40 protein-coding genes are annotated in these 57671 nt (G+C 43.5%); 35 read left to right on the top strand and 5 right to left on the bottom strand.

From position 1 onward, the window contains the following. Positions 1-129: 129 nt before the first annotated feature. A complete protein-coding gene (locus BIZ39_RS04520) occupies positions 130-4104 on the bottom strand; it encodes a S8 family serine peptidase (RefSeq protein WP_187446461.1) in 3975 nt (1324 codons plus the stop codon). 499 nt (positions 4105-4603) lie between these two features. Between BIZ39_RS04520 and BIZ39_RS04525 the strand changes: the two genes are divergently transcribed. The 28 genes from BIZ39_RS04525 (at position 4604) to rmf (ending at position 44992) form a co-directional block, all read left to right on the top strand. Next, positions 4604-5791, top strand: coding sequence for a thiamine pyrophosphate-dependent dehydrogenase E1 component subunit alpha (locus BIZ39_RS04525; protein ID WP_061095030.1), 1188 nt, complete (start codon positions 4604-4606; stop codon positions 5789-5791). Then, positions 5791-6768 (top strand): alpha-ketoacid dehydrogenase subunit beta, encoded by a 978-nt coding sequence (locus BIZ39_RS04530; RefSeq protein ID WP_061095031.1) that lies wholly within the window; start codon positions 5791-5793, stop codon positions 6766-6768. Before BIZ39_RS04525 ends, BIZ39_RS04530 begins: the two co-directional genes overlap by 1 nt. A gap of 16 nt (positions 6769-6784) precedes the next feature. Continuing rightward, on the top strand, positions 6785-8485 hold the full coding sequence (locus BIZ39_RS04535) for a dihydrolipoyllysine-residue acetyltransferase (protein WP_061095032.1): 1701 nt from the start codon (positions 6785-6787) through the stop codon (positions 8483-8485). Positions 8486-8632: 147 nt separating this feature from the next. Beyond that, positions 8633-9511, top strand: coding sequence for a 23S rRNA (adenine(2030)-N(6))-methyltransferase RlmJ (locus BIZ39_RS04540; RefSeq protein WP_187446462.1), 879 nt, complete (start codon positions 8633-8635; stop codon positions 9509-9511). A gap of 83 nt (positions 9512-9594) precedes the next feature. Beyond that, positions 9595-11475: a protein kinase domain-containing protein gene (locus BIZ39_RS04545; protein ID WP_187446463.1), complete on the top strand. Its 1881-nt coding sequence runs from the start codon at positions 9595-9597 to the stop codon at positions 11473-11475. Continuing rightward, entirely contained in the window at positions 11468-12328 is an 861-nt protein-coding gene (tesB, locus tag BIZ39_RS04550) for an acyl-CoA thioesterase II (RefSeq protein ID WP_061095035.1), read from the top strand. Before BIZ39_RS04545 ends, tesB begins: the two co-directional genes overlap by 8 nt. A gap of 10 nt (positions 12329-12338) precedes the next feature. Next, positions 12339-12863 carry a gamma carbonic anhydrase family protein gene (locus BIZ39_RS04555; RefSeq protein ID WP_061095036.1) on the top strand — a complete coding sequence of 175 codons (525 nt, stop codon included), beginning with the start codon at positions 12339-12341 and terminating at the stop codon, positions 12861-12863. Between the two features lie 520 nt (positions 12864-13383). Beyond that, positions 13384-14505: a pyridoxal-phosphate-dependent aminotransferase family protein gene (locus BIZ39_RS04560; RefSeq protein WP_262385708.1), complete on the top strand. Its 1122-nt coding sequence runs from the start codon at positions 13384-13386 to the stop codon at positions 14503-14505. 391 nt (positions 14506-14896) lie between these two features. Further along, positions 14897-15628 (top strand): SIMPL domain-containing protein, encoded by a 732-nt coding sequence (locus BIZ39_RS04565; protein WP_187446464.1) that lies wholly within the window; start codon positions 14897-14899, stop codon positions 15626-15628. Positions 15629-15640: 12 nt separating this feature from the next. Continuing rightward, complete coding sequence (locus tag BIZ39_RS04570) at positions 15641-16096, top strand: GAF domain-containing protein (RefSeq protein ID WP_014949540.1); 456 nt, start codon at positions 15641-15643, stop codon at positions 16094-16096. Positions 16097-16098: 2 nt separating this feature from the next. Continuing rightward, on the top strand, positions 16099-16389 hold the full coding sequence (locus BIZ39_RS04575) for a hypothetical protein (RefSeq protein ID WP_014949541.1): 291 nt from the start codon (positions 16099-16101) through the stop codon (positions 16387-16389). Positions 16390-16405: 16 nt separating this feature from the next. Then, a complete protein-coding gene (proQ, locus tag BIZ39_RS04580) occupies positions 16406-17074 on the top strand; it encodes an RNA chaperone ProQ (protein WP_014949542.1) in 669 nt (222 codons plus the stop codon). A gap of 3 nt (positions 17075-17077) precedes the next feature. After that, positions 17078-19120: a carboxy terminal-processing peptidase gene (gene prc, locus BIZ39_RS04585; protein ID WP_187446465.1), complete on the top strand. Its 2043-nt coding sequence runs from the start codon at positions 17078-17080 to the stop codon at positions 19118-19120. An 82-nt stretch (positions 19121-19202) separates the two neighbouring features. Continuing rightward, positions 19203-20537 (top strand): sodium-dependent transporter, encoded by a 1335-nt coding sequence (locus tag BIZ39_RS04590; RefSeq protein ID WP_014949544.1) that lies wholly within the window; start codon positions 19203-19205, stop codon positions 20535-20537. 72 nt (positions 20538-20609) lie between these two features. Further along, positions 20610-22085 (top strand): Na+/H+ antiporter NhaC, encoded by a 1476-nt coding sequence (gene nhaC / locus BIZ39_RS04595; RefSeq protein WP_014979337.1) that lies wholly within the window; start codon positions 20610-20612, stop codon positions 22083-22085. 47 nt (positions 22086-22132) lie between these two features. Beyond that, complete coding sequence (gene pepN, locus BIZ39_RS04600) at positions 22133-24742, top strand: aminopeptidase N (RefSeq protein ID WP_187446466.1); 2610 nt, start codon at positions 22133-22135, stop codon at positions 24740-24742. Next, the gene (locus tag BIZ39_RS04605) at positions 24729-24971 is read left to right on the top strand and encodes a DUF2835 family protein (protein WP_014949547.1); all 243 of its coding nucleotides are present in this window, start codon (positions 24729-24731) and stop codon (positions 24969-24971) included. Before pepN ends, BIZ39_RS04605 begins: the two co-directional genes overlap by 14 nt. Before the next feature lie 332 nt (positions 24972-25303). Then, on the top strand, positions 25304-27364 hold the full coding sequence (locus tag BIZ39_RS04610) for a DUF1302 domain-containing protein (RefSeq protein WP_187446467.1): 2061 nt from the start codon (positions 25304-25306) through the stop codon (positions 27362-27364). 11 nt (positions 27365-27375) lie between these two features. Further along, a complete protein-coding gene (locus BIZ39_RS04615) occupies positions 27376-28743 on the top strand; it encodes a DUF1329 domain-containing protein (RefSeq protein WP_061095043.1) in 1368 nt (455 codons plus the stop codon). A gap of 79 nt (positions 28744-28822) precedes the next feature. After that, positions 28823-29869, top strand: coding sequence for a WD40/YVTN/BNR-like repeat-containing protein (locus BIZ39_RS04620; RefSeq protein WP_061095044.1), 1047 nt, complete (start codon positions 28823-28825; stop codon positions 29867-29869). A gap of 15 nt (positions 29870-29884) precedes the next feature. After that, the gene (locus BIZ39_RS04625) at positions 29885-32203 is read left to right on the top strand and encodes an efflux RND transporter permease subunit (protein WP_187446468.1); all 2319 of its coding nucleotides are present in this window, start codon (positions 29885-29887) and stop codon (positions 32201-32203) included. Between the two features lie 196 nt (positions 32204-32399). Then, complete coding sequence (locus BIZ39_RS04630; RefSeq protein WP_039227703.1) at positions 32400-37238, top strand: NAD-glutamate dehydrogenase; 4839 nt, start codon at positions 32400-32402, stop codon at positions 37236-37238. A gap of 166 nt (positions 37239-37404) precedes the next feature. After that, entirely contained in the window at positions 37405-38412 is a 1008-nt protein-coding gene (pyrD, locus tag BIZ39_RS04635) for a quinone-dependent dihydroorotate dehydrogenase (protein WP_187446469.1), read from the top strand. 67 nt (positions 38413-38479) lie between these two features. Beyond that, positions 38480-40576 (top strand): bifunctional 23S rRNA (guanine(2069)-N(7))-methyltransferase RlmK/23S rRNA (guanine(2445)-N(2))-methyltransferase RlmL, encoded by a 2097-nt coding sequence (gene rlmKL / locus BIZ39_RS04640; protein ID WP_187446470.1) that lies wholly within the window; start codon positions 38480-38482, stop codon positions 40574-40576. Next, a complete protein-coding gene (locus BIZ39_RS04645) occupies positions 40573-40806 on the top strand; it encodes a glutaredoxin family protein (protein WP_014949555.1) in 234 nt (77 codons plus the stop codon). The genes rlmKL and BIZ39_RS04645 overlap by 4 nt, the downstream gene beginning before the upstream one ends. Beyond that, entirely contained in the window at positions 40803-42743 is a 1941-nt protein-coding gene (locus BIZ39_RS04650; RefSeq protein ID WP_187446471.1) for an ABC transporter ATP-binding protein, read from the top strand. The genes BIZ39_RS04645 and BIZ39_RS04650 overlap by 4 nt, the downstream gene beginning before the upstream one ends. 12 nt (positions 42744-42755) lie before the next feature. Continuing rightward, positions 42756-44513 carry a DUF3466 family protein gene (locus tag BIZ39_RS04655; protein WP_061095051.1) on the top strand — a complete coding sequence of 586 codons (1758 nt, stop codon included), beginning with the start codon at positions 42756-42758 and terminating at the stop codon, positions 44511-44513. Positions 44514-44815: 302 nt separating this feature from the next. Beyond that, positions 44816-44992 carry a ribosome modulation factor gene (gene rmf, locus BIZ39_RS04660; protein WP_014949558.1) on the top strand — a complete coding sequence of 59 codons (177 nt, stop codon included), beginning with the start codon at positions 44816-44818 and terminating at the stop codon, positions 44990-44992. A gap of 101 nt (positions 44993-45093) precedes the next feature. Here rmf and fabA read toward each other — a convergent pair whose 3' ends face one another. Beyond that, positions 45094-45612: a bifunctional 3-hydroxydecanoyl-ACP dehydratase/trans-2-decenoyl-ACP isomerase gene (gene fabA, locus BIZ39_RS04665; protein WP_014949559.1), complete on the bottom strand. Its 519-nt coding sequence runs from the start codon at positions 45610-45612 to the stop codon at positions 45094-45096. Between the two features lie 208 nt (positions 45613-45820). On the opposite strand from fabA, the gene BIZ39_RS04670 reads away from it, so the two are divergent. Beyond that, entirely contained in the window at positions 45821-46108 is a 288-nt protein-coding gene (locus tag BIZ39_RS04670; protein ID WP_014976601.1) for a hypothetical protein, read from the top strand. A 5-nt stretch (positions 46109-46113) separates the two neighbouring features. Here BIZ39_RS04670 and BIZ39_RS04675 read toward each other — a convergent pair whose 3' ends face one another. Further along, on the bottom strand, positions 46114-47745 hold the full coding sequence (locus BIZ39_RS04675) for a cryptochrome/deoxyribodipyrimidine photo-lyase family protein (protein ID WP_187446472.1): 1632 nt from the start codon (positions 47743-47745) through the stop codon (positions 46114-46116). Positions 47746-47757: 12 nt separating this feature from the next. Next, positions 47758-49065 (bottom strand): DASH family cryptochrome, encoded by a 1308-nt coding sequence (locus BIZ39_RS04680; RefSeq protein ID WP_168463618.1) that lies wholly within the window; start codon positions 49063-49065, stop codon positions 47758-47760. A 111-nt stretch (positions 49066-49176) separates the two neighbouring features. On the opposite strand from BIZ39_RS04680, the gene BIZ39_RS04685 reads away from it, so the two are divergent. The 6 genes from BIZ39_RS04685 to BIZ39_RS04710 all read left to right on the top strand — a co-directional run bounded on the left by BIZ39_RS04685 (position 49177) and on the right by BIZ39_RS04710 (position 57174). Continuing rightward, entirely contained in the window at positions 49177-50601 is a 1425-nt protein-coding gene (locus tag BIZ39_RS04685; protein WP_168463617.1) for a cryptochrome/photolyase family protein, read from the top strand. Positions 50602-50604: 3 nt separating this feature from the next. Continuing rightward, positions 50605-52143, top strand: a complete 1539-nt coding sequence (locus tag BIZ39_RS04690; RefSeq protein ID WP_168463616.1) for a cryptochrome/photolyase family protein — start codon at positions 50605-50607, stop codon at positions 52141-52143. Next, positions 52130-52279, top strand: a complete 150-nt coding sequence (locus tag BIZ39_RS04695) for a DUF2256 domain-containing protein (RefSeq protein WP_081099375.1) — start codon at positions 52130-52132, stop codon at positions 52277-52279. The genes BIZ39_RS04690 and BIZ39_RS04695 overlap by 14 nt, the downstream gene beginning before the upstream one ends. A gap of 109 nt (positions 52280-52388) precedes the next feature. Continuing rightward, on the top strand, positions 52389-53693 hold the full coding sequence (locus BIZ39_RS04700; protein ID WP_168463615.1) for a DUF2254 domain-containing protein: 1305 nt from the start codon (positions 52389-52391) through the stop codon (positions 53691-53693). 1729 nt (positions 53694-55422) lie between these two features. Then, positions 55423-56619 (top strand): tyrosine-type recombinase/integrase, encoded by a 1197-nt coding sequence (locus tag BIZ39_RS04705; RefSeq protein WP_187446473.1) that lies wholly within the window; start codon positions 55423-55425, stop codon positions 56617-56619. A 204-nt stretch (positions 56620-56823) separates the two neighbouring features. Next, positions 56824-57174 (top strand): hypothetical protein, encoded by a 351-nt coding sequence (locus BIZ39_RS04710; RefSeq protein WP_014949580.1) that lies wholly within the window; start codon positions 56824-56826, stop codon positions 57172-57174. Positions 57175-57212: 38 nt separating this feature from the next. Here BIZ39_RS04710 and BIZ39_RS04715 read toward each other — a convergent pair whose 3' ends face one another. Then, positions 57213-57569 (bottom strand): diacylglycerol kinase, encoded by a 357-nt coding sequence (locus tag BIZ39_RS04715; RefSeq protein ID WP_014976618.1) that lies wholly within the window; start codon positions 57567-57569, stop codon positions 57213-57215. Positions 57570-57671 lie beyond the last annotated feature (102 nt).

A 57671-nucleotide genomic window follows, 5' to 3' on the forward strand; every position in this document is an offset into this window, starting at 1 on the left:
TAAAAAATCCGATACCAGAGACTGATATCGGATTTTGAAGCCTTAAAAAGATCGGTCAACCGATCATGAAAATTTTCTTAACTGATCGGCATTACGCAATTGCGGCCTTTTTTCTCTTATCAAAAAACGTTATGAACGTTTCATGCGTCTACGTAGGTAAACTGCTGGAGCAAGAAGCAATGCAATCCAGCCCATTGAACCACCACCCGATGTATCGTTTACACGAATTATTACGGTTTCTGTCGTAGTATCGATGCCGTCAGTTGCAGTTACTTCAACTGTTACCTGACGAGCCTGTTCATGACTTGGCGCGGTGTCAGTGATTGATGATGTAGCCATACCATTTACGGTAATAGTAACGTCGTCACCGTCCGGGTCAGTTGCAGAAGCCGTCACGGTGTATGACTCACCCTCATCTACACTTGTTGGTGCAGAGATTGAGATAACAGGTGCGTCTTGCACACCCGCAACCGCTACAGTTACTGTGCCTTCACCAACAATATCACCTTCTACCGGCTCTTCATTTTCATCAATGGTACCTTCAACACGCACCGTATACGTGAATGAATCTTCACCGAAGAAGTTAGTATTTGGAGCGTAGGTCACCGTACCATCTTCATTTACTGTAACTGTACCGTTTGCAGGCTCAGTAGTTACTTCAACAGTCGATGGATCAAGCGGCGCTTTATCAATAGTGATTGGCGTAAACGTACGAAAATCACCTGAAAGCGATTCCATGGTAAATGTGTTGATGATTGTGCTGTCCATTTCATTAGCAAGGATGTTAGCCGTTACCGACGCATCTTCGTTAACTGACAGCATGTCATCCATGTATTCGCTTGAAGGAACAACGGTACCGTTATAGCTGAACTCAATTTCATCACCAGGAGATGATGCTAAAATGAATTCATCACCTGAAACAGGTAACGTTCCTTGTGCCCCCGCAGATGTTAACGCACCAAGAGTAAAGCCAGCTGTACCCGTTGGATTCTCGAACCCAGCAACAGTAGCGTATTGAGGGCTATCCATATTTCCGTATACGAAGTGGATGGTATCAAAAGCAAAGTCATACCAAATTTGGAAGTTAAAGCTTGTATCAGGAATGCCCCACAGCTGTGCATTTTCCCATTCAATTACAAGCAATGAGCCATTAGGACCATTCAAGCTAGCAGCATATAAGTTACCTGTACCTTCATCTCCTGCGTCAGTACCTAATAAATCAAGGTCTGTCCAGAAAGGTGCTAGTACATTGTTAGGTTCATTACTGTTTGGCATAACAGCAGGCGTAGGCGTTGTTACGTTTCCTGAAGATGTCCCCAAAGATATATAACCGTTTGAAGAAATCTGCATTGAGGTGTATGTCTTACCTAGATACGTCATCTCAGGAAGGTCTGAGATAGTGATTGAGGTATCATCACACGAACCTGAACAGGTTAGAGGTTGTACTCCCAGCGCGGCCATTGGAAGGTAACCACCCGTTAGTGCAGCGATAGTAGTATCTGCGTCTAATGAGTAAGACGAGGTGTTCAACGCACCTTCCCAGTAGATTTGACCTTTGTCAGCATCGTAGGATACAGGCTCTTGGTTTCCGTTCTTAACCGCAGCAATAGTAGATGGATCAATCTGGAACTTGTGGTCTACTGTTCCTGTAACACCAATCATGCCAGTAACATTTTGGTTTGTCGCTGATGCAGAAACTCTAACCAGTTGACCTTCTTCAGCCACTTGCGTGCTAACGTCACTGCTAAATAATTCAGGTCTATCTGTGCTGATTGGATAAACTGCAACGGGAATAAAGTAATCCGTTGTTGTATCGTCTGTGTCTGCCCAGTTAATGCCCCCGAAAGACCATGACCCAGTTGAAGCCGTTGTAACGTCTACTGCAACCATGATTTCAGCAGATGCACCTGCAGGTAGCGTTGCCATTTGCGGCGTCACTGATGCTGAAATGGCTGGATCATTGAACATAGCTGTTGCATCAACAGTTATGTCTTCATCGCTGGTGTTAGTTACCGTGATAGACATTTCACAGTTCAAGTAGCAATTACCATCTACAAGACTTAGGTCGCTATAAGTTAGCTCAACTGTCGTTGCGCGCGGTAAGTCTAAACGGCCAGCACCCATGTCGAAGTTGTCTGCTTGTGTAGTCGCATCTTCTTTTAATACGTCACGAATTGAAGAGGTTACTAGCGCGCTCTTAATTTGTTGTGCAGTCCAATCAGGATGCATTTGTTTAAGAAGTGCAGCTGCTCCAGCAACGTGAGGCGATGCCATCGAGGTACCGTTTTTGAACGAGAAGTTCTGGTCTTCGTGTCCTGGTGCATCTGGAGATTCACCAGAGAAAATACGCGTACCAGGAGCGGCAATGTTGGGCTTAAGGAATGACGGATCGCCATTCGGTCCACGAGAGCTGCTTTCATTCATGATGTCAGCAAGGCTGTCTGAAACAACGCGAACAATGTCACTTCCAATGGTTACGTTTAGTGCTTCGTCTGTTGCTATCGCTAAAGACGCAAGTTCTTGCCCTGATGTCGCAGGAAGCATAAGTGAAGGAATGGTTTGAGCTTCACTCAGGCCGCCCATTAATATTGGCGCTTCACCGCGTCCATCGACATTGTGAACAAGAACAGCAGTTGCACCAGCAGCCTCTGCGTTCTCAATTTTTGTTACAAAGCCACATGTACCACGGCTGATAAGCGCAATTGCACCGTCAAACGCGCCTGCAGCAAATGCATCACAACCTTCAACGTTTGCCGCATCTACTTCACCTGCATAAACAACCGGTGCGGTAATTGGGCTATCAAATACAATGGCTGGATTGCCTACAGAATAAAGTGCTGGAATTGAACCGATAGTGGTGTCACCTTCAATTGTCACTTCATTTGCAAATAGACGACCCGTTGTTGTGTTTGCAACGGTGATTACATCTTCTGAGCAGCCAGGGCAGCCAATCGTACCTTCATTTGGACCGTCATTACCCGCTGCGAAGACGGTAACCACGCCAGCATCGTGCATTGCTTCAAGTACGTCTTCATAAATAGAGCCGTTGGGGTTGCCGCCAGCGCCGCCGCCCCACGAGTTATTTACAATGTCGGCGCCGTCTGTAAGCGCGGCTTCAAGCATTGATAAGAGCATTGAAGAGGCACCACTAGAAGACGCTGGGTTAGCAGGTGTTGCATACAAACCCTTGTAAACCATTAGGTAAGCGGCTGGAGCAACACCTGAGATTTCAGCTTCTGCACCATCGCGCTCAGCCATTACACCGTAGTTACCAACAGCAGTACCGGCAACGTGAGTACCGTGACCGTTAAAACCGAGTGGGCTTTCATATTCTTCTTCAACAACTGAGAAGCCTTCTACGATATCGGCTGCGCGAGCTACGATAAGTTTGTTGTTACAGAAATCAGGAACTTCTGAGCAGTAGTCATCAGTAGGAAGCGTTTCAGCATCTGGAGCTGTGAAGTTTTCACCACTGAATAGCGGGTTTTCTGGGCGAATACCGCTATCAATAATCGCAACTTTTACACCTGCGCCTGCATTTTCTTTACCACCCAGCTGTTCCCAAGTTTCTACGGCACCAATGAGGTCCAAACTTGCGTCCATTTGTGCGTGATGAATGACGTCAGGATATACTGCTTTCACCGTTGAAAGGCTTGAAAGCTGATCAAGAGCACTTTTTGAAACGATACCCGCAAAGCCATTGAACGCAGCCGTATATGACATATCAGCTTTAAATGACTTGTCGAAAGACTTGATAGATTGAATAACGGATTGCTGTTGCGATTCAAGGAATGACTTATATTCCTTTGCTGCGCTTGACTCAAAGTTAACCTTTTTGCCTTTGTGCGCAGCCATACTGCTTACACTTGGGTTTACAGCGCTGAATTGCGCCATCGGTACATCAGTTAGCTGGACGATAACACGTACACTATCGCTATTTGCTTGAATGGCATTTGCAAGAATATTCTTCTTGTCGAACGACGCCTCAATGGCATTTTGTTGCTCTACGCCGTAACCAGATAGTTGATTTGATATAGCTAAAGCACCAAAAGCCGAGCCCGCTAATGCGGTAGCAATAACTGTACTTAGGATTGTTTTTTTCATAATTATTCTCGTGTGAATAGTTCCCTGGAGCCCAACGATTTTCTTGTTTGCTTCAAAGGTCATTCGCCTCGTTTAAAACGCAACTTATCGTTGTGACTGTCTATTACTAGCACACTTTTTTTCTTTTTGTAACGTGTGTTTCTGCAATACACAACTTACACATTTTGTTACATTTAACGGTGAATAGACGTTGCATAGATAACTCCTTTTTTACTTGAAGTTATACACCGACGTGGTTTGGCATCCTAAGTTGTAAAAATCTAAATACTTTGTCCACTTAGACGAATAAGAAACATCTGTCCTACGTGATTTTCATATTATTTACATAAGGTTTACGTTTTTAGGACGAATATCCTTTTCATTTAGACTAATTGAGTATGTCTATTTCACCCATTTGAAAAAATGCCAATGAATAAGTAGGACGCTCCTGCATTTTCTCAACTAGCATATTGGTATCACTATAAGTCGCTATTAACCCTCATATTTAAGGGGAACAAACGTGAAAGACAGAAATCATTTGGCCGAAGTAAAAACAACAAATAAGGTCGAAATTATTACTAAAGGGGTTGTTGATATCCCAATGCTGCAAATCCTTGCTGCTGAAGGTGAACTCATTGAAAAAGCAGTTGAACCTGACCTCAGCAAAGAAGAAGCATTAAAAATATTTAATACCATGCATTACATTCGAGTATTGGATGAACGTATGGTGGGTGCACAGCGCCAAGGTCGTATTAGTTTCTACTTGGCAAGCACAGGTGAAGAAGCGGCGTCAGTTGCAAGTGCTGCAGCACTCTCAGACGACGACATGATTATGTCTCAGTACCGTGAGCAGGGCGCATTGGCGTACCGCGGGTACACCACAGAACAGTTCATGAACCAAATGTTTAGCAATAAAGACGACCCGAATAAAGGACGTCAAATGCCTATCCATTATGGTGACAAGCCACTTAACTTCATGACTATATCTTCACCACTAGGCACACAGATCCCTCAAGCATCTGGTTACGCCTATGGCCAGAAAATGTCGGGTAAAGATGTGGTTACTATCTGTTACTTCGGTGAAGGTGCAGCGTCTGAAGGAGACTTTCACGCAGGGTTAAATATGGCAGCCGTACTAAACTGCCCAGTTATCTTCTTTTGCCGTAACAATGGCTACGCCATTTCAACACCAGCAGAAGAACAGTTCGCGGGCGACGGCATTGCTTCTCGTGGTTTGGGTTACGGAATTAAAACCATCCGTGTTGATGGTAACGATGTGTTAGCCATCTACGCAGCTACAAAAGAAGCCCGTCGTATTGCCATTGAAGAAAAGTGTCCTGTACTTATTGAAGCCATGACTTATCGCTTAGCGGCGCACTCCACGTCAGACGACCCAACAGGCTATCGCTCTCGTGAAGAAGAAGATAAGTGGCGTGCAAAAGACCCTATCGCTCGTATGGCGAAATGGTTAGAAAGCAAAGGCTGGTTTGACGAGGCTGAGAACCAAAAACGCGTCGATAAAGCAAGACAAGACGTTCTAGCAGCAATGAAGAGTTGTGAAAAGACTGACGTATGTGCCATTGAAGACATTGTCGAAGATGTATACGACACAGCACCTTGGCACTTAAAAGAACAACTCAGTGAATTGAAAGCGCATATTAAGAAGTACCCGAAGATGTACCCTAAAACAGCAGGGAGAGTAAAATAATGGCTAAGATGAATCTACTTCAAGCAATTAATAATGCACTCATCACAGCCATGACCGAAGATGAAAAAGTAATGGTCTTTGGCGAAGACGTGGGCCATTTTGGTGGCGTATTCCGTGCGACCAGCCATCTTCAGGAAAAATTTGGCAAAGCACGTTGCTTTAACACGCCGCTTACTGAACAAGGCATTATAGGCTTCGCAAACGGATTGGCATCACAGGGCTCTGTACCTGTTGCTGAAATTCAATTCGGTGATTACATTTTCCCTGCGTTTGACCAAATCGTGAATGAGACGGCTAAATGGCGCTATCGTTCAGGCGGTCAGTTCGACGTTGGTACGCTAACAATTCGTACACCTTATGGCGGCGGTATTGCCGGCGGCCACTATCACAGTCAATCACCAGAGGCATTCTTCGCTCACTGCCCAGGGTTAAAGATTGTTATCCCTCGTGACCCATATCAGGCGAAAGGTTTGTTGCTTGCGTCAATTCGCGATAAAAACCCCGTATTGTTTATGGAGCCTAAACGTCTTTACCGTGCTTCTGTATCGGAAGTGCCTGAAGAAGATTACGAACTGCCATTAGGTAAGGCAGATATTGTTCAAGAAGGTAGCGATATTACTTTACTTGGATGGGGCGCGCAGATAGAAATACTGCAAAAAGCTGCAGAAATGGCTCTTGAAGATGGTGTGTCGTGTGAAATTATCGATTTACGCAGCATATTACCGTGGGACGTTGAAACGGTTATGCAATCTGTAATGAAAACAGGTCGCTTATTGATAAACCACGAAGCACCGCTAACGGGTGGCTTTGCGAGTGAAATCGCAGCGAGCATTCAGGAACGTTGTTTCTTATATCTTGAAGCGCCTATTGCGAGAGTGTGTGGTTTAGACACGCCGTATCCTTTGGCGCACGAAAAAGAATATATGCCAGATGAAACGAAGACGTACGAAGCCATAAAACGTACGCTTCACTACTAAGCCGGGGGACGATGAAATGACAATTGAATTTATCTTACCGGACATTGGTGAAGGTATAGTTGAATGTGAACTTCTGGAATGGTTAGTTTCTGAAGGTGAGCATATAGAAGAAGATCAACCTGTCGCGGAAGTAATGACCGACAAGGCTACCGTGCAAATTCCTGCAATGCATGCGGGTGTGGTTAATAAACTGCATTACGCGGTAGGCGATATTGCTAAAGTGCACGCACCATTATTCTCTATGACGCCAGATGATGCCGACGCTAACTCAGATACACATGAAGACGCGCAAGCGGAAGTAAAAGACAATGCGTCTGAAACAGCGACAGCGAATGATAGTGCTTCTTCAGGCGCTTCAAACGGCAAGCACATCGAAGACTTTATTTTGCCAGATATTGGTGAAGGTATTGTCGAGTGCGAAATTGTGAAATGGAACGTGGCTGAAGGCGATGAAATTGAAGAAGATCAAGCCGTTGTAGAAGTGATGACCGACAAGGCAGTGGTAGAGATCCCCGCTAAAAACGCAGGTACCGTGCATCGTCTTTATTACGCGCAAGGCGATATAGCGAAAGTGCATAGTGCATTGTTTGCGCTAGAAGTTGCCGGTGAAGTCACAACTAGTAGCGGTACTAATGACGAATCACCATCGGCAAACAACAGTGCTTCAAGCGTTGCATCTCAAAGTTCGGTGAACAAGCAAACAAACGGTTCAAGTCAACAATCAGCGCAATTTGCTCCTTCAAAATTCAGCGACGGCGAATACGAGCCACCTATCGCTATAGAAGGTAAAGTGTTGGCTAGCCCCGCGGTAAGACGTGTTGCAAGAGAAAAGAATATCGACCTTTCTACTGTGGAAGGCTCGGGTAAAAAGGGGCGGATCCTTAAGTCTGACGTGTTGAATCTACAACATTCGAATGTTGACACGTCGTCTCAAAATACGTCATCTTCTGCGCCAAGCTCATCTACCGCAGAAAAAGGTGATTTGAATAGCACAAGCACTGTGCTTAAAGGCAGCGTTAGAACAGAAAAAGTACGCGGTATTCAGGCAGCTATGGCGAAGCAAATGTCGGCTTCGGTCTATACTATCCCGCACTTCACAGTCAGTGACGAGTTGGTAATGGACAACCTGATGTCGCTACGCAAGCTGCTTAAACCTGAATTTGAAGCGAAGAACGTAAAACTCAGCTTTATGCCGTTTTTCGTTAAAGCAATGTCGTTGGCACTCAATGAGTTCCCTGTAGTTAACAGTCAGCTTAACGAAGACGCCACTGAGATAAGCTACTTCGCAGATCACAATATTGGTTTTGCAGTAGACTCTAAAATTGGTTTGCTTGTACCCAATATTAAGCGTGTTCAAGACCTATCTCTGTTAGAGATTGCTGTTCAAATGCAGGATATTATCGAACAAGCCAGAGCGGGCCGCGTGGCTGGCGAGCACCTTAAAGGCGGTACGATTAGTATCTCTAATATCGGTGCAATAGGCGGTATTACCGCAACGCCAGTAATTAATAAACCAGAAGCTGCTATTGTTGCTCTTGGCAAAACGCAGAAACTTCCACGCTTTGACGATGAAGGAAATGTTAGCGCGCAAAATATCATGGCGGTTAATTGGTCTGGCGACCACCGTATTATTGATGGTGCGACTATGGTGCGATTCAATAATCTATGGATGAGTTACCTAACTCAGCCAGAAAAAATGTTGATGCACCTTAAGTGATATCATTCAAAGCAATTTGATTTGCAGTAGCAATATTTTAAAAGGGCCGGTAGCAAAACTATTGGCCCTTTTTTGTTTTGTATACCTCAAAGCGCGTTGACGTTATTATAGAGCACTATAAACAAACGAAAATTTTACTGAGGTTTTGTGCTTAGTTATCAACATGCCTTTCATGCGGGCAACCACGCTGATGTCATCAAACATCTTTGTTGGATTGGCGTTATCAACGCATTAAAGAAAAAAGATAAACCTTTTACGCTTTTCGACACCCACGCAGGCGCGGGCGCGTACGATCTAACCGATGCCATGTCATCAAAAAATAAAGAGTACGAGACAGGTATATCTCGTTTGCTTATAGATGATAAAGGCGCGCAGGACTTGCCAAATTTGTTGGCCGACTATTTATCGTTGTGTGAACCGTTTTTAGCACAACAACAATATCCGGGCTCACCGGCAATAAGCGCAAAAGTAAAAAGGGACGGTGATAATTTACACCTAATGGAACTTCATCCTGCGGAATTCGATAAACTAGACATAAACGTATCCCGTTTACGCACCCTTAATAGCCACGTCCATAAACGTGACGGGTACGAAGGGCTTCGCGCTCTCACGCCACCTAAACCCAATCGCGGTGCTATTTTAATCGACCCTCCTTATGAGCGCGTGAATGAATATAGCGACCTTGTTAAGGGTGTGGAACAGGTATTCAAACGCTGGCAGCAGGCACAAATCGTAGTGTGGTATCCACTATTGTCAGAGAGGGCTGGCGCCAAAAGTGGTGCAAGTGAAGCTATGTGTGAAAAGCTTGCAGCAATGGGTAAACCCTGTTTTAAAGCAGAAATATGCTTGGAAGAAAATACCGCTGATGCCGGAATGTATGGTTCGGGCGTATTCGTTTTGAACCCGCCTTGGCAGCTAGATACTAATTTAAAAAGCGCGTTAGAAAGCGTTGTTGGTATGCTAGGTGAAAATGAAGCAGGTTATCACGCTACAGCGCATGTTACCTGGATAAACGAAGATAATTGATTGCTGTGCGGTTTAACAATGGTAAGCGTATTGTTGCTGATTAATCTGTTTCAAAAAGTCACTAAAAGCGTGAAGTAAAAAACATGTCGCAACTCAAAGGCCTAAAACATTTCTATATACCCGATGAGCAGTCGATATATCTGCTATCTCATGCGGATGCGAAAAAGTTAAAAGACTGGGTAAACCTTTGTATCTCACAGTTAGAAGGGTTGGGGTACAGTGACATCGAACTTTTAGGAAAAGGAGCCTTTGGGTTTGCGTTTGCAGGGAACGCGCCAAGCGGTGAATCACGGGTATTTAAGTTTTCGCGAATAACGTTGCCGCAGCATGTGCAAGATAGACTAGAAGAGGAAGCATTTATGCTTTCTCACGTTAATCACGAGTTTGTGCCGCGGTTTATTGAATATCAACAAATACGTAAACAATCCATCTTAGTTATGGGTCGCGCACCTGGCGAAGACCTAGAAAAAGTCAGCTTGAAAACAGGCCCACTTTCGCCCCGTATTATCGTCAAAATTGCAGTGCAGGTCGGCGAACTTTTATCCAGTTTTCGCCAATACAGTGAAAATGGAGAAATTAAACCCATTGTGCACGGAGACATAAAACCCTCGAATCTGGTTTGGGATGTCGAAAATGAATCGGTTGGGCTGATTGATTGGGGCTCTTCAGTGTTCGCACAGACTGACATTACTGGGCAGTATGTGGGTAATAATGTCATGGATTTAATGTCGGGTGAACTGCATCAAACTAATGCTCGACTTGGCGATGTATATTTTATTGGCGAGGAGCAGCTTAATGGCGCACTTTCCAGCCCCCGCTTTGATGAACAAGGCCTGGCGAGTACCCTGTATGCTTTGGCTTCAGGACAGTCTTGCCGTTATGGCAGTAAAGTTATCACGCCGTCATCCCTTGGTCTTCCAAAAATGCTTGCTAATATCCTTGAGCACATGCTCAGTGAAGATCCAGAAAAGAGAAGGCAGGGCGGAGATTACCTGTTTAATCATCTCCACGTTTTGAAGAATATGGTTTTCACACAAGACAAGCCACCGCAGTACACTCCGCTAATACCTACGTGGCTGGCCCACGCTCAGAACCGTGCTGATATTGAAACCGTTGTTTACAGCTCTCGAAAATCTTACCTACGCCAACAGGCTAGACTGTCTGACTCATTAGATGAAAAAGATGTAGATGAACTTCGTTATATAGACGATGCGCAATTTGACCGCTACTACAAAAACTATTTACAGGGCATGGGGGATACCGAAAAAGCATTTATTTCTGCAATAAGCAGACTAGGCCGTTACCCTGTAGTTGGCGGTATGGCTGTGCGCTGGGAGCCAGAAGGTATATATGTCGATTCAAGCTTGAACTTATATGATGAATCAATGAAAGCAGCGTTTGATTTAGCAGTGAATAATGTCATTAATTTAGCAAGGGCTATTCACAAGCCCGCGGTGTTCAAATGTTGTATGTTCAACGCCAAAAACACGCTGCACATTGAACGCGAAAGTGAAGATGAAGACTTTAAACCTGCTGGCGGTATGTTTATTCCCTACGAACTATCAAGGGTTTCTGCACAAAAGGATGAAAGCCGTACTCACTCATATTTCGAAGATGGCGATGATCCAGATGAACTATTAAAGCTGCCTCAGGAGATTATCGATACCATCGTTCAACTTAATACAATACATCACACTGGTTGTATTATATTTGAAGCATTACCGCGGCATTTGAAAATTCACAACTATTACACGTTGCTTGACCACAGCCAAGAAGAGCGCTTCCACGCATTATTAGCGCAACTCGTTCAGCAAATTCCCAAAATAAAAGGGCTAGGCATTTCAGGGTTTATGAAGTTACCCTATAAAGATACGCGCTTTTTCGAGCATAAAGCAAAATTGCCTGAAAAGTACTACCCACGAAACCCAAAAGCAGTAATTGAAGAGAAAGTACAACATGTCTGAGATTAAACTATCGTCACTTTTTGAACTCGAAACAGTGGAAGCTGGCATCTATCGAGGTCAAAGCTGGGATTTAGGCTTCCGCGCCTTGTTTGGTGGACAAGTTTTGGGGCAAGCGTTAGCAGCTGCATACGAAACAGTGGAGGCAGATAGAGTCGCACACTCATTCCACACTTATTTTTTACTACCAGGCGATGCTAAAAAGCCTGTAGTTTACGATGTTGAAGTAGTGCGAGACGGCAGAAGTTTCTCTGCTAGACGGGTTAAAGCCATTCAGGATGGTAGAAATATTTTCTACATGACAGCGTCTTTTCAGGTTCCTCAAGATGGCATGGAGCATCAAAACCCAACAATGCCAGATGTGCCTGCGCCGGAAGATGTGCAGTCTGACATTGAATTCTATGAAGCTAACTTCAATAAAATTGCACGGCCCATGCAAGAAGCGTTGAGCTATCATAAACCTGTAGATATCCGCACGGTAGATGCAGCTAACTCTTACCAGTCAGCGAAACGCGAACCGACGCGTTATATCTGGTTAAAAGCAAGAGACACAATGAATGCATCACTGACTGTTCATCAAGCTGCGCTTGCTTACGCGTCAGATTATCATTTTCTCAGCACGTCGCTTCAACCACACGGTGTTGCGGTAACCGATAAATCACTTCGAATCGCAACGATAGACCATGCTATGTGGTTCCACCGCCAAATTAATATGAACGAATGGTTATTGTATGCAATGGAGAGTCCTTTTAGCGGAGGCTCTAGAGGGTTGGTACGCGGACAAATATTTAACCAAAATGGTGAACTTGTCGCGTCAACCATGCAAGAAGGGTTAATGAGAAAAGTAGACGAATAGGGAGAGGGTAATGCGCTACAAATTAGGTTCTACATCACCGCTGGTTGATGAAAGTACGTTTATAGCGCCAGGCGCACACGTTATTGGTAATGTTGAACTCAAAGTGGGTTCAAGCGTTTGGTTCAATGCGGTTATACGCGGCGATATGGACAAGATAACCGTTGGTGAAAATACGAATATCCAAGATGGCAGCGTATTACACACCGATGCAGGTATTCCTTTAGTGCTAGGTGAAGGGGTAACTGTAGGACATAAAGTCATGCTTCACGGCTGCGAGATTGGTGATTATTCCTTGATAGGAATTAACGCTGTCGTATTAAACGGTGCAAAAATTGGAAAGCACTGCATCATTGGCGCTAACGCATTGATAACGGAAAACATGGAAATTCCAGATTACAGTTTAGTAGTTGGAGCGCCTGGTAAAGTCATTAGAACATTTGATGAGAAGATCGAACCCAAACTAAAAGCGTCCGCAGAACATTACGTAGATAACGCCAAAACATATAAGTCATCATTACAGCCAGTTGATAGCTGACATTTAAGACTAGGCTGTTCGCGATATTTTGAATCCCCATAAAAAATGCCCAGAACAAACGTTCCGGGCCTAGGGGAATGGCTCATTGCTGAGCCGTGCGCTAACTTTTACACGGGAGAGTTTAAATAAAATCTTTTAAACGGACAATGAGTATAGAATACATTTGTTTAAATTATAAACGATTTTTGCGTGAATTTTATCTTACACTCTCAACGTCAATCAAATTGTAGAACTTATACGTTAGTAATCAATGGACTACATACTGGTCGGATGTGATGTTTTTTAAGTAAAAAGATATACAGTTTATATCCACATGTCGCACGCATTTTATCCACGTGATGAAGCGTGGTTAATGTATACTCTTGTTAAATAAATAGACATACTTCCATTCATGAAAGTTATGTTGAAAACAGACAGTTGTACCATGCCATTATCCTTGTAGTATGACGTCAACGTTCATGCTAACTATGCGTGATACTGACTCTAAAAACAGACTCTTACATTAATACGAGGATGGATTATGCAATCATTTTCTACTTTTATTCCCCCTGAACGGACTTTGATGGGTCCAGGACCATCCGATGTTAACCCCAGAATTCTAAACGCCATGGCGAGACCCACCCTGGGTCATCTCGATCCATTATTCATTGAGTTAATGGACCAAACCAAACAGCTTTTACAATATGCATTTAAAACTGACAATACACTTACTATGCCTATTTCTGCTCCGGGCTCAGCAGGAATGGAGGCATGTTTTGTTAATCTTGTAGAACCAGGCGATAAGGTACTCGTGTGTATTAACGGCGTATTTGGCAATCGAATGGTCGAAAACGTAGAGCGTTGTGGTGGTGAGGCTATTACCGTCAACAATACATGGGGCGAGCAAACTGACCTTAATGTGGTAGAAGACACCCTTAAAGCCAATCCGGATATAAAGATCCTTGCCTTTGTTCACGCCGAAACATCTACGGGCGTACGCAATGAAGCCAAAGCGCTTTGTGAGCTGGCTAAAAAGTATGATTGTCTTAGCATTGTTGATGCAGTTACCTCTCTTGGAGGTATCGAGTTAGATGTTGACGGTTGGAGCATTGACGCTATTTATTCAGGTTCACAGAAGTGTTTGAGTTGCGTGCCGGGTATCTCTCCTGTTTCATTTAGTGAAAGAGCAGTTAACGTTATTCAAAACCGAAAAACGAAAGTGCAAAGCTGGTTTCTAGACATGAACTTGATTGTTGGTTATTGGGGGCAGGGCGCCAAGCGTGCCTACCACCATACCGCACCTGTCAACAGTATGTACGCTATGTACGAAGCACTTCTGATTTTAAAAGAAGAAGGCTTAGAAAATGCGTGGCAGCGTCATGCATTGGGTCATGAAAAACTTGCGCAGGGTCTAAGTGAACTTGGGTTAGAGATAACGGTAGACAGCGCTTATCGTTTGCCTCAATTAAATGTAGTTAAAATTCCAGACGGCGTAGACGATGCTGCCGTTCGCAAGCAATTGCTTGAAGATTTTAATTTAGAAATCGGCGCCGGTTTAGGCGATCATGCCGGTAAAGTATGGCGAATTGGTCTTATGGGATACGCATGTAAACCCCGTAATATCGATCACTGCCTTGCTGCGTTGCGCACTGTGCTTAAGTAAAACGCCTAGCGCCTTTTACTCTTTTCGGTCAACACGTTCAGCGAGATGCTTAGCTGAACGGTTGGCTTTTAACCATTTAGCATATAAAACCCATTTAACATCGCGCTTTGATATCAGTCCGCATAGATCATTACCCACTCAGCGAGATTTAAAATGTTCGTAATCGCGGCGTGTTACCGCAGTTATAGTGGTTCTACATCAAGTTGACTGGTATTAGTTATCCATTTTTGGGTCTTGCCTCATAAAAAGCACATCTCGGCGAAGTTATATCTCTTCTCATCTCAGTTCAGTGCTAAGATTTCGTTTGTTGCGTATATTCATAAACTATTCAGTTTTAAACATTTATCCTTTCGGTAACGTAATTAAAAGGCACCATAAAAAAGGAATCTCTATGAAAATGATCACGCGTACTAATACTTATTCGACAGCAAAAAGTGTAGTTAAAAAAGCATTGTTAGCTTCATCATTTATTGCCTTATCTGCACCTATGGTTTCTGCACAGGCCGCACAAGAAGCGGTTATAAATGTGCAAGGCGTAGGAGCGGTAGAAGTGACACCAAATGCTTATTCAGTCACACTCGTTGTTGAAGAAGAAGGTAATACAGTAGGTAAACTGAACACTCAGCTTGATTCGGACCTCCGCTCTATTGTTAAGTTCTTGCTTAATCAAGGTATAGATGAAAAGCACATTCAGAGTATGCAAGTACGCTTACAACCTCGCTATATCAATACGCCTCAAGGCCGTCAGCAAGAAGGTTTCACGTTGTCACGAGATATCAACGTCACATCTACTGACCTTGAAACTTATGACAAAGTATTAGATGGCGTGCTTAAACGAGGTGTTGATCGCATACAACAATTTAATTTTATTTCAGTTGGTGAAGGCGATGCCTATCAAAAAGCACTTATCTCTGCGGTAAAAGACGCAAAGCAACGTGCACAGTTATTAGCAAAAGAATTAGAGATTGAAGTAGGTGAAGTTGTTGCAATCTCAGAATCTGGTGGCAATATGCCGATTCCAGTAATGCGCGCCGAAGCTTTTGCCAAAGACATGTCTATGTCTTTACCTGGCCAAGAGCGCATAGAAGCGCGTGTTAATGTGTCTTTTAACATTGTTCAATAGCAGGAAATTCGTTTGAAAGAACAACAGTACGGTCAGTTAATAAACCAAGCAAAGAGCTTGGTTTCTGGCGAGCACGATCTTATCGCTAACATGGCAAATATAAGTGCGCTGCTTTTCAACAGCCTCGAAGAGGTGAATTGGGCAGGTTTTTACCTTTATAAAGAAGAGCAGTTGGTACTCGGTCCATTTCAGGGGCAACCAGCATGTATTCGCATTCCACTTGGAAAAGGCGTTTGCGGAACGAGTGCAAGTACCAGAACTGTTCAGCGTATAGCAGACGTTCATCAGTTCGAAGGACACATTGCCTGCGATGCTGCGTCAAACTCTGAGATTGTTGTTCCACTAGTGCTAAACGATGTGCTGGTTGGCGTACTTGATATCGACAGCCCTGTTTTTGAACGCTTTACCGAAGAAGACGAAAAAGGGCTCGTTGAAATTGCTCAAATTCTTATGGATTCGCAGAAATAATTATGAAATCCAGTGTTGATATTCACGTTGTTTTATCCACGTATGAGGACATGGAAGACTTTCATGATGACCCAGATGAGGCATCTGAACGTTTAAATTTCATCTTACATGCGGTGTACGACAATGCAGAAGAAGATATTGAAACACAGCGTTTAGAGCAAATTTTGCACTACGCATGGGAATCTTGGCAACAAGATAAGCATTTATTAGAAATAGATGACGACGAATTGCTTGATTGGGTTGACCACACGCTGGCAACTTGGGATGATGCAAGTAACGATGAAATCTCCTGAATAATTTAGAAAGTTAATGGAATCACCAGAGAAGTTTACCAACAGTAAGGAAGTGATAGCTTTCCTTGCAGAGACCTTTCCGAAATGTTTTAGCATTGAAGGCGAGGCCCGCCCACTTAAGATCGGTATTTTTCAAGATCTTGCCACACGTTTAGAAGAAGAGGAACGCGTTAGCAAAACCTTACTTCGTTCTACACTACGACATTACACCAACAGCTGGCGCTATCTTCATAGCATCAAAGAAGGTGCAAACCGTGTAGATTTAGACGGCGTTGAAGGCGATGCAATTGAAAAAGAACACGCTGATCATGCGCAGCAGCAGTTAGAAGAAAGCAAAGCAAAAGCAGCTGAAAAGCGCAAAGCTAAGCTAGCTCAGCAGCCTAAGCGAAAAGATAAACGTCAATTTAATCGTCCAAAAGGTGAAAAATCTGCAAATTCGGACCATGCTGATACTAAGCGCGGAACTAAACCGAAAAATAACAGACCAAACAATACACCACCTGCGAAATTGACAGATAGCGATTTACAGCAAGGTACGCAAGTTACCGTTAAATTAGGTAAAGCACCTATGCCTGCAGTAATTACCGAAGTAGCTAAAGATGGCATTCACGTTCAATTAGACTCAGGCATGGTAGTTAAAGTAAACGCAGACGCTTTACGTTTGGCACGCTCCAAGAGGTCGTAAAATATGAGAGACATCCTTCGAATTTCCATCGCCAGTGCTTTTCTTACCGTTGGGGTAGGAGCAGGCGCAGTTACGTCAACACCAGAGGTAGACGAGCTTCCCATTTTACAACAGGAATCTCAACACAGTGTTGCAGCTAAGCGAGTAAGCGCACTCTTTACCAGGGCGCACTACAAGGAAATTTCGTTGGATGATGCACTCTCAGCTAGAGTTTACCAGCGCTTCATCGATTCATTAGATCACAATAAACAAGTGTTATTGCTGTCTGATGTTGTGGGTTTTGAGAAATACCGCACATTGTTTGATGATGCGCTGAGTAAAGGCAACCTCTCTGTTGCCTATGCTATGTATAACGTAAGCGCAAAACGACGCATTGAGCGTTATGAATTTGCACTTGCACTGTTAGAAAAAGGCCCGTTCGACTTTGAAAAAGAAGGCGATAAGTTTTTTTACGACAGAGAAGATGCTGAATGGCCAGCTAATAAAGCTGAGCTGGATGAAATTTGGCGTCAACGCGTTAAATACGACGCGTTAAATCTAATACTTGCAGACAAAACATGGGAAGAGGCGAAAGAACTTCTTACCAAACGCTATACGCGAGCGATTAAGCGCACTAAGCAAGCAAAGAGCGAAGACGTTTTTCAAACTGCAATGAATGCATTCGCACGTACAATTGAAGCTCACACCAGTTACTTATCTCCGCGTAACGCTGAACGTTTCCAAATGGACATGAACTTGTCGTTCGAAGGTATTGGTGCGGTTTTGCAAAGCGAAGATGATTACACGGTAATCAAAAGCGTTGTACCTGGCGGTCCTGCAGACGAGTCTGGCGCAATAAAACCAGAAGATAAAATTGTTGGCGTAGCACAAGACGACGAAGAGTTTGTTGATGTGATTGGTTGGCGATTGGACGAAGTGGTTGAGTTAATTAAAGGCCCGAAAGGAAGTACTGTTCGTCTACAGGTTGAAAAAGGAGCCACGGACGCGAAAACCACGTCGGTAGTTAGCCTTACTCGCGATAAAATTAAGTTAGAAGATCGCGCAGCCAAATCGGAAGTATATGTGCCAGAGACTGGTCCTCACGCGGGTGAACCTCTAGGTGTAATCACCATTCCAAGTTTTTATAACAACCTTAGTATGGATGTTGCTAAAGAAATAGAAAGCTTGAAAGCGCAAAACGTTAAAGGCGTTATCGTAGACTTGCGCGGTAATGGCGGTGGTTCTCTAACCGAAGCAACGTTACTTACTGGCCTATTTATCGAAAAAGGCCCGGTGGTTCAAATTCGATACGGTCAAAGCAAAGTTAGCGTTAACCGTGATACAGATGGCGAAGTGGCTTATGATGGCCCGTTAACCGTATTAGTTGACAGATATAGCGCGTCTGCTTCAGAGATTTTTGCGGCAGCGATGCAAGACTACAACCGTGCTCTCATCGTAGGTGAACAAACCTTCGGGAAAGGGACAGTGCAGCAGCATCGCGGTTTAGGTAAAATTTATGACCTTTACGACAACCCATTAGGTAGTGTTCAGTTTACTATCGCCAAGTTCTATCGCATTGACGGCGGCAGCACACAGCATAAAGGCGTTATTCCTGACATTCTTTATCCATCGGCGGTTGAACCAGCTGAATGGGGAGAAAGCCAAGCGGAAAATGCGTTGCCATGGGACAGTATCAATCGCGCTAACTATACGACGTTTGCAGACGGTACTGCTGCGCTTGATGTTTTAACAGCGAAGCACAACAAACGTATTTTACAAGATCCTGAGTTTTCTTATATCCAAGACGACATAAAGGAATATAAGGAAAATAAAGACAAGAACTTCATCTCATTAGTTAAATCTGTACGTGAAGGCGAGAAGAAAGAGGCGGAAGAGAAGTCGCTTGCTCGTGCTAACGAACGTTTACAGCGATTGGGAATGGAAACTGTCACAACATTGGACGACCTACCTGAAGATATGGAAGAATTAGATCCATTCTTGGACGAGGCAGCCAATATTACTTTCGATATGATCGAAACAGGCCGTTACGCTATCACAAGAAATTAAGTGATTAGAAAAAAGGGCTGGTCTAGGGCCAGCCCTTTTTTTGTGTCTATAAATTATTAAAACAATAATAAAGGGAAATAACATGGCTATCAGAGGCGAATTTTCCTCTCGAATAGGGTTCGTGCTAGCAGCGGCAGGCTCGGCAGTAGGACTAGGTAATATTTGGGGCTTTCCTACAAAGGTAGCAAGTAACGGCGGCGCAGCATTTGTTCTCGTATACTTACTGCTGGCTTTTGTACTCGCTTATCCCGTACTTATGGCAGAACTTATAATCGGTCGTAGTTCACGTTCGAATATGGTTGACGCTTTAGGTAAAATATCAGGCAATTTCGTCGGAAGGCTAACGGGCATTTGGGGCTGTGTTACCGTGTCACTTATCCTTGCATTCTACGCTATTGTAGGCGGATGGATGCTGGTTTATTTCGCCGATGCAGCCGTTAGCATGGTGGGATTTACGAGTGCTAGCGACTGGCTACTCACTTCATCAGTTACGCGTAACATTATTTTCTGCTTCTTATTCATGGGCTTAACTGCATTTATCGTTGTCGGTGGTGTAAAGTCAGGCATTGAGAAGTGGTCGGTGCGTTTGATGCCTACATTGGTTATTCTCATTCTTGCACTGATTGTTTATGTGAGCCTACAGCCTGGTGCCGTAGAAGGTTGGTCAGCATATTTAGTACCTGACTTCTCTCGCGTTCTAGACCCAGACTTATTAATTAACGCCATGGGACAAGCCTTTTTCTCAATGTCTTTAGGTGTGGGTACCATGCTGGTTTATGGTTCATACTTAAGTAAAAATGAAAATCTACCTAGCATTGGTGCGTCGGTAGCGCTTGTCGATATCGGTGTTGCGGTTATTGCGGGTATGCTTATTATCCCGGCCATGTACGTTGCATTAAACAACGGCGTTGAAATCTTCACACCTGAAGGCGCGTTAATCCAAGGTGATACGCTGATTTTCAAAGTACTACCAGCACTGTTTGATACCATTGGTAGCGTAGGTCTTTTCGTTGCTTTTACCTTTTTCGCGCTAATGGCGATTGCTGCCGTCACGTCTTCAATTTCAATGTTGGAAGTTCCCGTTGCGTTTATGGTAGAAAGTAAAGGTCTTCAACGTAAAAAGGCCGTGTTATTAATGGCATCGGTCATCTTTGTATTAAGCTGCATCATCATCTTAAATTTTGAAACCTTGTTCGGCTTTGTTATCGCATTAACTACCGAGTATAGCCAACCGTTACTAGGACTTGCCTTGTGTATTTTCGCAGGTTGGGTGTGGCGCAGAGATGCAATACTCGATGAACTTAAACAAGGTGATCAGTTTGCTGAACACAGCATTTTCTGGAAAATTTGGCCTTGGTACGTACGCTTTGTGTGTCCCGTTATCATTGCGCTTATGTTCTACCGCTCAGTTTTCTAAAGCATTCTGGTAAAAAGCGGACAGCACGCTTAACGCGTTACAAATACAATAATAAGGTTTTAAAAAACGACAATGACGAATAAAGAAATAAAAACGCCGTCACTTCTCGATGCAATGCTTCCTATTCTTGCGTTAGTCATAATGATGGGAAGCGCAGTTTATTTGTTTGCCGATAACTCTTCTTACGGTCCAAACCAAATTGCACTTCTTTTAGCGATGGGCTTAGCTGCTATCATTGGAATGAAAAATGGCTACAGCTGGAAAACTATCGAAAAGGGCATTGTAGACGGTATCTCAATGTCTTTAGGTGCCTGCTTAATTCTGTTAGCGGTAGGTTCTCTTATTGGGACATGGATGCTAGCTGGAACCGTGCCTACGCTTATCTATTTCGGTTTAGAGTTGCTTAACCCCTCGTTTTTCTATGCTGCCGCTTGTCTGATTTGTGCGGTTGTTGCAATGAGTATAGGTAGTTCTTGGACTACCGCGGCGACTGTGGGTGTTGCGCTAATGGGCGTTTCTGCAGGCATGGAAATGTCGGCAGCCATAACCGCCGGCGCAGTAGTATCAGGTGCGTACTTTGGCGATAAAATTTCGCCCTTATCTGAAACAACAAACTTAGCGCCTGCCGTTGCGGGCACGGATTTATTTGAGCACATCCGTTACATGCTTTGGACGACGATTCCGAGCTTTGTTATTGCGCTTATTCTATTTACGGTACTGGGCTTTAGTGAAGTGGGTGAAGCCAAAGCAGAACGCATTGAGCAGATGCAACTTTTGTTAAATGAGTCTTTTGACTTAGGTTGGCATTTGTTAATTCCCCTTGTCGTTTTGCTCACCTTAGCGATTAAAAAGATGCCTGCGTTTCCAGCTGTTTTTATCGGCGCTTTGTTAGGTGGCGTTTGGGCAGTAGTTTTCCAGTGGGATGTGGTTACTTCTATGGCAAGTGGTGACGACTCGGTGAATGTAGGCGCGTTGAAGGTAGTTTGGACTGCGCTATTCGATGGCGTAAGCTTCTCAACACCTGACGAGAACTTAAATAGCTTACTTTCTCGTGGTGGCATGTCTTCTATGTTAAATACCATTTGGTTGATCATCTGTGCAATGTCGTTTGGTGCCGTATTAGAGCGTGTTGGCCTATTAAAGCGTGCAGTTTCTGCCATATTAATTGGTGCAAAATCCGCAGGGGATATGGTGAGCAGAACCATTCTTACTTGTTTTGGTACCAACCTGGTTACTGCAGATCAGTATATTTCAATCGTGATGCCAGGCCGTATGTACAAAGAAGAATTCAAAAAGCGTGGTTTAGACCAATTGAATCTTTCTCGAAGCCTTGAAGACGGCGGCACACTTACGTCTCCACTTATTCCTTGGAACACCTGTGGTGCTTACATGCACAGTGTTTTATTAGTCAATCCATTTGATTACGTATTCTATGCATTCTTCAACGTAATCAACCCGATCCTTGCTGTTATTTATGCGTATTTAGGTATCAAGATTTTACGTATTACGCCACCGCATGTTGAAGTAAACAGCAAAGATACGGTTTAACACAGAGTTCCAATTAAACCCACGTAGGCTTTCTTCCAGGAGGATCTATGTCAGTTCAAGCTAAACGCCGGGCGGATTACCAGCCGCCCGCTTTTTCAATAGCGACAGTTGACCTACATATAACGCTACACCCAACGAAAACCAAAGTTATCAGCACGTTGTCCGTCACTCGTAATGGCGCGCACGATAGTCCATTAGTACTAGATGGCGATAATTTATCGCTAGATTCTATTTCTATTAACGGTACGCACCTATCTGATAATGAATACACGGTAACAGATAGCGCCTTAAGCGTGGTTACTGAACTTGATGAGTTCGTCTTAGAAATTACCAATACCATTGCCCCTGAGCACAACAAAGCGCTGGAAGGCTTGTATTTATCAGGTGGTGCCTATTGTACGCAGTGTGAAGCGGAAGGGTTTCGTCGCATTACGTACTTCATGGACCGCCCGGATGTTTTGTCGGTCTACACAGTGACGGTAGTTGCCGACAAATCAGTACCGATGCTTTTGGCCAATGGCAACCCAGTGGACAAGGGCGAGGTTGACGAAAATACGCATTTTGTTAAATGGCACGATCCACATCCAAAACCTTGCTACCTTTTTGCTCTAGTTGCCGGTGACTTCGATTTACTTACCGATAGCTACACCACCACTAGCGGTAAAGAGGTTGCGCTAGAACTTTATGTTGATAAAGGCAAAAAGTCTCAAGGCATTTTCGCATTAGAATCTCTCAAACGGGCGATGAAGTGGGACGAAGATGTGTTCGGGTTAGAGTACGACTTAGATATCTACATGATTGTTGCCGTCGATTTCTTCAATATGGGAGCGATGGAAAACAAGGGCTTAAATGTATTTAACAGTAAGTTTGTATTAGCCGATCAAAAAAGTGCCACCGACGATGACTTTTTTAATGTTGAGTCGGTTATCGCGCACGAGTACTTCCACAACTGGACCGGCAACCGGGTTACTTGTCGCGATTGGTTCCAGCTAAGCCTTAAAGAGGGGCTTACTGTATTTAGAGACCAACAGTTCAGCGCTGATATGACTTCGGCGTTAAGTAATCGTATAAAGCACGTTCGTGTTATGCGAGAACACCAGTTTGCAGAAGATGCGAGTGCAATGAGTCATCCAATTCGTCCAGAAGAAGTCATTGAAATGAACAACTTCTACACGGTGACGGTTTATGACAAAGGCGCTGAAGTTATTCGCATGTTCCACACATTATTGGGGCCTGACGGATTCAGACGTGGTATGGACGAGTACTTTAGAAGACACGACGGTCAGGCTGTCACCTGTGATGACTTCATTTCAGCAATGCAGTCTGCTACTGATTTAGATTTAACCCAGTTTACCCGCTGGTATAGTCAATCTGGTACGCCAGTGATTTCTGTCGCACACAGCACTGAGGTCGATGATGATGGCATTGTTAAGCATAGCTTTACATTGTCACAGCACACACCTGCAACCTCCGATCAGAAAGAAAAGCTTCCTCTATATATTCCTGTAAATATCGAGATTATTGATGATGAGGGGAAAAGCTATACAGACAACGAGTCGTTAATTCAAAACGGCATGGTCATTTTAAAAGATGATGCTATGCGTTTTACTGTAGAAGCCAAAACTACTAATTTAACACCTGTAGTATTGGGTAACTTCTCAGCGCCAGCGAAAGTAGAAAACCCATTGGGGACAGAGTCTTTACTTACTATATTTAAGCATGCGAAGGATCCATTTAATCGTTGGGATGCAATGCAAACGTTGTATGACCGCTGTGTGAAGCAATTAGAGGAATCGCCTGGGTCTGGTATCAGTAATGAAATCTGGAACGGTATCAAGCAAGCGATTGCCCAAGAGCAGAACAACCTTGAATTGCTGAGTGAATGTTTAGTCATACCTTCGTTTGAGACACTGTGCCAAAGCCGAAGTAACATAAACGTTTCCGCACTTTCGAAAGCGAGAAAAGCGTTCTGCGACCAGTTTGCTCGCGCACTCGAAAAAGAGCTAAAACAAGTCTTCGAAAATATCGAGAAAAGCGCGTATTGCTACACGCAAGAAGCGGTGAATCAACGTCGCTGCAAAAATGTCGTGCTTGCACACTTAGCGCGGTTACCCCAACACGAGCATATTGTGGTTTCTCAGTTTGATACCGCTGATAATATGACAGATACGCTAGGCGCGTTGAGAAGCGCACAACACTGTAGCGCCACCACTTTCGACAGTTTGATGGCTCAGTTTGAGGAATCGTGGAATCATGACCCGCTTGTTTTGGACAAATGGTTCGCACTCCACGCTACACAAAATCGAGACGATATCTTTGCGACTATCACAATGTTATGTGAGCACCCTCAGTTCGCAATGAGTAACCCGAACCGTGTTCGTTCTGTTATTGGTAGCTTCGCTTTCTATAACAGCGAAAGGTTTCATGCACTCGATGGCAGTGGATATAAATTTGTAACCGACTACTTACTTAAGCTCGATGCGGTCAACCCACAGGTTGCCGCCCGTATTGTAACGCCACTGACGCAATGGCAGGGCTTTGCAAGCGAGCATCAGGTTCATATGAAGCAACAGCTTGGCCGTTTGCTTAATCACAAAGGTTTAAGTAAAGATTTGTTTGAGAAAGTAAGTAAAAGCCTTGCTTATGACAAGCATTAGCCAAACTGACTCGGTTTTTTACTTTTCAATAAATGCACCTTACAAGCAATGTGAGGTGCTTTATATTCCATCTATGCCAGATGTGGTCATGGTCAGTGAATCAGGCCTTAGCGTCCAAGTACCGACCAACCGGCTCAGGCAATTTGTTACGTCTGATGGTATTAAAGGTCGTTTTAGGATGATTATTGATGCCAACAAAAAAATAAAATCCTTTGAAAGGCTCGCATAGAGCCTTTTTTGTACGCGACGAGTTACTCTCTTGTATACGAGCTTTCACCACTCCCATACGTAACACTTATGCGTTTTCTTTTGTCATTGAGCGTTCCAAAATACTTAACGCAACAGTTTCGCAATATTTCTGTACATTTTTCCTGCAAGTTTATAAATGCCTTTTATACTCACAATAAAGCAATAACTATTTGATACGGTTAATGTTGTAAAAATTGTTAACTGGTAGGATTAGTTCTTGCGGTTCTGGCAAAATGATGTAATGATTTTGTTAATCGTATGGTTGGTCATGATGTCACGCAATCATTCGCGTCGACTTGGGAGTATAAAAATATGAAAAACGGGCCTAGCGCTTTTAAGATATCACCGGTAGCAGCGGGAGTTCTCTCACTGCTAGGTGCTGCTGCAGTACCAGCACACGCTGCGAATTGGCAAGTGGGTGATGTCAGTATTTCTTTAGATTCAACATTTACATTAGCTACAAGTATTCGAACAGAGGCAAGAGATTACGACCTTATAGGTAACAGTAACCATCCTCAATTCGACTGGAGCGGTTATCACGCAGCTTTCAATCCTTTATACCCAAGTGGCGACGTGTGGGGTTTAGCAGATGGCGGCTACTCAACGAATGGTGATCTTGGTAACCTTGCTCACGATCCAGGTGATGCGTTTGCTACACAAGTATCAGGCTCGCACGAACTGGATATCAATTTCGGTGATTACGGATTTTTTGCTCGTGGCTTTTGGTTCTATGATTTTGAGCAAATGGACGGCGACCGTCCATACTCTAACCCAATAACGGGTAACCAATACGACTTATGTCAAGATCCTGAAGCAGAGGACCTACTGTGTACCGATGTACGTCTTTACGACGCATTCTTCTATGGCGATTGGTGGATTGGCGACAAACCACTTACGCTTCGTGTAGGCCGTCAGGTGATCAGTTGGGGTGAAAGTACATTCATCCAGCACGGTATTAATACAACGAACCCTGTTGATGTAACACGCGCTCGTGCTCCAGGTGCAGAACTTAAAGAAGTATTCTTGCCAGTAGGGATGGTGTACGCGTCTTTAGGTTTGACTGACACAGTGAGTATTTCTGGTTATTACCAGTACGAATGGCAGCGCAGCTGGCTTCCTGTTTCTGGCAGCTACTTCGCGGGCAACGACTTTGCAGGTGAGGGCGGTCAACGCCAAAACGTCCAGCTTGGTTTCAGTGGTAACCCAGACATCGACTTAGATCACCTTCTCACTGCGTTAAACGGATACGGTGATTTACTTCGCTCTGGCGCTAATCCAGAGGACATTTCGCAAGCCTACCTTGCTTATCCAACCAAAGTGGCTATTCGCGGTTTTTCTGACGCAGCGCACAACGACGCCGACGATCAGGGTCAATACGGTTTACGCTTGACGTGGTTTGCCGAGAATTTGAATGAAACAGAGTTTAGTTTCTATCACATCAATTACCACAGCCAACGCCCGCTTATTTCAGGTAAGACATCAGACTTTACTGCTGAAGGTATTGGCGCAGATCTCGCGTTCCTAGCATCTAATACCGTTACTCGCGACAACATCACTGAACTGGGTGCATTTACACAGTCAGAGTTCTTCTACCCAGAAGATATCAAACTCTATGGTATGAGCTTTAACACTAATATCGGTACTACGGCTCTTGCGGGTGAATTTGCCTATCGCGTGGATGAGCCGCTTCAAATCGATGATGTTGAATTGCTGTATATGGGGATGCCAGAGCAATTGGCAAATGCGGGGCTACGTCCAGACTTAGCGGGTATCTCCCAGCTCAACAACATTGGTCGTGCAGTAGGACCAGGCGAGACAGCGGAAGGTTATCTATTCTCTGATACATGGCAAATGCAGTTTACTGCCTCACACGTATTTGGTCCTAAATTTGGCTCTGACAATTTCGTGCTTCTAGGTGAAGTAGGTTATGTAAACGTTGTTGATATGCCAGACCCAGACGTAATTCGTTTGAACGCACCGGGTACTGCTCGCACACCGTCACTTGAACCAATTAACGGAAACTCACGTGAAGGCTTACATCAAGGTCTTTCAGACGGCCCTGAAACTAACCCATTTGCGACAGACGACGCGTGGGGCTATCGCTTATTGGCGGTTGCTGATTACAACTCAATATTTGCTGGTATGAACCTTCGCGTTCGCGGTACTTTCTCTCATGACGTTGAGGGTACTACGCCAGATCCATTATTCCTTTTCACAGAAGATGTTAAGTCTGCTGCACTTTCTTTCACGTTCGACTATTTAAATAAATGGTCTGCAACGGCGTCTTACAGTGCGTTCTGGGGCGGCATTGGTACAACTAATGCGCTATCTGACAGAGACTTCATTTCATTTAACATCAAATACGCAATCTAAGAGTGGTTTTTATGATTAGAAAAGTAGGAATTATTGCAGCTGCCTTGTCACTGGCTTTATCTGGTGCAAGCGCTATGGCTAAAGTGTCTGAAGCAGACGCAAACAAATTAGGTAACGAACTTACGCCGCTTGGCGCAGAAAAAGCGGGTAATGCTGACGGCAGTATCCCAGCGTGGACTGGCGGTATTACTTCAGCACCAGCGGGCTACACAGTGGGTGATCACCATCCAGACCCGTACCCTGAAGATAAAGTGCTATTTGAAATCACGGCACAAAACTACAAAGAATACGCGGACTTTCTATCTGAAGGTCAGAAAAAGCTTTTCGAAGCTTACCCTGAAACCTTTCGAATGCCGGTTTACCCAACGCGTCGTTCTGCGTCTAATCCACAGTTTATCTACGATGCAACTAAGGTAAATGCAACTAGCGCTGAGCTATTAGACGGCGGTAACGGAATTAAAGGGGCTGTTCTCGGTATTCCGTTCCCAATTCCACAAAATGGTCTTGAAGCAATTTGGAACCATATACTTCGCTATCGTGGTGAAGCGGTTCAGCGTAATGGAGGTCAAGCTGCAGTAACAACTGGCGGTGATTACAACGTAATCGGTTTTGACGAGCAGTTATTAATTAAGTACGCAGAAGAAGGTGCTACACCAGAAAAGCTTACTGACGAAAACGTCCTTTTCATGTTTAAACAAAAAGTAACAAAGCCAGCTCGTTTGGCGGGTACAGCACTGCTTGTACATGAAACAGTTGACCAAGTAAAAGAGCCGCGTAAAGCATGGACCTACAACACGGGTCAACGCCGTGTACGTCTAGCGCCAAACATTGCTTATGATACACCTGGAACTGCAGCTGATGGCCTTCGTACTACCGATGACTTTGATATGTTTAACGGCTCACCAAACCGTTACAACTGGAAGTTAGTGGGTAAGAAAGAAATGTTCGTTGCATACAACAACTATGCACTTCATTCAGATAATGCGAAGTACGATGACATCTTAAAGCCAAACCACGTTAATCCAGACCTAACACGTTGGGAAAAACACCGCGTTTGGGAAGTAGAAGCCACATTGAAAGACGGTTTCCGTCATATTTATCAAAAGCGCGTATTCTTCATTGATGAAGATAGCTGGCAAGTTCAAGTTGCTGATATGTATGATAATCGTGGCGAACTTTATCGTGTTGGTGTAGCGTATGGGGTGAACTATTATGAAGTACCTACCCAGTGGTCTACGCTGGATGTGTACCATGACTTGAACTCACGTCGTTACCTGGCCATTGGCCTCGATAACGAAGAAGAGATGTACGACTTCACCGTACGCCCACGAGATGTGGAATTTACGCCTCAGGCGTTACGACGAGAAGGTATGCGCTAATCGCCTTACACAACAAACGGTTGGCAATTGCCAGCCGTTTTTGTATGCAGACAATTATAAATAGGGGGAATGGTTAATTATGAAAAAAACCATTGCAGCGTGCATTGCCGCCACTTTCGCAGTTAATTACTCTACAACTGCAATCGCCGAAGAAGCATTCATGGCACCATTGGTTGAGCAATCGGTTCTTTTGGACATAGACGCTGATACATTTGTCGTTATTGTCGGTGAACGCGGTCACGTGTTAGTTTCAGAGGATGGTGAGGCATTTACTCAAAAAGCCGTACCAACACAATCAACGCTTACAGCGACAACTGTTGTAGGCGACAATATTTGGGCAGTGGGCCACGACGCTGTCATTCTTCATTCTTCAGATAAAGGCGAGACGTGGGAAATACAAAATTTCCAACCTGACCTTCAGCGCCCATTTCTAGACGTTTTATTCTTCAACGAAAAGCAGGGGATTGCTACAGGTGCCTATGGCTTGTTCTATCGAACCTTAGACGGTGGAAAAACGTGGACGGCAGAACGTCATGCCAGTCTGCTTGACCCAATGGATCAAGAATACCTTGAAGATATTCGAAAAGAAGATGAAGACTTCTATCAGCAAGAACTTGAATCTATTTTACCCCACTTAAACAGAATTACCCTTGATGGTGATACGCTTTACCTAGCAGGCGAAGCCGGTCTGCTAGCCAAAAGTACCAATATGGGAGAATCGTGGGAACGGTATTACGTCGACTATACAGGATCGTTTTTCGATATTAAGCCGCTTGATGAAAATACCGTTCTAGCGGTTGGCCTTCGCGGAAATATATTTGTTAACAGAAACGAAGGTGGGTGGGAATACGTACAAACTTGCTCAACCAGCACACTAAATTCAATTCTAATTGGTTCTGAATCGAAGGTTTATGCTTTGGGTAACAACGGGATGATGGTAAGCGCACAGCGACCTTTGCCCACCAGTATGCGAGACCCCTATGCAAACCTTTCAGATTGCGAAGCTGATGAAGGCATTGTCGTTTCACAAATTAAAGACAAAGCCGCGCTTCTTAATGCAACACAGTTCAATGGTAAGAATATTGCCGTTACTGCGAATGGCATTAAAACGTTGAATTTAAAATAGGGCAGTATAAAAACAATGACCCATTTTCTTGAAAAATTAGTATTCGGAAACCGTAAAATTGTCGTAGCCTTGTTTGCTATAGCCACAGTTTTCCTTGGTTACCAAGCTTCACAAATGCGCTTAGACGCAGGTTTTGAAAAGAACATACCGCTAAATCACGAATACATGAAAACGTACATTGAGCACCGCCAAGATTTTGGTGGCGCTAACAATATATTAGTTTCTGTGTGTGATAAAAACGATAACATCTACAATCAAAACTTCTTCGATACCTTAAAGAATGTTCACGACCAACTCTTCTTTATTAATGGGGTGAACCGTTCGTTAGTTATTTCGCTTTTCTCTCCTTCAACCCGCTTTACTGAAATTGTGGAAGGCGGCTTTGCAGGCGGGCCAGTCATTCCTGCCGACTTTAATTCTGCGAGCCCAGAAGCATTAGAGTTGGTGGCAGCTAACGTAGAAAAGGCAAACATCGTCGGAAGACAAGTATCCAGTGATTACAGCTGCGCAATGGTAACAGCACAATTGCTCGATATTGACCCGCAAACTGGCGAGCCTCTCAATACATTGGCGCTAGCAGCAGAGCTTGAAGAGCAGCTTCGCGGTCAATATGAAAACGAAAATACGTCTATTCATATAATTGGCTTTGCGAAAATGATTGGCGATGTGGCCGACGGTGCAAAAGACGTGTTGATCTTTTTCGCCATTGCTATCGCGATTACGGCCGTAATGGTGTATTTCTTCTCGCGCAGCATCATGCTTACGTTATTGCCATTAGTATGCTCAATCATTGCCGTTATCTGGCAGCTAGGCCTGCTTACTTCTATTGGCTTTGGTATGGACCCTATGTCAATACTGGTACCATTTTTAGTATTTGCCATTGGTGTGAGCCACGGCGTACAAATGATAAACGCGGTAGAAAAACAAGCAGTAACCGGTATTGGTGCTAAACGGGCATCTATGGCGGCATTCAGAAACTTGTTGGTTCCAGGCGGAATTGCACTGTTATCTGATACGGTTGGCTTTATGACGTTATTGGTAATCGATATCGGCATTATTCGCGAGTTGGCGATTACGGCAAGTATGGGTGTAGCGGTAATCATTCTTACCAACTTGTTGCTGCTGCCTGTGCTGATGAGCTTCTTAAAACTTGACCAGAAATATGTCGAAAAATTCGCGGGTAAAGAAAACGCTAATTCGAAATTCTGGGAAGTCATCGCAGCTTGTTCACGTAAAAAGCCTGCGGCAATAATTCTTATCGTTACGGCTATCCTATTCGTGTTTGGTCATTTCCAAGCTCAGAATATGAAGATAGGGGACTTGCACGCGGGTGCACCTGCACTTCATGAGACGTCGCGATACAACCAAGACACTTTCCTTATTACCGACAAGTACGAAGTTACGGTCGATTACATTTCCATTTTGGTAGAAACTACGCCAGAGGCATGTACATCGCATAGCGTGATGAAGGCCATGGATGACTTCCAGTGGAAAATGGAAAACGTACAAGGTGTTCAATCGGCAGTATCGTTGGCCTCGGTAGCGAAAATTGTAAATGCAGGTTACAACGAAGGTAACGTCAAGTGGCAAGTCATTCCGCGCAACCAGCAAACCTTAGTTCAAGCTATTTCTCGTGTTCCAACATCATCAGGTTTACTCAATGGCGACTGCTCGGTCATGCCGATTATTCTGTTTATGGAAGACCACAAAGCAGAAACGATCTCTCGTGTCGTTGAAGCGGTAAAAGCGTATCGCGATGAATATCAAACCGATGATATGAAGTTCAGTCTTGCTTCTGGTCCTGTCGGCGTGATGGCCGCAACTAATGAAGCGGTGAGTGCAGCGCAAGACCCTATGATGCTTTATGTATTTGGCGCCGTTATTGCGTTGTGTCTAATTAGCTTCCGCTCGGTGCGTGCTACGTTAGTTGTTGTTATTCCGCTGTATGTGGTGTCTGTACTGGCGCAAGCCTTAATGACATACCTTCAAATTGGCCTCACCGTTTCTACATTACCAGTTATCGCACTTGGCGTGGGTATAGGTGTGGACTATGGTATTTATATACTCTCTACCAAGAGCTTGATGCTGAAGAAAGGCGCTACCGTTCAAGAAGCGTATTTCGCTGCCTTAAAAGAACGTGGAAGTGCTGTGCTATTTACCGGTATTACGCTGGCAATAGGTGTGAGCACATGGGTGTTCTCTTCGCTTAAGTTCCAAATGGATATGGGCATTTTGCTTACATTTATGTTCGTCGTGAACATGCTTGGAGCAATAATTGTACTGCCTGCACTAGCAAGATTCCTATGGTGGAACAAGAATGACCCTGATGCATAAAATATTTTTGCATAGCTAAGCATTAAAAAGGGCCTTTAGGCCCTTTTTTTTGGGTGTTTTCTGCATACTTATCTATGCTGTTAATATAAGGTTAAAAATGGGCTTTCATTAGCGTCATTTATTAGAGAAAATAGTTAGGTACTCGGCACTTATACCAAGCTGGATTGGTATTACGACATTCAAAAAAGGTTAACAAATGACAGTCACCTCACAGCGACACTCAGTACTGCTAGACAATGTATTTGCACTTATCGACAAAAAAGTAGATACCAAGCAGAAGTCTCTTGTGCAGCAATTCGGACGTCTGTTGTATAAAAATATTTCAAGCGATGACCTAGAAAATCGCAACGACAGCGACCTTTATGGTGCAACACTTAGTTTATGGAATGGCTTGGCGAAGTTTGAACATACGTCGCCATACATACGCGTATTTAACCCGGAAATTGCCAAACACGGCTGGCACTCAAGCCACACAATTGTTGAGATTATTGTGTCGGATATGCCATTCTTGGTTGACTCGGTGCGCATGTTGCTAAATCGTTTGAACATCACCGCACATTTATTCCTTCACAGCCCAATTGGCATTAAGCGCGACAAAGCGAACAAAGTTGAAGCGTTTGCTGAGCCAGGTCAATCGCTTGAAGGTGCGAAAAAAGAAACGGTCATCTTTATCGAAATCGATAGACAAACATCGAAAAAAGATATCGATGCTCTAACACAAGAACTGCACTCTGTCGTTGATGAAGTTTCTCTGGCAGTTCAAGACTGGCAAGGCATGACAAATACCTTGCAAGACGTAATTAAAAACAATGGTAAATTTAACTGGCCTGTATCTGCAGAAGCCAAAAAGCAAACTAAAGCTTACTTAGAATGGTTAGGCGATCACAACTTCACAATGATGGGTTACCGTTATTATGACGTTAAAGCCATTGAAGGGGACCATAGATGGATCCCTCAAAACGACACCAGTTTAGGTTTGCTTAAAAACTCAGTAAACGACCGTGAGCGTTTGTTGTCTCGCTTGCCTGCGTCGGCCCGTGCGGAAGCGCTTAGCAAAAACCCATTGATTCTGACCAAAACAAATTCACGCGCGCGAGTACACCGTCCTGCATATATGGACTATGTAGGCGTGAAGGTGTTTAACAAAGAAGGTCAAGTTGTTGGTGAGCACCGCTTTTTAGGTTTGTATTCTGCCTCTTTCTATAACAACAGCGTAACTCAGCTTCCGATTTTACGTGAAAAAATCAAACGTATTTGTGAGCTATCTGGTTTCGAGCCCGGAACTCACGCATACAAAGCGTTTGCAAATATTATAGAAACCTACCCACGAGATGAGTTGCTACAAACGCCAGCAGAAGAGCTAGCGCAAATTGTGATGGGTATTTTTCAAATGCAAGAGCGTGGAATTTCACGTTTATTCATTCGAAAAGACATTTTTGGCCGCTTTTTCTCGTGCATGGTGTTTGTTCCAAGAGAGCGCTATAACACCCAGTTACGCAAAGAAACCCAAGCGCTACTTAAAGCGTCATTGGGCGCAACTGAAGAAGTGGAATTTACTACGTTCTTCTCAGAGTCTGTATATGCCCGTACGCATTACATTGCTAGAGTCAACGACAACAACGCGGAATTCGATGTGAAGGAAATAGAGCAAAACATTATTGAGTTGACCAAAACCTGGAATGACAGACTCGCGTCAGCTATTTCAGCGGCACACGGTGAGGCTTCGGGTAAAGCGTTGGAACGCAAATACAACAATGCTTTCTCTCGCAGCTATATGGAGCATAACCTACCGTCAGCAGCGCTTGTAGATATTGGCAAACTAGAGATGTTAGACGACAACCACACACTGGATATGTTGTTCTATCGTCCACAAGAAGAAGACGCTGACAGCCAGGTAGTTAAGCTTAAGCTTTTCCACCGTGCCGAGCCTATCCATTTGTCTGACGTGTTACCGATGCTTGAGAATTTTGGGTTACGCGTAATCGATGAAAGTCCTTATAAAGTCACGTGTTCAGAAGGTGAACGTAACTGGGTCATGGACTTCACCATGTTACATAAAAGTGGTCAGCACTTTGACATGGAAAACGCCCAGATTCTCTTTCAAGATGCCTTCGCCAAAGTGTGGTACAAGACACTAGAAGACGACGCGTTTAACCGCCTTATCCTTGGCGCGAATATGACTGGCCGTAAAGTTACGGTACTCCGTGCTTATGCTAAATACATGCGCCAGACCGGCAGTTCTTTCAGCCGTGACTACATCGCAAACACACTAGCTAACTATCCAGACATTGCTCGTTTACTCGTAGACTTTTTCGACCAGCGTTTTAATCCTAAGAAAAAGCGCAATGAGAAAAAAGAGGAAGGTATTCTTGAGACTATTAAGGAACAGTTAGATAACGTTAGCAACTTGGATGATGACCGAATTATTCGTCGTTATCTGGATATGATGTCTGCAACGTTACGTACAAACTTCTATCAGGCAGACGATGCCGGCAATGAAAAATCATATGTATCATTTAAGATGATGCCTGAACTCATTCCTGACATGCCATTACCACTGCCTAAGTTTGAAATTTTTGTTTACAGTCCTCGCGTTGAAGGTGTGCACCTGCGTGGCGGCAAAGTTGCCCGCGGCGGTCTTCGTTGGTCTGATAGACAAGAAGACTTCAGAACAGAAGTACTCGGCCTAGTAAAAGCGCAACAAGTTAAAAACACGGTGATCGTGCCGGTTGGTGCAAAAGGTGGTTTCGTTTGTAAGAACCTACCTGTAGGCGAAGGTCGCGCAGCTATTCAGGCTGAAGGCCAAGCATGCTATCGCACTTTCATCACCAGCTTGTTAGATATTACTGACAACATTGTAAATGGTGAAATTGTTCCCCCTAAGGATGTTGTTCGCCTTGATGATGACGACCCTTATTTGGTTGTTGCTGCAGATAAAGGCACTGCCACGTTCTCTGATATCGCAAACGGTATTGCAGAAGAGTTTGGGTTTTGGCTGGGCGATGCATTTGCATCTGGCGGTAGTATTGGATACGACCATAAGAAAATGGGTATTACTGCACGCGGCGGATGGGAGTCGGTTAAACGTCATTTCAGAGAAATTGGTATCGACTGTCAGACCACTGACTTTACCGCTGTTGGTGTGGGCGACATGGCAGGTGACGTATTCGGTAACGGTATGTTGCTATCAGAGCATACGCGACTAATCGCTGCGTTTAACCATTTACATATTTTCTTCGATCCAAGCCCAGATGCAGCAGCAAGTTATAAAGAGCGTCAACGCCTGTTTGAGAACCCAAGCCTAAGCTGGGAAGACTATGACAGTAAGCTGATTTCAAAAGGCGGTGGCGTATTTAGCCGCGCGTCTAAATCTATCAAGCTTACACCTGAAATGAAAAAGTGGTTAGGTACGCGTCAGCTAACGATGACGCCTAATGAGCTAATTCACAATATATTGAAAATGCCAGTCGACCTACTGTGGAACGGTGGAATCGGTACGTATATTAAGAGCAAGAAAGAATCTCACTCAGACGTAGGTGACCGTGCTAATGATGACTTACGCGTCAATGGTCGTGACGTACAAGCTAAAATTGTGGGCGAGGGCGGTAACTTAGGTCTAACGCAGTTAGGTCGTATTGAATATGCGTCTAACGGTGGCCGAGTTAACACTGACTTCATCGATAACGTAGGTGGGGTTGATTGCTCGGATAACGAAGTAAACATCAAAATCTTGCTTAACAGCCTAGTTAACGACGGTGAACTTACGCTTAAACAGCGTAATAAGTTGCTCTACGATATGACCGACGATGTAAGTCGAATTGTACTGAAAGACTGCTACCGTCAAACTCAGTCTATCTCTATTACTGAGTTAGCTGGCGTTAAGCAACTTAAAGAACAGCTTCGCTTTATCCACGGTCTTGAGCGTGAAGGTCAGCTAAACCGTGAATTGGAATTTATTCCAAGTGACGATGAGATTTCTGATCGCGTAGCCACGGATCAAGGTTTAACTCGCCCAGAGTTAAGCGTATTGATTGCGTACGGCAAAATGGTACTTAAAGATGCGCTTAATATTCCGGAAATCACTGACAATCCTTACCACGGTAAGTTGTTAGTAGAAGCCTTCCCTAAAGTGCTCCGCGAAAAATTCGCAACACACATGCAACAGCATCCGCTTAGAAGCGAAATTATTGCGACTAAGTTAACCAATAACATGGTTAACGACATGGGCCTTAACTTCGTGTTTAGAATGCAGGAAGAAACTGGGGCAAGTGTGAGCGAAATTGCTGACGCATACGCAATTGTTCACGGTATCTTTAACATGAAGACGCTGTGGGAGCGCATCGAACAACTGGATAACGTTATTCCAGCTCAGCTACAGCTTAAAATGTTAGATGAAGCACGTAGAATTATGCGTCGCGCTTCGCGCTGGTATATTCGCCACGGTAATAAGACGCAATCCATTGAAGAAGCCATCGCGAGCTACCGTGGTACCTTCGATATTTTATCGAAGAACCTGCAAAACTACTTGGTTAAAAGCGAATTTACTCAGCTTGAAAACGCTACGCAGAAATACATTGATAAGGGTGTACCAGAAGACATCGCTTATCAGGTTGCAAGCTTCTCTAACATGTTCTCTAGCTTTGACCTTGCTCAAATCGTTGAAGCAGATAAGCACGATACCGATGTAGTCGCTAAGCTTTACTATCAGCTAGGTTCTCGTTTAGAACTTCACTGGTTCTTAGATCAGATAAACAACCAGGCGGTAAGCAACCACTGGCAAGCGTTAGCTCGCGCCTCGTATCGTGAAGAGTTAGATTGGCAGCAGCGTTCCATTGCAGCAAATCTTTTAGCTTCTCGCGAAGACGTAAGTAGTGCAGATCAAATTCTTGATGAGTGGATTGAAAGCAATCAGGTCCTACTTAAGCGCTGGTATCACATGATGTCTGAGTTTAAGACCAGTACAACGCACGAATTTGCGAAATTTTCTGTCGCTTTACGTGAATTGATGCTTTTAAGCGTGAAGTCTAACCATTAGAATACACGCACCTTAATGAATTAAGCCCTGTTTATCAGGGCTTTTTATTGGCCGATTGAACATTGCTGTACATTTTTGCAGCATCGTTTGTAAAAGCAAACCTTATACAAGCGCAATATACCTTGATGATCAACAGGCCCTTAATTAGCGAGCGGTAATAATAACCATGCAATCTCTAGTGCAAAAATTCTTGCTTCAGTGTGAACCTGAAAAAAGTCACAATTTCACCATTAACTGGTTAAACAAGACCCAACATACACCGCTGAAATGGATGTACAGCACACCGACGATAAAAAAGCCCGTTACCGTTGCAGGCATGACCTTCGATAATCCGGTAGGACTTGCCGCCGGGCTTGATAAGAACGGCGATTGTATTGACGCATTTGCGAGCATGGGATTTGGTTTTGTTGAGATAGGCACGGTAACGCCTCGTCCGCAGCCAGGAAACCCAAAACCTCGTTTATTCAGAATTCCGGAAAAGCACGCCATTATTAATCGCATGGGATTTAATAATAAAGGTGTTGATCATCTTGTAGAACAGGTGAAAAAGGCTCAGTTTAAAGGGCCTATTGGTATTAATATTGGTAAAAATAAAGATACCGAAGAAGCGAATGCGCTCGACGATTACCTGATTTGTTTAAACAAAGTTTATCCTTACGCAAGCTACGTCACTATTAACATTTCGTCACCGAACACACCTGGCCTAAGAAACCTCCAATACGGTGAAGCGCTCGATAAGCTGTTAGTTGGCCTAAAAGCAGCACAGGAAACGCTAACGCAAACCCACGGTAAATATGTGCCGCTGTTCATTAAAATAGCGCCAGATTTGAGCGATGTGGAAATTGACAGTATTGCTGCTTCGCTAATTAATAGCAAAATGGATGGTGTAATTGCTACTAATACGACACTTTCACGTGATGCCGTTGCCGGATTACAGCACGCTGAGGAAATGGGCGGTTTAAGTGGCTCGGTTATGACAGATATGAGCTTAGAAGTAACACGCAAGCTAAACAAAGCACTTGACCGCGCTATTCCTATTATTGGCGTTGGTGGTATTGACTCACCCGAAGCGGCACAAGCACGCTTGGACGCTGGCGCATCACTGGTGCAGGTCTACTCGGCTTTTATTTATCAAGGCCCATCGCTCGTTAAACGCATCGTAAACGCGTTATAATATACCCAAACCAATCTCTCGTGTACGTGCTTTTTCTTAAGCACGTACATCAAAAACAGGTACATGAATGAATACTATTCTGGTTACGACCAGTCGCGGTCTTGACGAACTATTAAAACAAGAAGTGCTACGCCTTTGCCCTGATGCGCAAGTTAAGCAAGGGCCTGGCACTATTCAGTTTGAAGGCTCAAAGGAAGATGCGTATAAACTTTGCTTATGGTCACGCTTAGCCAACCGCGTAATTTGGGTGCTTGCATCAGGAAAAGCAGGTGACGCAGATGCACTGTATAATACGGCTATGGGTATTGACTGGCAAATGCAGATGGATTCACGTCATACCTTATCTGTACAGTTTATCGGCACAAACTTTGCCATAAAAAACACCCAATTTGGTGCGGTTCGTGTAAAAGACGCCATAGTCGATTCGTTCGTAGAGCAGGGCTTACCGCGCCCATCAGTAGAGCGTAAAACCCCTGATATCTCTGTATATGCAAGGCTGCATCGTGATAATGTGATTTTAGGCATAGACCTAGCTGGCGCCAGCTTGCACCAACGCGCATACCGACAAGAAACGGGCGACGCGCCGCTTAAAGAGCATATCGCAAGCGCAATGCTAATGCGTAGTGGATGGACAGAGAATACCGACGCGCCATTAGTAGACCTCATGTGCGGTTCAGGCACTATCGCCATAGAAGCGGCTTACATTGCCCGTAACATTGCACCAGGTATTAAGCGAGTTTTTTGGGGCTTCACTAAATGGCTTGGCCATGAAGCGAAAGTGTGGGATGAGCTAGTCGAACATGCTATTTCCGCGCAAAAGCCAAGCTGCGGCGGCATTTACGCAGGTGACTTCAGCAGTAAAATGGTAGCCATTGCGAAAGCCAACGCCGACTTCGCTGGTGTGTTTAACGATATTTCCTTTTCACAACAAGACGCAACGAAATCGTCGCCGCCGGTAAGTACTCCAGGCTACGTTGTGTCTAACCCTCCTTACGGTGAGCGTTTGGGCGAACTAACCTCGCTAATACCATTATTTAGTGACTGGGGTAAGCGCTTTAAAGAAGCGTGGAAAGGATGGCATGTGTCACTGCTTAGCAGTAATCGTGATTTGCTGCGCGTGCTCAAGCTACGTGCCACTAAAGACTATGCCATGAATAACGGTAAGCTGGAATGTCGCTTAGCCAACTATGTGCTTGATGAACAAAACACGGTACAGTTTAGCGAGGACGCTAGCAACCACGAGTTTGCTAATCGTTTGAAGAAAAACCTCAAACGCATGAAAGGTTGGATAAAGAGCGCTAACACTAACTGTTACCGCATATACGATGCTGACCTGCCAGATTATAACGTTGCAGTAGATAGATATGGTGACTGGCTGGTCGTTCAAGAATACGCGCCGCCAAAAACGGTTTCTGAAGACAAGGCACGAAAACGTTTGCAAGAAGTCTTGCTTCATTTGCCAGCAGTAACAGGTGTTTCACCAAAACAGATAGCGCTTAAAGTGCGTAGCCAACAAAAAGGTACAAAACAGTACGAGAAAATTAATCAGACTGGCGACATGATGGAAGTGTTTGAAAATGGCGCTCGTTTCCTGGTTAACCTTACTGACTACTTGGACACAGGCCTTTTCTTAGATCACCGTAATACCCGCCAAAAAGTGCAGGCGTTGTCCCAAGGTAAAGACGTTCTTAACTTGTTTTCATATACGGGAAGTGTGTCTGTTTTCGCAGCTATGGGTGGTGCGAAATCTGTTACTACTGTGGATATGTCTAACACCTATTTAGAATGGGCAAAGAAAAACGTAGCACTGAATAAACTTACTGGCCCACATGCTTTTATTCAAGCGGATTGCACAACATGGTTAGGTACCCATAAAGGGAAATACGACTTAATTTTTATTGACCCACCGTCGTTTTCTAACTCAAAGCGGATGCAAAGCACGTGGGATGTACAGCGCGACCACGTAAAAATGCTTACCGACGCTAAAGCGTGTCTAAAAGAGCAGGGGATTATTATATTCTCTAACAATAAGCGTGGCTTTAAGTTAGATGAAACCGCCATTAACAATCTTGGATTGTCAGTGGAGAATATAACCAAAGACACTATTCCAGAAGATTTTGCACGTAAAGGCAACATCCATCAGTGCTGGGTGCTAGGCTCATGAAAATTTATTTTTACACCGGGCCGCAATGTAGCCTGTGCGACTTAGCCGATGTTGAGCTTCAACAAACGTCTATGTTTTCATCGCTTAATATAGAGAAGGTTAACATTCGCACTAGCACTGAGCTTTATCATTTGTACGGTGCAAGGATCCCCGTTTTGAAACGGGCAGATAACGAAAAAGAAATTGGCTGGCCTTTTAATACCGCCGATTTAGAGGAGTTTCTTCAGTGAGCATTTTGCAGTTAAAAAACATCACTGTTATTTATGGAAATCCGCCGCTGTTAGACGGTGTCGAACTGGTTGTACAGCCTAAAGAGCGCGTTTGCCTAGTAGGTCGCAACGGTAGTGGTAAATCAACGCTAATGAAAGTTATCGCTGGCGATATTATTGCCGACGATGGGCAGCGTATAATTGAAAATAATACGGTCATTGCGCGCCTAGAGCAGGACCCGCCCCAAACTACCGATGTGACGCTTTTTGACTATGTTGCCGAAGGCTTATCTGACGTAGGTGAAACACTGAAAGCCTACTTTCATCAAACCCGTATCGTTGGTGAAGATCCAAGCGAATCGAATTTAAATAAATTACAGCGACTACAAGAACAGTTAGAAGCCAGAGACGCGTGGCAGTTTGAACAGCAAATTGAACAGACGCTAACCATGCTAAAGCTAGACCCTGAGATATCGCTATCTACTCTTTCTGGGGGATGGCGCAGAAAAGCAGCGCTAGCTCGTGCGCTTGTTCGACAGCCGGATTTGCTCCTGTTAGACGAACCAACTAACCACCTTGATATTGAAATGATCCGCTGGCTTGAATCCAGCTTGAGTAATTACCAAGGCGCAATTGTGTTTGTAAGCCACGACCGTGCATTTATACGTGCCATGGCTACGCGAATCATTGACCTTGACCGCGGCTCGGTTACGAGCTATCCGGGTAACTACGAAACTTATTTAGAAAAGAAGCAGCACGATTTAGAGGTTGAAGCTTCACAAAACGCTGAGTTTGATAAAAAACTAGCGCAAGAAGAGGTATGGATTCGTCAGGGCATCAAAGCCCGCCGTACCCGCAACGAAGGCCGAGTAAGAGCGCTGAAAAAACTACGCGAGGAGCGTAAAGCGAGAAGAGCGGTTCAGGGCAATGCGGTAGTCCATCAACACCAGGGCGCGCGCTCTGGAAAGATGGTGTTTGAAGTAAAAGACTTAAGCTATAGCATTGAAGGCAAGCCTATTGTTGAAGGGTTAAACCTGAATGTTTTGCGTGGTGACAAGCTTGCTCTCATTGGTCCTAATGGTAGCGGTAAAAGTACGCTTATCAAGCTTCTACTCGGCGAACTCCAGCCCGATAGCGGCAACTGCAAACAAGGCACTAACCTTGAAGTTGCTTACTTTGACCAGCACCGCCACGGGCTGGATTTAGAAAAGTCTGTGATAGACGCGGTAGGCGACGGTAAACGCGATCTGATGGTAAATGGCCACCCACGCCATGTGATCAGCTATTTACAAGATTACTTGTTTACGCCTGAACGCGTTAATGCACCGGTTAAGTCGCTATCAGGTGGAGAAAAAAACCGCCTGATGCTAGCAAAACTGATGCTTAAACCGAGCAACGTTTTGGTGCTGGATGAGCCTACCAATGACTTAGACGTTGAAACCTTGGAAATGCTCGAAACCTTACTCAACGAATATACCGGCACCGTGCTTTTAGTCAGTCACGATAGGGAATTTGTTGATAACGTAGCAAATAGTAGCGTGGTATTCGAGGGTAATGGAATGCTTCGCGAATTTATTGGGGGTTTCACTGACGTAGAAAACTGGTATAAAGAGCAACAGGAAAAACGTCAGCAAATCGAAAAGGAAGAAAAAGCCAAGGTAAAGAATGAAACTAATTCAGCTTCAGACAGTCCTAGTGCTAAGTCTTCTCCCCGTAAGACGAAAAAGCTATCATACAAAGACCAGCGTGAACTTGAGTCCTTACCGAAAGAACTAGAAACACTTGAGGAAGAGCTTGAGGCTATGCAAGAAAAAGTGAACGACCCGGACTTTTTCAAACAAGACAGTGACATTACTGCCAAGGCGTTAGCCGAGTTGGCAGATAAAGAAGAATTACTTTCCCAGAAATATGCGCGCTGGGATGAACTAGAAAGTATGCTGGAAGATAATCAGCAGTAAATAGGATTTTAAATGAAACGAACTCAGCTTGCCGCCGCCGTTCTGTTGGCAACAGGAAGTGTTTCGGCATTCGCCGCGACCTATTCAGTGACGCCTCTTCCTTTACAGGATACCGCTAGAAACAATTTTGCTCGTTCGATTGATAACTCAGGCAAAATGTTGTCTGTCGTTCAACTGGAGTTCAATCCACCAATCGACGCAGAGCAGCTTGAAGAAGACACGACTTTTTTTGACCAGTTCGGTGAGAGTCTAGAAAACGAAGATGACGCACGCCAGGGTGTTTTTACAGACATAGACTACACCACGGTAGTAAACTATCTTCTATCGAACCCAAATCTTACAACGGGACAGAAGCTAGCGTCGTATAGAACCTATGCAACCGACACTCAAGATATATCATTAGTACCAGGTCTTGATGAAGTTACAGACAAATTTGATGACTATACGCGATCTGTTGAATCGACTGGTCGTGACAGCTTGAACGGTAACTTTATTGTCGGTGATTCTTCGGGACTGGTTGTTCTAGACCCATATGAGAACGAAGATGGCGATACATTAAACTACACGTATCCAGAGTCAGCACAACAAGCCTTTGTTCAAGCATCTGGAGAGACTAAAGTACTTCCAGCTGTTGATGACACTGTAGGAGGGTTCTCTTCAGCTCGAGCAATAAACGCAAACTTACAGGTTGCAGGTTTCAGTACTGTTAGTTTCCGCGATGATGTTGCCGATGCTGTTGAAACGTGTACAGACGATGAGTCTCGTGGTGACACATCTGAAGGTCGCTGCCTGTTTACTATTTATAATGGCGATTTTGCTGTTCCACGTATTTCTAGCTACTTCATTAATTCATCTACAAATTACTTACCGAGCTTCGTATTGCTGTCTGAGGTTAACGCTACCATTTGGCAGATCGATGTCAATGGCGATGTAATCAGCACCGATACCTACCCGTTATTATTTGAACCTGATGAAGACGATACACGCCACTATTTCACGTATGCCTATGACATAAATAACCAAGGTATCGCAGTCGGTGAAGGCCTTACTGGAGATCGCATTACGATAACGCGCCCAAATACATCAGGCAGGACTGAAAGTGAACGAGTTGCAACGGTTTTCAGAGACGGTGAAACCATTGAACTTCTTCCACGCGAAGAAAATATCATTAGCCAGGCTATCGCAATTAATGATGAAAATTGGGTGACGGGTGCAGTGCTTCGTTCACAAAGCGATATCGCACGCTCTCGTTTGTTTGTATACAACCTTGATACCCAAGAACAGCATTACCCTGATGGCTTCTTCGTGAGTGCTGGTGTGACTGCGAATGCCATTAACAATAATAATATCGTAGTGGGTAAGGCAGACGTGGATGCAACGAGTGATACGCTTCGCGATACAGCGGCATTTATGTACAACATTGATACTGAAGAGTTTACTAACTTAAATGATTTAGTTTCTTGTGATAACCCATATGAGCTAATTGAAGCAGTAGATATCAACGATGATAATGAGATCATTGCGAATGCGAGAATTAAAGCTACGAACAAGTATGTAACGGGTAACGATATAATTAATTCAGACGGTGAAACAGAAGAAATCGACTCCGTAGTGGCGGTTAAACTGTCTCCATTATCGAATGGTTCCATAGATGAATGTGAAATTCCTGAGGACGAACAGCCCTATGAGCGAAAAGGAGCTGCAACAGGTTTACTCGCATTTTTTGGTCTATTTGCTGCAGTATTTATGCGTAGACGTATAAAGAAATAGCTGACCCTTTGGACAATATGTAATCAATATTAAAAGAGCCACCTATGCGTGGCTTTTTTTATGCCTAAAAAACGTAAAAAAAGACATATTTATGCATAAAAAATGTAACATAAATTTCATAGAAACTTCATTTATTTAAATTTTGTCAAGCCCTTTTATTTTTTATTTTTCTTGAACCATTTAGTTAATTGCACTATCACAGTATTGTACGCAATCACTTTTCCGGCACTATCAACCGAAATGATGTAGAGCGCTCGAGAAAATGATTTGTTGTACTTTCAACAAACAAAAGAGGCTAATCAATGAAAAGACAAAAAAGAGATAAACTGACACGCGCCCATTCGAAAGGCTATCAAGCTGGCATTAGCGGTCGTTCAAAGGAAAATTGTCCATTTCAGCAAAACGATGCACGTTCACAGTGGTTAGGTGGATGGCGCGAGGCAGTAGAAGACAGACACTTAGGTTTAAGTGTTAAATAACACTTCTCTTTTATGAACTGATTATGCAAAAAGGAAAGCCCCTGAAAAGGGGCTTTTTTGTTGGTCAACGTTAATTGACCTTATAGCTCTATAAAGGCAGTTTAGAAGTTTGAGGTATCTTGGAACAAGCCAACTTTCAAATCTTTCGCTACGTAAATCTCACGGCCATCAACTTCTACTGAACCATCTGCCATACCCATGAAAAGTTTACGCTTTATCACGCGCTTCATCGTGATCTTATACGTTACCTTCTTAGCGGTTGGAAGGATTTGACCGGTAAATTTAACTTCACCTACACCTAAAGCTCGGCCTTTACCAGGGCCGCCGCTCCAACCTAAGAAGAAACCAACTAACTGCCACATCGCGTCTAGGCCTAGGCATCCCGGCATTACCGGATCACCTGGGAAGTGACAATCAAAAAACCATAAATCGGGGGTAATATCTAATTCAGCGATAATTTCGCCTTTCCCATGTTCACCGCCATCTTCTGTAATTGAAACTACGCGATCCATCATTAACATGTTAGGTGCGGGAAGTTGACTGTTACCTGGGCCAAACATTTCACCACGGCTACACGCCAATAAATCTTCTTTGTTAAAACTATTTTTCTTCTCTGACATTCCCAACTCGTTGCTGTTATTAAAGTGACGCTGCTAATTTAGCGAACAGTTGTACGCCAAACAACTCTGAACAGTCATTTTTCTGAAGAAAAACGCATGCTAATATAGGTTTAGCAACTTTGGCTTGTACAAACATCGTTCTACACGTGTGATTTTTGTACTACTTCTAAATACAAGCTCTACAGTAACGTAACATTGTGTGAAAACTATGACAGAACAAACAACGAAAAAAAGCATTAAAAAGAGTGCCGCAGATAGAGCTAAAGCCAACGCTGATAAACAACGAAGATTCAGAGAAAGGCAAAAAGACGCAGGTAAGAAACTTGTAAGAGGCTATGTTAGCCCTGAAGCAAAGGCATGTTATGACGAAATACGCGACAAAACTGGCTGGACTGACAGTGAAGCTATGTCAAATGCCATGCGGCTTATGTACGCAGCTTACAAATGTGGACAAATTAAACTACTGAATGAATGGCTTCGCAAAAATAACCGTTAGCCGGTTTATTTAATTTTTGTTTTCAGCCATGCACGACTCGGACTATTTTGCATGGTGTGGCGTTTAACAATGCGATGCGCTTCTTTAACCACATCATCTCGCTCGCGATAGTCCCATAAGCGTTTTGCCGTGATGCGATTATTCTCTGTTATATCAACGAGCGGTTCAACGTAGTCGCGTTCAACGTCAAAATCTAACATTTGCGCTTCTAGGGGCGGCAATAAGTGAGGGGCGTGAACAGCTTCACTGGGTAATTTAGCAAGTTCTGGCACCCACTTTTTGATAAATACACCTTCAGGATCTAATTTTGAAGATTGTGTTGCAGGGTTGTATAACCGCACGGTGTGAATGCCGGTTACGCTAGCCTGCATCTGTATTTGGGGGTAATGAATACCTGGCTCAAAATCTAAGAACTGTGTTGCCAAATAATGCGCTGCCTTTAGCCAGTGTACATTTAGGTGATGACACAGAAAACTGGTTACCATGGCGCGCATTCGAAAGTTTAAGTACCCGGTATACTTAAGTGCTCGCATGCAGGCATCTACCAACGGATAGCCGGTCAATCCCATTGTCCAAAGGTAAAAGCGACGCTCGGCTTCTGGACCATCTATAAACGGAAAGTTTTCGTATCCACTATTCATTGGTCGCCATTCAATACTGTGTTCGCTCTCAAATTTTTGAATAAAATGGCAGTGCCAATGTAACCGAGACGTTAAAGCGGCTAGGGAGCGACTCCATTGTTTTCTATCAGAATTCGGCAGTAACTTTTTCGTCTGCTTTTGATGTTGGACGCTTTGGTAAACTTGCTTAATTGATAGATTGCCCCATGCCAAGTAGGGACTTAAACGAGAACATGCCCGTCTTGCATATTCCGGCTTAGAAATATGTTGATGGTAGTATTGTCCTCTAGCATCGAAAAAATCTTTTAATACTTGCCAAGCACGCCTTTCACCGCCTGGCTGCATCTTGTTTAATTTTTTTAACTTGTCTAAAACATCCTGCCGATAATAATTCGCTTTCTCGCTACAATGAGTGCCGGTTTGATTAGTAATATGACAATCAAACAGACCAAGCTCATCTAAATTTTTGCAAGCAGTGTTGATGTTGTTATGCTGGGCCCAGTCGACCCAATTAACGCTATTTATATCAATATCATAGGTTTTCGTTGTAAAGTGACGATCCCAGTTTTGCTGCCATTGCTCACGGTGAGGCAAACCACGCATCACTGCGCCATACTGGGACTCAATATGGTTTATTTTCTTTTTCTTCAAATAGTTACTTACTAAAATGTCACGGTTATGCGTAACGCTCAACCCTATTTCTTGGTAACTCCTAACTGCTGAAATGGCGTAGTGCTGGGCAATAAGTTCGAGCGCATCAATAACTTCACAGTGTAAGGTCAGTAAACGGGCGCCTGAAGGCAACTGGGCGTTAATGTCGTCGATACTTTGCTGGATAAATTGCCAATGACGCATGTCCATATGCGGGTCGGCTATAAGGGAAGGCTCCCAACAAAAAAGCGGAAGAATGTTTTCGTTTTTTTCAACTGCACGGTAGAGAGGCTCGTGGTCTCGAAGACGAAGGTCACGTTTAAACCATATGACAGTGACCGATTGTTTAGAATGTACTGGAACCATACGACGAACTAACTACAACCACTTTTTACGAAATTGGCCGTCCGAATCATAAATCTCAGTCTGCTTTTGAAGGTTGAACTGTCTGTGGCCGCGAGGGTCGCTTCCAACACCAGCTAAGTAAAGCCAATTGCCCCAATTACTCCCCACATCGTAATCGATTAATTGATGCTCAAACCACGCTGCACCGTATCGCCAGTCCTGCCTTAGTTCGTGAACCAAACAGCTCGCAACCAGTTGCCTGCCTCGGTTTGACATATAGCCAGTTTCAGCGAGTTGTCGCATGCAAGCATCGACTATCGGATAACCGGTTTTTCCTTCGCACCATAACGCAAAGGTTTCCGGACAATGCTGTGTCGACGGCTTTTTACCCTGGATACCGCTAAAACGAAACCAATTGGCCCCGTATTTACACTGTAACCAATGAAAAAATTCGCGCCAAAGTAATTCAAAGTATATCCAATAAGTGGAATCGTTTTTTTCAACGGTTGCTTCAAACTGTTGAACTTGCCGAATGACTTCCCGTGCAGACAGCGACCCGTTCGCTAACCAGGCCGAAAGCTTGGTACTGTCTTGCCAAGTATCTAAAGCGTTCCTTGTGTCTTTATACGTTGCTGCAGCTTTCCAATCGAAGAGATAAGTATTTAAATGCGTCAGCGCTGCTGTTTCACCTCCAACAAACGATGATTGAGACGGGCTTGGTAAATCAGTATCAATGGCGAATAAAAAAGACTCATCTAATTGCGGTGTAAAAGGGCTTGGTAAGCTTTCCATGGGTGGATGGACAGATAATGGCTTACAGTGCTTTTCTACTTTTCTGCGAAACGGACTAAAAACGTCGGGCATCTCTTTTATGTTGAAAGGAAGGGTTTGTGCATCAAATAAGCCAAACGTCGGAGTTTCTATTACTGTTACCGAATCGAAAAAGCGCTTTACTGTATTTAATTGTGCTCTCTCATTAAAACCACAGTGCTCGCTTACCCCAAGGTGAGAATATGGTCCGGACTTCATCAATTGAACTAAACGCTCAGCAGGGTCGCCTTTGACAATGAGCAAATCATGTCCGAGCTTAGCTAATTGCCGTTTTAAATCCACAAGTGTTTGAAGCAGGAATGTGTGCCTATGTTTCCCCATAGGCGCAAAACCATATGTCGTAGGTGTAAACGCTTTATCATCAAGAATATAAAGAAAAGTAACCTGCTGAACTGCTTCACACAGCGCAGAAATAGCAGCATTATCGTGAAGTCTAAGGTCATGTCGAAACCAATATAAACCTCGTTGATTGTTGTTCGTACGTTTTGTTTGTTGGTGGTGATTTATCATACTAATTTTGAGTATTTTTTTACTATTTCTACGGATCCTGAATCCGAGTTTTATCGTAGTACATGCAATACGAATAATATTAAGATTTGGCGCAATGCCTGAGGAAAAAAAGTGACCGTTCCCGTTAGTATAATGTGGTTCAGACAAGACCTTCGTGTAAAAGACAATCCGGCCTTAAACGCTGCCTGTGATATGGGAAAAATAGTACCCATCTACATATATGATGACACTGCACCTAATGGCAGAGAGCCTGGGGGGGCAAGTAAATGGTGGCTGCATCATTCACTCTCGTCGCTCAATAAACGCTTGAACGGACATTTACAAATATTTAAGGGTGACCCACAGACACTTATTCCAAAGTTAATGAAATCATTTAACGCTAAAGGTATCTTTTGGAATCGGTGCTATGAGCCATGGCAAATAAACCGCGATAAAACGATCAAGAAAACCTTAATCGAGCATGATTATGAAGCCCATAGCTGTAACGGCAGCTTACTATGGGAGCCAATGAAAGTATTAAAGAAAGACGGTACACCGTATCGCGTATTTACACCCTACTACAAGAAGGGCTGCCTGCAGGTTGAAGAGCCTCGTTATCCCAAAGCACCACCCGCACGTATTACTTATGCGGATGTCGACAACGACAGCGATGGATTAACATCGCTAGATTTACTCCCTTCCATCAACTGGGATGCAACCATTGAAAAAGAGTGGTCACCAGGCGAAGACGGCGCCGCTGATAATTTAGCTGACTTTATTGAAAATTCAGCACGTAAATACAAAGACGGCAGAGACATACCGTCAGCCAATGGGACATCGCGTTTGTCGCCGCATTTACACTTTGGTGAAGTGTCTCCAAATCAAGTTTGGTACGCGATAAAAGACCAGTTTGGAAATAGTGAAAACAAAAGCATTGAAACCTACTTGAGTGAGTTAGGTTGGCGCGAGTTCAGCTATTATTTGCTGTTCCATTTTCCTACTTTGCCTAATAAGAACTTCAACGAAAAGTTCGATAAGTTTCCTTGGCGCACAGATGCGAAAGCGCTCAAAGCGTGGCAAAAGGGAAATACAGGCATTCCTATCGTAGACGCTGGCATGCGCGAACTGTGGCAAACGGGCTACATGCATAATCGAGTTCGCATGATTGTGGGCTCGTTTTTAGTGAAAAATCTATTACTCAGTTGGCATGAAGGCGAGCGATGGTTTTGGGATACATTGTTGGATGCCGACCTTGCGAGTAACAGTGCTAGTTGGCAATGGGTTGCGGGTTCTGGCGCTGATGCTGCGCCTTACTTCAGAATATTTAACCCAATACTACAAGGCGAAAAATTTGATAAAAAGGGCAACTATGTGCGTAAGTATTGCCCTGAATTGAACAAGCTGTCAGACAAGTATATCCATAAGCCATGGGAAGCCCCTTCGGCGATATTGAAAGATGCAGGTATAGAACTTGGTAAGGAATACCCAAAACCTATTGTTGATTTAAAAGCATCGCGTCAACGCGCGCTAGACGCATTCCAAACATTAAAAGAGTAGGGTATGGCAGCACTCATTTTAGTTTTAGGCGATCAGCTTACCGAGACGTTGCCAGCGATTGCTAACGCAGTAAAAAGCAAAGACACAATCTTGATGGCCGAAGTCCGTGAAGAAGCCACCTACGTTAAGCACCATAAGAAGAAGATAGCGTTTTTGTTTAGCGCAATGCGTCATTTTGAAAAAGCGTTGCGAGACGACAATTTTAACGTTAACTATGTTCATTATAGCGACACAAACAATCAGGGCGATTTGCTCGCTCAGGTTAAGCATGAACTTAACGGAAATGATTTTGACGAAGTAAAGGTGACTATGCCCGGAGAGTACCGCTTACTCAAAAGCATGGAGCAATGGGAAAACGTGCTTGGCATACCCGTTAGTATATGTGATGACAATCGCTTTTTATCGTCCCCACAAGAATTCACGGATTGGGCTGAAGGCAAGAAACAACTTCGAATGGAGTTTTTTTACCGTGAGATGCGTCGCAAACACAACGTGCTCATGGAAGGAAAAAATCCCATTGGCGGTAAGTGGAATTACGATGCCCAGAATCGCGAAGCAATGCCTGAAACCCAGAGAGTACCGAAGCATTCTACGTTTGAGATTGATGACATTACTTCGAAAGTTATTGAGCTCGTAAAAAGCGAGTTTAGCGATCATTTTGGCGATATCAATCACTTCCACTTTGCGGTAACTCGAAAAGACGCACTCAGCGTATTGAATACTTTTATAGAAGAAAGATTACCTAACTTTGGTCAGTATCAAGATGCCATGGTGGAAGGCAAGCCTTGGCTTTATCATTCACATATCGCGTTTTATTTGAACTGCGGTTTACTGACGCCAAAAGAAGCCATTCATGCAGCCGAGCAAGCTTACCATGCAGGGCAAGTTCCACTGAATTCTGCTGAAGGGTTCATTCGCCAGATTCTGGGCTGGCGGGAGTATGTTAGAGGGTTCTACTGGCACTTTATGCCAAATCTAAAAACCGATAACTACTTCAATAACAGCCGCGCATTGCCCTCGTTCTTTTGGGACGCCCAGACGAATATGAACTGCATGCGCCAGTGTATTAAAGAAACGCAGCAGAACGCTTATGCCCACCACATACAAAGATTGATGGTTATTGGTAATTTTAGTCTTTTAACTGAACTTAGCCCTGAGGAAGTGCAGGCATGGTATCTGTTAGTGTATGCCGACGCATATGAATGGGTTGAACTTCCTAATGTTGCGGGCATGATTTTGTACAGCGATGGAGGTAACCTAGCAAGTAAGCCGTACGTCGCAAGCGGAAGCTACATCAACAAGATGAGCAATTACTGCAAAAATTGCGGATACCAAGTTTCTAAAAAGACCGGACCAAAAGCGTGCCCGTTTAACTACTTATACTGGCACTTTATTGACAAACACAAGGAAAAATTGAGCAACAATCACCGCATGGCCATGATCTATAAAACCTACGGGCGAATGAAAGAAGAAAATATCGAAACTATGAAGCAAGATGCCTCAACATTCCTGACTAAGCTAACGAAAAATGAAGAAGTCTGATTTACCCACCAAAATTTGTCCGGTTTGTCAGAGACCATTTACTTGGCGCAAAAAATGGGAAAAGAACTGGGAAAATGTACGTTATTGCTCAAAACGTTGCTCAGGAAATAGAAAACCACTGAAAGCAAATGAATGATAGTAGTATACGTTTTTATCAAAGGTAACGCTTCTTTATGACTTGGCCAGGTTAATCATTTGTTTCTTACAGTACGTATAACGCATAGTGAACATACAAGGAGAGTGTTGTGGAAGCACCGATTACCGTAGATAGACTGCGTTTCCTTTTATACAGTGTAAAAGAAAAGCTTTGGGTAAAACCTCTTGGCTTTTGTTTGCTCTCAATATTTGCTGTATTCGTCGCTAAAGTAGCAGACGGGACTTCATTGGCTGAGCATATTCCTGAAATAAAACCCGAATCAGTTGAAACACTGCTTTCAATTATGGCATCTAGCATGATGGTGATCGCCACGTTTTCTGCAGGTACCATGGTTAATGCTTATGCTTCGGCCAGTCAGTCGTCAACGCCGCGTTCTCTAAGCCTTATAATATCCGATGATGTATCACAAAATGCTCTGTCAGTTTTCATAGGCGCATTTATCTATAGTGCTGTAGCGCTTACTGCAATGACTCAAGCTTTTTTCGATGAAGCCGGGCTTTTCATTTTATTTTGTCTAACCTGTCTGGCTTTTTCGATAGTTATTTTAACTTTTATCCGGTGGGTAGACAGCGTTGCACGATTAGGGCGCGTGGGGTCAACGTTATTAAAAGTGGAGCACGCCACGACACGCGCAATTAAAAATAGAATAGATATGCCGTGCTTAGGCGCAGTACCGCAAGAGCAAATAAAAGAGCAGGGGACGCATGCCATTTATACTAAACAAGTGGGCTATATTCAGCTTATAGACATTGCCAAGCTGCAACACTGGGCTGATAAAAACGACGGTTTTATCAATGTTGCCATGTTACCCGGTGAGTTTGTTTCACCAGAGCGTGCCATAGCATATTCAAATAAAAAGGTAGTATCAGATGAAATTGTTGACGCATTTACTATAGGTGAAGCCAGATCCTTTGAGGCTGATCCTCGCTTTGGCTTTATCGTACTAGCCGAAATTGCATCTCGTGCATTATCGCCATCGGTTAATGACCATGGTACTGCAATAAATACCATTAGCAGCATTACACGCCTTATGTTGTTGTGGCACAAGCCCAAATCCGAAACTGAAACCGAAAACTCACAAAGCGATAGCGCTCAGCATGAGGAGTTTAAATATAACCGCATTTCATTGCCTGCGTTAAATGTGAATGATCTTTTTGACGATGCGTACACCAGCATTGCCCGTGATGGTGCTGCTAATATTGAAGTTGCTATCCGAATACAAAAGTCACTAAAAACAATTAAAGCGTGCTTTAAAGATGAAGGTACAGGCATAGAAAGAGATTTTGTTGAGGCGGCGTCTAAGTTAGCGAAGCAAAGTTACGAACGTGCAAAGTTGGCATTGGATTACGAAGACGATATTAAGCGAATTGAGCGCGTTTATAATGATAACTAAACCTGTAATTTATTACTGCCAAAATCACTGCTAAAAATACTTAAAGTAAACAGCTAGCCAGTCTATATAATCTCTGCATACCACAAACCATGTAATCTACGTAAATGATCGATCGAGTTTCTTTTTGTAGTTAATCAGATTAAATCTGATTAACTACAACTCAGATAAACACAGCAACATTTTAAATAGCTAAAAATCCACATTTAAAAAATTAAAGTCTAGTAGAAAAATACAAAGACTGCGTCTTTCTGTTTGTTAGTTATACCCATAATTAATCAAAAAACTAACGTGACGCTACGTGAATGAAAATACATTTTGCGAGGTGTAGTGCTACAGATTTCACGTAGCGCACGATTTATAAATTCCATGTCTAAATCCAAAGTTCATAGCAACTTTCAATAGAAACTACTGACACAATTGAAGCAAGTGCGGTAACGCTGAGGCACAAAAATAGCTGCCACGCATAAAAGTCTGTAAGTAATCACAGCCAACAAAACATCCGAATAAAGTGACATTTTCGCCCTAATCGTCCATATACATAATTTCGCATAATGTATATTATGTTAAATAGAGTATCAAAATTGATGGTGAATGAGCCAGATGGTGCTTTGCAAATAGCTCTAAGCTATCCTTCCCGTAACAATTAGTTTTTCGTAAGGTTTAATTACAATTAACACAGATAAATAATAGATTTAATAATGTTCCTAAAAATATGTATCAGGCGTAATCCTTCAATATTTATATTATTTAATGTGCGGATAGAAACATTAATTTATAAGCTCAAGTAGCCAAATACATAACGCTGATGTAATAAATAAAGGAAGCTAATTATTCCTAGGATAAAACGACTGCTGTAAGGTTTATTTTTTTAACAGTAAGCGCTAATGTGATAATAAGGACTATTTATTAATTGCTCTTTATTTTAAATATCATCAATTATTTATACTTCTTATTAAATTAAAATTTGAGCATGTAGACCGTTCGTTGTTTTAGATTTGGATGGCGTGGATAGCACGTGGAATTTAAAATAATCGACGCGATGTTTATTGAATTCATATATGCGTAGACGTCGTTTATTCGGTAACGTACGTATCGACGTTTTATTATCGTCGTACCGTACTCGCCATTAGATAGGCGCTCTATGAAAAGCATATAAAAAGCAAAGGTAATGACTACTAGGTTATCGCCTATTCCACTTTTGTAACGTTTATTTTTAACTCGTTTGGTTTTGAAAAAATGTGCGACTAACCAGCAAACATGTTGGAAGTAAATCATGTGAAGTACTTCTTTAATAAATAAGCTTTAAGGGTGCTTGTTCATCACTTTATAGCCTATTTTTAAGGCGTCGCTACGTGAAATCTGAGCGCGCATTCGGGGTGTTGCCTTGCAGATTTCACGTAGCGCACGATTTAAATTGCACAAAAAAAGCACTATCTCAGCAGGTCACAAGCCTTCTCTAGCGATATGGTTTGGAAAAATTACGAGATAGGCCAACAATCGACGGCATTGAAACACCTAAACTGTTTATATATACAGTAATATGGTAGAGTAGCAGTGTACTTGAGATTATAATAGCAAAGCGGTTTGTTGAGTGTTCAATGGATTACTGCGTAGCTTCACGCATGATAACTGTAATTATCATGCGTGAATATTGTTATATATCAATAGCTTATCAAGCTCTGTTAAATCTAGCATAATAGTCACATTAATGTCTTCAACAGGTTGCTCAATGCCCTCAAAAACTAATAGCTCATACTTGCTCACAACTCAATTTGTTAACAGCAACAGTGATAGCAGCTCACAGCCACAAGACTCAAGTAGCGCGACGGTTCCAGCTTTTGGTATCGAGTACTCTCGTGGTAAGCAGCACACGTCAGGTTCTGACGACCTAAGACCAAGTCAATGTTCATCTTCTGATAAAAACGTTGATAGCTATTATCAAGATATTTTTACCAAGCTTCCATACAACACACAACGGGCATACATTAGTGACTACAATGAGTTCGCAATTTTTTGTAAGCAAGCTGGATTAAGTGGCCTTAAGAACAACTTCGAACACAATGAGATCTGCATTAAACAATATGTCGAAGCGTTGTGCCGTTCTCCCCTAGCCTATAGAACCATTAAACGTCGGTTATCTGCCCTTAGTAAATTTTTAGGCGTGGCTAAATTGCCAAACCCAATTATTAGATCAGCGTATCTAAGGGACTTCATCCGTTTATCGCTTATAGAGAATAGAAAGTTTCGCTTGTCTCACAAACAAGCGGTTCCGCTTACCATAGATATGCTTGAACAAATAAACAATGCAATTATTCCTGATTCTTTATTAGAACTCCGCGACCTTGCAATCATTAACCTGATGTTTGATGCATTGCTTCGCGCTGATGAATTAGTTCGAGTTTGCATCGAGGATATATCTGCGCGTAATAACACGCTGTTGGTTGTTTCTTCGAAAAGCGACCAGTCTGGCCAAGGTCAATATCGCTATATTTCTTCCAGCACTATATCAATGGTTCAAGAGTATATTAACGAAGCTAATCTTGACCCAAAAACTAAAGCAACGCGCCTTTCTTCAGATTTACGCGGCCTGCACAAAGGCGTTTTGTTTAGACGACTAACAAACCATAAAACAGCACTTTTGCCATTCGATGAGAACATTCCCAGCCATAAGGCAAATGTACTTAACTATTCGAGTGTCTATAGGATTTGGCAACGCATTGCTCAACGCGCAGGTATTAGCGAAAACATTACCCCTCATAGCGGTCGTGTTGGTGGTGCAGTGTCTCTAGCCGAAGATGGTGCATCTTTACCCGAGCTTCAACTGGCTGGAGGTTGGCAATCACCGGAAATGCCTGGGCATTATACAAAACAGGCTAACGTAAAGCGTGGTGGAATGGCAAAATTATCGGCAAAACGGAAAAGATAAACCTTCTAAAATACAGTAATTTAATCAATACATGGTTACGCATAACCAGCGATATCAGTAACAATATCTAACTCACCTACTCTCTTCATTCTTTTACCAATCTGAAACTGTATTACCCTCGTATCAAAAGGTAAATTTGCCCTAAACCTATATTAATGAATAGGTTTTCTAAGTTGGCAAGCATTCAAGTAAAAGGAGAGATATATGAGTAGCGGTATTGATACAAAGCATGGAAAATTACTCGCGGAGATGGTGGTTCCCTCGTCGTCATGGAATGTCCAACCCGAGAAGCAAGACCCATTCAAGTCACAAGAAGCAGCACTAGATTATTTAAACTCAAACAATGAGCCGTTATATCTCCACGTGCCATTAGCTCAATCTGATGATTACGTGAGAATCTGCGTAACTTCACGAGGCGATGATGTTGTTTTTACGATAAAAGATATCAATAACGGTGGTGAAACTTCATTGCATTATTCGCACATTAAAAATTTAGATAGCACAATTAGAACCTTAGTATCAGAATGTTGTGACCAGAAAATCAAAGCCCTATAAATTAGGGCTTTCTTTCTGCCTATAAATCGCAAATTGCACTACCAAAGAATGCTAATCCACGTAAAGCCTGCCATCATTAAGCTAATGAACACTGCTGCCGATCCGATATCTTTAGCACGCCCTATTAATAAATGGATGTCTGTGCTGACATGATCACAGAGTTTCTCAATAGCGGTGTTGAGTAGCTCAGTGATAAGCACTATCAGTAAAGATATCACCAGCAATATACGTTCTACATGCGTAACGTCGATGAAAAACGCTACAGGTGTCATTATCAATATTGCGAAAATTTCTTGTCTGACCGCAGCTTCACTTAAAAAGGCTGCTCGAAGCCCCTTAAGTGAATAGTAAGTGGCATAGAGTACGCGTAAAATACCTGTCCGTTTCGTTATCATGATAAGTAATTTTAAGATTAGTTACAGCCTTACAAAACGTAACTGACCTTCGTTACATCTGCATGACGGCGAAGGTATTTATCATGAATATTTAAGGCATTT

It is taken from the genome of Alteromonas sp. BZK5, assembly GCF_014349115.1.
In the GTDB taxonomy this organism is placed as follows: domain Bacteria; phylum Pseudomonadota; class Gammaproteobacteria; order Enterobacterales; family Alteromonadaceae; genus Alteromonas; species Alteromonas macleodii.

What these genes read in the sequence shown, in the direction of transcription:
- BIZ39_RS04520 (WP_187446461.1), bottom strand. Translation starts at nt 4,104, where the DNA reads ATGAAAAAAACAATCCTAAGTACAGTTATTGCTACCGCATTAGCGGGC.
- BIZ39_RS04530 (WP_061095031.1), top strand. Translation starts at nt 5,791, where the DNA reads ATGGCTAAGATGAATCTACTTCAAGCAATTAATAATGCACTCATCACA.
- BIZ39_RS04535 (WP_061095032.1), top strand. Translation starts at nt 6,785, where the DNA reads ATGACAATTGAATTTATCTTACCGGACATTGGTGAAGGTATAGTTGAA.
- BIZ39_RS04545 (WP_187446463.1), top strand. Translation starts at nt 9,595, where the DNA reads ATGTCGCAACTCAAAGGCCTAAAACATTTCTATATACCCGATGAGCAG.
- tesB (WP_061095035.1), top strand. Translation starts at nt 11,468, where the DNA reads ATGTCTGAGATTAAACTATCGTCACTTTTTGAACTCGAAACAGTGGAA.
- BIZ39_RS04555 (WP_061095036.1), top strand. Translation starts at nt 12,339, where the DNA reads ATGCGCTACAAATTAGGTTCTACATCACCGCTGGTTGATGAAAGTACG.
- BIZ39_RS04560 (WP_262385708.1), top strand. Translation starts at nt 13,384, where the DNA reads ATGCAATCATTTTCTACTTTTATTCCCCCTGAACGGACTTTGATGGGT.
- BIZ39_RS04565 (WP_187446464.1), top strand. Translation starts at nt 14,897, where the DNA reads ATGAAAATGATCACGCGTACTAATACTTATTCGACAGCAAAAAGTGTA.
- BIZ39_RS04575 (WP_014949541.1), top strand. Translation starts at nt 16,099, where the DNA reads ATGAAATCCAGTGTTGATATTCACGTTGTTTTATCCACGTATGAGGAC.
- proQ (WP_014949542.1), top strand. Translation starts at nt 16,406, where the DNA reads ATGGAATCACCAGAGAAGTTTACCAACAGTAAGGAAGTGATAGCTTTC.
- prc (WP_187446465.1), top strand. Translation starts at nt 17,078, where the DNA reads ATGAGAGACATCCTTCGAATTTCCATCGCCAGTGCTTTTCTTACCGTT.
- BIZ39_RS04590 (WP_014949544.1), top strand. Translation starts at nt 19,203, where the DNA reads ATGGCTATCAGAGGCGAATTTTCCTCTCGAATAGGGTTCGTGCTAGCA.
- nhaC (WP_014979337.1), top strand. Translation starts at nt 20,610, where the DNA reads ATGACGAATAAAGAAATAAAAACGCCGTCACTTCTCGATGCAATGCTT.
- pepN (WP_187446466.1), top strand. Translation starts at nt 22,133, where the DNA reads ATGTCAGTTCAAGCTAAACGCCGGGCGGATTACCAGCCGCCCGCTTTT.
- BIZ39_RS04605 (WP_014949547.1), top strand. Translation starts at nt 24,729, where the DNA reads ATGACAAGCATTAGCCAAACTGACTCGGTTTTTTACTTTTCAATAAAT.
- BIZ39_RS04610 (WP_187446467.1), top strand. Translation starts at nt 25,304, where the DNA reads ATGAAAAACGGGCCTAGCGCTTTTAAGATATCACCGGTAGCAGCGGGA.
- BIZ39_RS04615 (WP_061095043.1), top strand. Translation starts at nt 27,376, where the DNA reads ATGATTAGAAAAGTAGGAATTATTGCAGCTGCCTTGTCACTGGCTTTA.
- BIZ39_RS04620 (WP_061095044.1), top strand. Translation starts at nt 28,823, where the DNA reads ATGAAAAAAACCATTGCAGCGTGCATTGCCGCCACTTTCGCAGTTAAT.
- BIZ39_RS04625 (WP_187446468.1), top strand. Translation starts at nt 29,885, where the DNA reads ATGACCCATTTTCTTGAAAAATTAGTATTCGGAAACCGTAAAATTGTC.
- BIZ39_RS04630 (WP_039227703.1), top strand. Translation starts at nt 32,400, where the DNA reads ATGACAGTCACCTCACAGCGACACTCAGTACTGCTAGACAATGTATTT.
- pyrD (WP_187446469.1), top strand. Translation starts at nt 37,405, where the DNA reads ATGCAATCTCTAGTGCAAAAATTCTTGCTTCAGTGTGAACCTGAAAAA.
- rlmKL (WP_187446470.1), top strand. Translation starts at nt 38,480, where the DNA reads ATGAATACTATTCTGGTTACGACCAGTCGCGGTCTTGACGAACTATTA.
- BIZ39_RS04645 (WP_014949555.1), top strand. Translation starts at nt 40,573, where the DNA reads ATGAAAATTTATTTTTACACCGGGCCGCAATGTAGCCTGTGCGACTTA.
- BIZ39_RS04655 (WP_061095051.1), top strand. Translation starts at nt 42,756, where the DNA reads ATGAAACGAACTCAGCTTGCCGCCGCCGTTCTGTTGGCAACAGGAAGT.
- rmf (WP_014949558.1), top strand. Translation starts at nt 44,816, where the DNA reads ATGAAAAGACAAAAAAGAGATAAACTGACACGCGCCCATTCGAAAGGC.
- fabA (WP_014949559.1), bottom strand. Translation starts at nt 45,612, where the DNA reads ATGTCAGAGAAGAAAAATAGTTTTAACAAAGAAGATTTATTGGCGTGT.
- BIZ39_RS04670 (WP_014976601.1), top strand. Translation starts at nt 45,821, where the DNA reads ATGACAGAACAAACAACGAAAAAAAGCATTAAAAAGAGTGCCGCAGAT.
- BIZ39_RS04675 (WP_187446472.1), bottom strand. Translation starts at nt 47,745, where the DNA reads ATGGTTCCAGTACATTCTAAACAATCGGTCACTGTCATATGGTTTAAA.
- BIZ39_RS04680 (WP_168463618.1), bottom strand. Translation starts at nt 49,065, where the DNA reads ATGATAAATCACCACCAACAAACAAAACGTACGAACAACAATCAACGA.
- BIZ39_RS04690 (WP_168463616.1), top strand. Translation starts at nt 50,605, where the DNA reads ATGGCAGCACTCATTTTAGTTTTAGGCGATCAGCTTACCGAGACGTTG.
- BIZ39_RS04695 (WP_081099375.1), top strand. Translation starts at nt 52,130, where the DNA reads ATGAAGAAGTCTGATTTACCCACCAAAATTTGTCCGGTTTGTCAGAGA.
- BIZ39_RS04705 (WP_187446473.1), top strand. Translation starts at nt 55,423, where the DNA reads ATGCCCTCAAAAACTAATAGCTCATACTTGCTCACAACTCAATTTGTT.
- BIZ39_RS04710 (WP_014949580.1), top strand. Translation starts at nt 56,824, where the DNA reads ATGAGTAGCGGTATTGATACAAAGCATGGAAAATTACTCGCGGAGATG.
- BIZ39_RS04715 (WP_014976618.1), bottom strand. Translation starts at nt 57,569, where the DNA reads ATGATAACGAAACGGACAGGTATTTTACGCGTACTCTATGCCACTTAC.